At 44.1% G+C, this 43571-nt stretch carries 33 protein-coding genes; 17 read left to right on the plus strand and 16 right to left on the minus strand.

Annotated features, from left to right (window positions below; genetic code table 11):
- Nucleotides 1-91 precede the first annotated feature (91 nt).
- Nucleotides 92-733 carry an outer membrane beta-barrel protein gene (locus FTW16_RS21005; RefSeq protein ID WP_146492354.1) on the minus strand — a complete coding sequence of 214 codons (642 nt, stop codon included), beginning with the start codon at nt 731-733 and terminating at the stop codon, nt 92-94.
- 150 nt (nt 734-883) lie between these two features.
- On the opposite strand from FTW16_RS21005, the gene FTW16_RS21010 reads away from it, so the two are divergent.
- Both FTW16_RS21010 and FTW16_RS21015 read left to right on the plus strand, forming a co-directional pair.
- The gene (locus FTW16_RS21010; RefSeq protein WP_086713110.1) at nt 884-2773 is read left to right on the plus strand and encodes a DUF294 nucleotidyltransferase-like domain-containing protein; all 1890 of its coding nucleotides are present in this window, start codon (nt 884-886) and stop codon (nt 2771-2773) included.
- 5 nt (nt 2774-2778) lie between these two features.
- Nucleotides 2779-3495: a 3'-5' exonuclease gene (locus tag FTW16_RS21015; protein ID WP_123325961.1), complete on the plus strand. Its 717-nt coding sequence runs from the start codon at nt 2779-2781 to the stop codon at nt 3493-3495.
- 81 nt (nt 3496-3576) lie between these two features.
- Here the strand turns inward: FTW16_RS21015 and FTW16_RS21020 are convergent, their stop codons facing one another.
- Nucleotides 3577-4269 (minus strand): MOSC domain-containing protein, encoded by a 693-nt coding sequence (locus FTW16_RS21020; protein ID WP_123325959.1) that lies wholly within the window; start codon nt 4267-4269, stop codon nt 3577-3579.
- 136 nt (nt 4270-4405) lie between these two features.
- Between FTW16_RS21020 and FTW16_RS21025 the strand changes: the two genes are divergently transcribed.
- Nucleotides 4406-5215 carry an AraC family transcriptional regulator gene (locus tag FTW16_RS21025; protein ID WP_146492355.1) on the plus strand — a complete coding sequence of 270 codons (810 nt, stop codon included), beginning with the start codon at nt 4406-4408 and terminating at the stop codon, nt 5213-5215.
- Nucleotides 5216-5305: 90 nt separating this feature from the next.
- On the opposite strand, the gene serC is transcribed toward FTW16_RS21025, so the two are convergent.
- Together serC and FTW16_RS21035 are read right to left on the minus strand one after the other, a co-directional pair.
- Complete coding sequence (gene serC, locus FTW16_RS21030; RefSeq protein WP_146492356.1) at nt 5306-6400, minus strand: 3-phosphoserine/phosphohydroxythreonine transaminase; 1095 nt, start codon at nt 6398-6400, stop codon at nt 5306-5308.
- Between the two features lie 163 nt (nt 6401-6563).
- Nucleotides 6564-7826: a DUF945 family protein gene (locus tag FTW16_RS21035; protein WP_146492357.1), complete on the minus strand. Its 1263-nt coding sequence runs from the start codon at nt 7824-7826 to the stop codon at nt 6564-6566.
- Nucleotides 7827-8009: 183 nt separating this feature from the next.
- On the opposite strand from FTW16_RS21035, the gene FTW16_RS21040 reads away from it, so the two are divergent.
- The 3 genes from FTW16_RS21040 (at nt 8010) to FTW16_RS21050 (ending at nt 11278) form a co-directional block, all read left to right on the plus strand.
- A complete protein-coding gene (locus tag FTW16_RS21040) occupies nt 8010-9953 on the plus strand; it encodes an ATP-binding protein (protein ID WP_146492358.1) in 1944 nt (647 codons plus the stop codon).
- Nucleotides 9946-10443 carry a response regulator gene (locus FTW16_RS21045; protein ID WP_146492359.1) on the plus strand — a complete coding sequence of 166 codons (498 nt, stop codon included), beginning with the start codon at nt 9946-9948 and terminating at the stop codon, nt 10441-10443. The genes FTW16_RS21040 and FTW16_RS21045 overlap by 8 nt, the downstream gene beginning before the upstream one ends.
- 292 nt (nt 10444-10735) lie before the next feature.
- On the plus strand, nt 10736-11278 hold the full coding sequence (locus FTW16_RS21050) for a hypothetical protein (RefSeq protein ID WP_060982739.1): 543 nt from the start codon (nt 10736-10738) through the stop codon (nt 11276-11278).
- Nucleotides 11279-11409: 131 nt separating this feature from the next.
- Here FTW16_RS21050 and FTW16_RS21055 read toward each other — a convergent pair whose 3' ends face one another.
- The gene (locus FTW16_RS21055; protein WP_060982740.1) at nt 11410-11991 is read right to left on the minus strand and encodes a TfoX/Sxy family DNA transformation protein; all 582 of its coding nucleotides are present in this window, start codon (nt 11989-11991) and stop codon (nt 11410-11412) included.
- 353 nt (nt 11992-12344) lie between these two features.
- On the opposite strand from FTW16_RS21055, the gene FTW16_RS21060 reads away from it, so the two are divergent.
- The 5 genes from FTW16_RS21060 (at nt 12345) to FTW16_RS21080 (ending at nt 17902) form a co-directional block, all read left to right on the plus strand.
- Nucleotides 12345-13265 carry an HDOD domain-containing protein gene (locus tag FTW16_RS21060; RefSeq protein WP_146492360.1) on the plus strand — a complete coding sequence of 307 codons (921 nt, stop codon included), beginning with the start codon at nt 12345-12347 and terminating at the stop codon, nt 13263-13265.
- Between the two features lie 54 nt (nt 13266-13319).
- Complete coding sequence (locus FTW16_RS21065) at nt 13320-14225, plus strand: lysine exporter LysO family protein (protein ID WP_146492361.1); 906 nt, start codon at nt 13320-13322, stop codon at nt 14223-14225.
- A 174-nt stretch (nt 14226-14399) separates the two neighbouring features.
- A complete protein-coding gene (locus tag FTW16_RS21070) occupies nt 14400-14927 on the plus strand; it encodes a hypothetical protein (RefSeq protein ID WP_146492362.1) in 528 nt (175 codons plus the stop codon).
- A gap of 118 nt (nt 14928-15045) precedes the next feature.
- Nucleotides 15046-16689, plus strand: coding sequence for a pyridoxal-dependent aspartate 1-decarboxylase PanP (gene panP, locus FTW16_RS21075; protein WP_146492363.1), 1644 nt, complete (start codon nt 15046-15048; stop codon nt 16687-16689).
- Between the two features lie 358 nt (nt 16690-17047).
- Nucleotides 17048-17902: a MurR/RpiR family transcriptional regulator gene (locus FTW16_RS21080; protein ID WP_004734686.1), complete on the plus strand. Its 855-nt coding sequence runs from the start codon at nt 17048-17050 to the stop codon at nt 17900-17902.
- Nucleotides 17903-17990: 88 nt separating this feature from the next.
- Here the strand turns inward: FTW16_RS21080 and FTW16_RS21085 are convergent, their stop codons facing one another.
- Complete coding sequence (locus FTW16_RS21085) at nt 17991-19292, minus strand: iron-containing alcohol dehydrogenase (RefSeq protein ID WP_146492364.1); 1302 nt, start codon at nt 19290-19292, stop codon at nt 17991-17993.
- Between the two features lie 406 nt (nt 19293-19698).
- Here FTW16_RS21085 and FTW16_RS21090 point away from each other — a divergent pair, with 406 nt between their 5' ends.
- On the plus strand, nt 19699-19962 hold the full coding sequence (locus FTW16_RS21090) for a GrxA family glutaredoxin (RefSeq protein ID WP_009847069.1): 264 nt from the start codon (nt 19699-19701) through the stop codon (nt 19960-19962).
- Between the two features lie 250 nt (nt 19963-20212).
- A complete protein-coding gene (locus FTW16_RS21095) occupies nt 20213-21895 on the plus strand; it encodes an aspartate:alanine antiporter (RefSeq protein ID WP_017630384.1) in 1683 nt (560 codons plus the stop codon).
- Between the two features lie 283 nt (nt 21896-22178).
- Here FTW16_RS21095 and fabV read toward each other — a convergent pair whose 3' ends face one another.
- From fabV to FTW16_RS21115, 4 genes are all read right to left on the minus strand, one after another.
- Nucleotides 22179-23381, minus strand: coding sequence for an enoyl-ACP reductase FabV (fabV, locus tag FTW16_RS21100; RefSeq protein ID WP_086713097.1), 1203 nt, complete (start codon nt 23379-23381; stop codon nt 22179-22181).
- 209 nt (nt 23382-23590) lie between these two features.
- Entirely contained in the window at nt 23591-25873 is a 2283-nt protein-coding gene (locus FTW16_RS21105; RefSeq protein WP_146492365.1) for an acyl-CoA dehydrogenase, read from the minus strand.
- A gap of 55 nt (nt 25874-25928) precedes the next feature.
- Nucleotides 25929-26558 carry a TetR/AcrR family transcriptional regulator gene (locus tag FTW16_RS21110; protein WP_017631427.1) on the minus strand — a complete coding sequence of 210 codons (630 nt, stop codon included), beginning with the start codon at nt 26556-26558 and terminating at the stop codon, nt 25929-25931.
- Nucleotides 26559-27002: 444 nt separating this feature from the next.
- A complete protein-coding gene (locus FTW16_RS21115) occupies nt 27003-30098 on the minus strand; it encodes a VCBS domain-containing protein (protein ID WP_146492366.1) in 3096 nt (1031 codons plus the stop codon).
- Between the two features lie 301 nt (nt 30099-30399).
- Between FTW16_RS21115 and FTW16_RS21120 the strand changes: the two genes are divergently transcribed.
- Entirely contained in the window at nt 30400-31707 is a 1308-nt protein-coding gene (locus tag FTW16_RS21120; protein WP_060982749.1) for a TolC family outer membrane protein, read from the plus strand.
- Nucleotides 31707-32318, plus strand: coding sequence for an OmpA family protein (locus FTW16_RS21125; protein WP_060982750.1), 612 nt, complete (start codon nt 31707-31709; stop codon nt 32316-32318). The genes FTW16_RS21120 and FTW16_RS21125 overlap by 1 nt, the downstream gene beginning before the upstream one ends.
- Nucleotides 32319-32530: 212 nt before the next feature.
- Here the strand turns inward: FTW16_RS21125 and nhaA are convergent, their stop codons facing one another.
- From nhaA to FTW16_RS21150, 5 genes are all read right to left on the minus strand, one after another.
- The gene (gene nhaA, locus FTW16_RS21130; RefSeq protein ID WP_029405366.1) at nt 32531-33694 is read right to left on the minus strand and encodes a Na+/H+ antiporter NhaA; all 1164 of its coding nucleotides are present in this window, start codon (nt 33692-33694) and stop codon (nt 32531-32533) included.
- 275 nt (nt 33695-33969) lie between these two features.
- On the minus strand, nt 33970-35118 hold the full coding sequence (locus FTW16_RS21135; protein WP_146492367.1) for a lipocalin-like domain-containing protein: 1149 nt from the start codon (nt 35116-35118) through the stop codon (nt 33970-33972).
- On the minus strand, nt 35108-37561 hold the full coding sequence (locus tag FTW16_RS21140; RefSeq protein WP_146492368.1) for an ABC transporter permease: 2454 nt from the start codon (nt 37559-37561) through the stop codon (nt 35108-35110). The genes FTW16_RS21135 and FTW16_RS21140 overlap by 11 nt, the downstream gene beginning before the upstream one ends.
- A complete protein-coding gene (locus FTW16_RS21145; protein WP_017060385.1) occupies nt 37542-38213 on the minus strand; it encodes an ABC transporter ATP-binding protein in 672 nt (223 codons plus the stop codon). Before FTW16_RS21145 ends, FTW16_RS21140 begins: the two co-directional genes overlap by 20 nt.
- Before the next feature lie 122 nt (nt 38214-38335).
- Nucleotides 38336-39709, minus strand: coding sequence for an MATE family efflux transporter (locus FTW16_RS21150; RefSeq protein WP_146492372.1), 1374 nt, complete (start codon nt 39707-39709; stop codon nt 38336-38338).
- A gap of 526 nt (nt 39710-40235) precedes the next feature.
- Here FTW16_RS21150 and FTW16_RS21155 point away from each other — a divergent pair.
- The gene (locus tag FTW16_RS21155) at nt 40236-41651 is read left to right on the plus strand and encodes a cytochrome c peroxidase (RefSeq protein WP_146492369.1); all 1416 of its coding nucleotides are present in this window, start codon (nt 40236-40238) and stop codon (nt 41649-41651) included.
- 182 nt (nt 41652-41833) lie between these two features.
- A complete protein-coding gene (locus FTW16_RS21160) occupies nt 41834-43294 on the plus strand; it encodes a DUF2867 domain-containing protein (RefSeq protein WP_146492370.1) in 1461 nt (486 codons plus the stop codon).
- Between the two features lie 34 nt (nt 43295-43328).
- Here the strand turns inward: FTW16_RS21160 and FTW16_RS21165 are convergent.
- A partial coding sequence (locus FTW16_RS21165) for an integrase core domain-containing protein (protein ID WP_146492371.1) occupies nt 43329-43571 on the minus strand: 243 nt, incomplete at its 5' end.

Below are 43571 nucleotides of genomic sequence, written 5' to 3' on the forward strand. Positions count from 1 at the left end.
AACTTTACGGGGTCACTTCAATTAAGCTGGCTTTTTTGTGTCTGAACATTGATGTATCAACTGTTGACGTACTTAGTCTCAATATCACTAACTAATATTCTAAGAAAAACTCCACTCCCAGCTCATTGGTTCGTTCGCTACGAATCTTGCCTTCTCCATCTCGATGTTGGTATGAGCCACCAATCGCAAACTTATTGGTCACCAGATAGCGTAAACCTAAGTGATAAATCTCTTCATCAAACAGATCACTTCGATTCAATTGCACACTCCCGTTAGCTACCCAACGTTTTGCAAAACCATAGTTAAGTTCGGCTTTTACCCCTTGGATGAACTCAGTGTCTGAAGATTCAGTTCGGTTAGTGTCATTATCTTCAACCTTACCTTTCGTGATACCAAGCAGGTAGTAAGCCACTATATCTAAATCTTTCTTAATGCTGTAACGGTAACCAACACCTGGCATCAGCGTATCAATTCGAGTTGTGGTGTCATCAGGGTGAATAAAGCGTGCGCTGTAGTCTCCCAGCAACAACCAATCATCCGTCATCGCGTAACTGACGCCTAATCCATACGACGAGGCATTGTTATTACTGCCTGCATCTTCATTTAAACTGCCCGAATGCGCCGTGGCATAAATATGGTCGTAATCCAAAATATCCACTGCGTTAGTGTCCGCCCACAAACTTGGAGAAAACATAAAAACCGCAGATACAAAACTAAGCTTCCACTTCGACATTCCTATCATCCTTAAACTGTCACTCCATTAATTGAAAGGTTAGTCTATCCATAAGACTTTAAAAAGGTTTTGGCTCACAGATTGATTTGTGACGGCAAAATATTATCAAATGTTGTACCATGAAATCATACAAACCAATGGATGATCATTATGGATGCTGAGTTATTAGAGATTCAAAACTTTCTGGCGCAATACCCCCCTTTCACAGAACTCCCTGAGGAGATGTTGGCGAAAGTGACCAGTAGCGTGGAAATTTCTTATTACCGCCAAGATACCCCGATCATTCACTTTGGTGATCAAATTCATGACTTATACATCGTTCGAAGTGGCGAAGTCGAAGTCTACCGTCGTAAAGGCGAACTCTATAACCGCCTTGATGAAGGCCACTTATTCGGTCAAATGGGCCTACTGACCAACAACAAGGTGCGTTTCCCAGTTAAAGCGACCGAAGACACCCTGCTCTACTGCATTCCTGAGCCTATCTTCCAAGAGCTCTACGACAACTACGACTCCTTTGCCGATTTCGTAGAAGTAGAAGATAACGCGCGACTACGCCAAGCCAACTCAGACAGTAACGACGCGAACGACCTAACGACATCCAAAGTAAAAACGCTGCTGACCAGCGAAGCGCCAATGATCGAAAAAACGCGCACTATTCAGCAAGCTGCAACCATGATGGCACAAGATAATGTGTCCTCTTTGCTTATCATCGACCCAGATATCGTTGAAGATGATGAAGATGACTCAACACCAGTGATCGGCATCATCACTGACCGAGATTTATGTACGCGTGTACTCGCCGAAGGTCTAGACCCATCGGACGAGGTATCCAGTGTGATGACGCCAGAGGTTATCTCACTCGACCACAATGCCTACGTATACGAAGCCATGATGACCATGCTTCGCTACAACGTGCATCACTTGCCGGTGCTTAAAGATAAGAAGCCTATCGGTATTATCGAAGCGACTGATATTGTCCGTTACGAGTCTCAAAACTCACTATTGCTTGTGAGCAGTATCTTCCAGCAACAGAGTATTGAAGACCTGAAGGTGCTTTCTGAACAAGTAAAAGACAGCTTTGTGCGCTTGGTTAACGAAGATGCCAACGCCCACATGGTGGGTACTGCAATGTCGGTAATTGGTCGTAGCTTTAAGCAACGTATTATCGAACTGGGTGAAGAGAAGTTGGGCAAGGCTCCTATTCCTTATTGTTTCCTCGCACTCGGCTCGATGGGGCGTGATGAGCAGTTGCTCGTTACTGACCAAGATAACGCAATTATTCTTGATGATACCTACGATGAGAAAAAGCACGGCAAGTACTTTGAAGAGCTCTCAAAATTCATTTGTGACGGCTTAGACCAATGTGGCTATGTGTACTGTACAGGTGACATCATGGCGACTAACCCAACATGGCGTATGACTCGTAGAGAATGGGAAGAGTGCTTTGCCGATTGGATTGATGACCCGAACCCGAAAGCACTGTTGAATGCTTCAATCTTCTTCGACCTGGATGGCGTTTATGGCCGCCTGAAGTGGGCTGAGCAATTAAACAGCTTTATCGTTCGACGCGCACGTAAAAACAACCGCTTCTTAGCCTGTCTTGCACGTAACGCACTCAACCGTACGCCGCCACTTGGTTTCTTTAAAGACTTCGTGATGGAGAAAGATGGCCGTCATAACAACTCCATCAACCTTAAGCGCCGTGGTACTGCGCCATTAGCAGATTTGATTCGTGTTCATTCATTGGCAGTGGGCTCTCGTTCTAAGAACTCATTCGAACGTTTAGATGACATTATCGACGCAGGTATTCTGCCAAAAGGTCGAGCTCAAGATTTGAAAGATGCGATGGAGTTTATCTCTCTGGTTCGTATTCGCCACCAAGCACACGATGTTGATAATAATGTCGAGCCTGATAACAACATCGAACCAGAGAACCTGTCTGACTTCGAGCGACGTAACCTTAAGGATGCATTCCAAATATTAAGTAATGCGCAAAACTTCCTTAAGTTCCGTTATCAAGCCAGCAATAAGTTTAAGTAGGGCCTATGAACAAACTATTCAGATCACCTGCGGTCGATTGGCCATTTAAGTTTGCTCAGAAGCTAGAAAGAGCGAGAGATGAGCGCTTAAAGCACTTTTATAGCCAGCCTCTTCCCGCGCCTGATACGCCAATTTCAGAAGTGATGTTCTTAGCGGTCGACTTTGAGACAACAGGCTTAAATCCAAACAAAGATGGCATCATCACCATTGGCCTTGTCCCGTTTACGCTCAATCGTATTTACTTGCGACAAGCCAGGCACTGGACACTGCGGCCAAAGCAGAAGTTGGAAGAAGATTCTGTGGTAATTCATGGCATCACTCACAACGACATCATTGATGCGCCAGATCTTAGCGAAGTGTTGGATGAGATATTAGAAGCGATGGGGGGACATATCCCAGTGGTTCATTATCGCCGTATCGAACGGGACTTCTTGGATAATGCATTGAAAGTGAGATTAGGTGAAGGGATCGAATTTCCAGTCCTCGACACGCTCGAGATTGAATCTCAAATCCAGAACAAGCTAGCCGGTGGCCTGTGGAACAAGCTCAAAGGTAAGAAACCAGCCTCAGTAAGACTTGGCCAAAGTCGTCGTCGATACCACCTACCCGACTACACACCGCATCATGCATTAACTGACGCGATTGCGACTGCTGAGCTACTCCAAGCGCAGATTGCTCATCACTTTGATGCTGAGATGCCTTTGAAGAGTTTCTGGTTATAGCCACACTGAAAGTGAAAATTTGTCACTATTAAAAAACCCGCTATGTGCAATTAGCGGGCTTTCTTAATTTCACTACTGGCTTTATACCGCAGTAGGCCCAACCAAGCGCATTTCCCAGTCTTCGACTTTTCCTGTTTCAAGGCGACGTGCAACAAGCGCTCCCCATGATTCAACCAATGGCAGTTCAGCCATCTGACTTAGCTCTTCTTTATCTAAACTACCTGTGAAAACAGCCCCCATGATACGAGCGAGCGACCAATCTGGGTATGGCCTTTCACACAGAATAATCTCGTCACCTGCGCCAATATCGCCCTCTTCCAATACACGGAAATACCAGCCTGTTCGAAGCGTGTCTTGCAGTCTTCTCGCCATATCGTTCTGCTCGAATCGCACATTGAGTTTCCAGCAAGGCATACGCCCTTGTGAGACTTCCAATAATGTTGATCCGATACGAACCTTATCTTTCAAACAAATAGATTGTTCCGTGATGCCACTTGAGCTTAGGTTCTCACCAAATGCACCTGAAAATTGAAAGATACCTTTGTCACCTAACTCTTTCTGCCAAACTGAATAGTGCTCGCTTGGGTAGATATGAAGGGCTTTTTGAATGCCGCCATGGAAACGCGGATCACCTTGTTCATCGTTGGTAAAACCAAGCTCTGTCGCGTATTGGCGCTCTGATAAAACTTGCTTATCAATAGCACTTTTTGCTCCGTGTGCGAAGGCGACAATTTTTCCTACCAATACACTATTTACTACGCCTAACTTCTTCATATCCCTTCCTTCTTACTGAAAACATACTTGCTGAACTGCGTGAAATAAAACGACACTGCTACTCAACTTCATTCTCTTTGCCGAGCATGATAGCCTAGGGTCGCCCGTCTAGGTAGGGATATAAGGACACTTAACCATGCTAACCCGCCAAATTGATTCTCGTACCGGAGTTGTCACCTCCAATAGGATGATGGTCGCTAATCCAAATTCGCCCGCGCTCGTTAAGACTATCGACATGCCGAAAGGTTACATCGATGCGATGCACCAGCACACATGGCATCAAGTGATCTTTCCACTCAAAGGTTTGCTACAGACTCAAACAGAACACTATCAACACCTTGTGCCGCACACATCGGCTTTATTTGTACCTGCCGGTATTTCACATGAGTCTATCGCATTGAGCCATACCACGTTTGTTGGTATTTACCTTAACCCAGCCTTTGGAAAGGAGTATGAGCCCGAAGTTCGAACCATCACACTTACTCCCTTTCTAAATGAGCTATTACAAGAAATTCGAAGACAGTGTGAGGGCTTGGTGAGCGATGAAGAAGTGTCTCGCCTACTGTCCGTATTGCACGACCAAATAATGAAAGACAACGTGCAAACATTTCAGCTGTTATTGCCACAAGACAGGCGTTTGAAGTTGATATTTGAAGCCCTCACTGATGAGCCAAATTTAGACTTGTCACTCAAAGAATGGGGAGAAAAAGTCGGAGCATCGGAACGAACATTATCGCGATTATTCTCAAAAGAATTCAACACGTCATTTCAGCTGTGGCGACAACAAATTCGACTGATTTATTCATTATCTTTGCTTGATGAAGAACTCTCGATTCAACGAATTGCTGACCTGGTTGGTTATCAAAACGACTCATCGTACATCAAGACGTTTAGAGCATATTTTAACGTCACGCCGCAGCAATTTCGTTTAAACAGCAAAAAATAGTTAGTGTTACTGGGAAGTGGTTGAAGGGCTAAAAAAGAAAAAGAGGAGCTAATAGCTCCTCTTTGAATGGTTTAATCTCGTGTGACCAGATTAAGCGTACTTCTCTTCGAAATCTTTCATGAAGCTTACAAGCGCTTGCACACCTTCTAGAGACATCGCATTGTAAAGCGAAGCTCTCATGCCACCTACAGCTCTATGGCCTTTTAGTGATTTCAGACCCGCAGCGTCAGCCAATTCTAAGAACTTGCCATCTAGTTCAGGTTTCGCAAGTTGGAACGGTACGTTCATTCTTGAACGGTTTGCAGTGTGAACATCGTTTTTGTAGAAAACTGAGCTATCGATAGCATTGTAAAGCAACGCTGCTTTCTCTTTATTCACCAATTCCATCGTTTCAACACCACCTTGAGCTTTCAGCCACTTGAACACAAGGCCTGATAGGTACCAAGCGTACGTTGGTGGTGTGTTGAACATTGAGTCTTTTTCAGCAAGTACTTTGTAGTTCAGAATACTCGGCAACACGTCATTTGCAAGATCTAGCAAATCATCACGTACGATAGCGATGCAGATACCAGCCGGACCGATATTCTTTTGCGCGCCCGCGTAGATAACACCGTACTGAGACACATCGATCTTACGAGACAGAATGTTAGATGACATGTCCGCCACGATTGGCTTATCAGTTTGAGGAAGCTCGCTGATTTCAATACCATCGATGGTTTCGTTTGGACAGAAATGTACGTACGCCGCTTCTGGATCGATTTTCCAATCTTTAGCGGGAACAACCGCTGCTTTTCCATCAATTGACGTCTTCGCGTTGAATACATCGATCTCACAGTACTTGCTTGCTTCAGTTACCGCACTTTCCGCCCAGTAACCTGCATCGATGTAAGTCGCTTTCGTCGCATCACCTAAAAGGTTTAGAGGAACAGCAGCGAATTGAGCACGAGCGCCCCCCTGACAGAAAAGAACTTTGTAATTGTCTGGGATGTTCAGAAGATCACGTAAGTCCTGTTCGGACTCGTCAGCAACTTGAATAAATTCCTTGCTGCGATGGCTAATTTCCATCACGGAAGTCCCTAAACCATTCCAATCAATAAAGTCTGCTTGCGCTTGTTTCATTACAGGTTTAGGCAGTGCGGCTGGACCTGCACTGAAGTTGAATACGTTATCTAATGTAAGTTCCATGGGGATGATTGCTCCTGCTAAATAATAACTATGCAAGTAATACCATGTTTTACCCAACATAAAAACAACAAAAGAGGTCTTAAGACCTCTTTTGTTTTGTACCGTATAAAATGTTTAAGCTTAACCTGCTAAATCACCCTATCAGTATCAAAGCTAGCTCAGTTTATTGAACAAAAACTGGCATAAGTAGAGCGATTAACGGAATTTCTTGTCCATTTTCGAACACTAGGTTTCCATTTTCTAAGTCAGCACTGATTTCATAACCACTTTCTGTTTGCTTGATCATTTCCATCACAAGCAATTCATCGATACCTTCACGGATGAATGGGTATTCTTCAACAAGCTCATTTGAGAAGCTAGAGTGAACGTTGCCCGTTAATGCAGGCATGATCATCGAAGGGTTGCTGCTGATATTTTCTGTCCCTTCCGGTACGCTCACCAACCACTTAGATTCGAATTGACCCTTGCCTAGTTCTAGCGACATGTTGTTCATTGAAAGGTCAAAGCCTTTAGCAAACAGGATATCGATAAATGGAATGATCTCTGCGATGTCTTCTTGCGTCAGCACTGGATTAGATTGGTAAATCTCAAAGATTTTCTCGAATGATTCGCTATCTAATTTCGATATTTCAAAATCAACGTTTAAGTTGTTCAACTGACCTTCACTGGTCTCGATATTTGCGATATCCAGTTTAAGATTGCTGCGCAGGCGCTTAGTCGCTTCATCTAGGTGCGATTCAAAATCGTACTTAGAGTTTTCAATGGTCATGAATGGCTGCATTGCAGAATCTGAAACCAAGAAGCTATCGATAGTGAAATTCTGGGTTCCTAACCAGTAGCCTTTCGCTTGTTGGCCTGAACCAACACCTTTCAAATTAGACAGCGTTACCTCTTCACCGGTTTCGAAATCAATTTGAACTGAAGGAATAGAAAGCTCGTAATCAACCTGCCCTAAAACAGTAGCATGGCCAGAAAGATTCGATTTAGTGATCGATACCGAAGTACCATTCTCATCAGAGCCTTGATGATTGAACTGGCTTAACTCGAAGTTAAAATCAGTGTTGCCGTTTAGCTCAGTGCTAGTTGTCAGAGTTAGAGGCAGAATATCAGTATTCTCAAACGTCGACAGTGCATTTAGGCTCACCAAACCGTGGCTAACCGCACTATTGATGACAAACTCACTCGGCAGGCCATCGATCGCAAGTTGCTCTTTCAGGTTTTCATCCGTCACAGTTAAACGAGTGGTTACGTTGGAAGACAAGTAACCTCTATCGTATTCTACGATCTCAGCTTGAATGCTTGAATTGTTAAGCTTTGCAACGCCATCGGTAATCGCATTTTGTCCAATTTGTCCAACCGCTAGCGGCCAGCAAAGTGCTAATGAGATTGCTCCGCCAATTGCACCAATTTTTCTTAACTGTTCCATGAGTTCTCTTTCTACACTAGTCTGTTTTTTTTAGTCTAACCCATCAGTAGCAAACAAGAAACATTGAGTTAAATCAGTCTATTGCTCGATACTTCAATTGCCTCAGTAAATTAAAGGCTAGCTCTCATCCTTGCTGAGCAGTTCTTGCTAGGCTAGAAGCGTCGCTACTACTAAGGTTGAACTGTGAATCAATACGCTGTTATCTGCTTGGACAATAATCCGGTTAGCATTGAAAGAATACGTTCGGAGCTGGCTCCATTAGCTTCTGTATTCGATATTTATACTGCCGAGAACATAGAAGACGCGCACCAAGCATTAGAAGATATCCATGATCACCACCAAACCGTTGCCTTGGTGATCACCCATCATCATTCTGAATTTAATGGCGTGCAATTTCTTATTGAACTGGAACAACTGCCCCATAGTAATACCGCAAGAACGATATTAGTCAGCGCCTCGTCAGACATTCAATCCATTCTGACCGCAGTGAATGAAGGCCGACTCAACCACTGTCTAACCAAACCAGTTCAAGATCAGGTTCTGTTCAAATCAGCGCAAAAAGAGCTAACGTCTTTCGTTATCCAATACGACTCCGAAAACCTGTTGTCTTACAGCGGCGCATTGGATCAACAGCGCTTACTCAGAGCCCACATCGAGAAAAAGATTCACTCTTTTCAATCGGGTTTTATTCACGACTACCACCAGCTTTCTGATAATGCACTTGCAGAACGTGTCGTTAGCGCCTTACAAGATGTATTTTCGAAAGATGACAAAAACAAGGCTGTCCGTAACTACTCCCCTGAACATCTACTCACTGTTGAAGGTGAAGACAATCGCTTTTTATGGCTAATCATTGAGGGGGAAGCTGCGCTCTACAAGAAAGATGAGTTGGGGCAACAGCGAGAAGTGGTACGTCACTCCAAGGGGAACATTGTCGGCGGGATGTCATTCGTGACCGGTGAGCCCTCCTTTTCTACCGCGATAACCCTAACGCAAACACGCGTTATCAAGCTGGATAAAGATAGCTTTGCTCAGGTGATGCATTCCAACAATACCTTGCTGCCGCTATTTACTAATCTATTGCTTCGTCACTTTAACCGGCGCCTACAAAGAAGTATCACCAATAAGATCAAACTGCAGCAAACGTTGGAATCACTCGAGTCTGCTCATCAACAACTGATAGAGAAGGAAAAAATGGCAATGCTAGGTCAGCTTGTCGCGGGAGTCGCACATGAGCTGAATAACCCGATTGCAGCAATATTGAGAAGCATCGAAACTCTGTCAGAACATCTCGACCAGATATTGGCAAACCTATCCGTCCCAGAGTCCAATAAAGGGACTGACGTACTTGCACATTCAAAGTTAGCTAAGCCACTGTCGACGGCTCAAGAAAGACAGCTCGTAAAACATCTTACATCGACTATTGATGACCGAGCTTTAGCAAAAAAGGCAGTGAGACTAAACCTAAGTCAAGATTCTTCGGTACTAGACACCTTGAAAGAGTCCCCTGTCGCAGGCAAAGAACTGCTTAATGACTTAGAGCATTACCACTATGTTGGAAACTCTATCCGCTCAATTCAAGTGTGCAGCAAGCGTATTGCCGACATGGTCAAAAGCCTAAAAAGCTATGCCCGGGAAGATGAAGAAGTTCGCCACTACACAGATATCCACGAAGGGCTTGAAGATACCTTAGTGATCTTTGAAAACAGGCTCAAACATCACCAACTGGAAAAGCATTACGACACTGACTTACCGCCTTTATTGTGCCAGTCGCTCTCGCTGCAACAAGTGTGGACGAACCTCATCTCCAATGCACTTGACGCCCTTTCCGAACGAGGAAAAGTGTCCATTACTACCTCTCAACAGACAAAAGGCGACGACACGTTTCTTGTGGTGCAAATATCCGATACTGGCCACGGGATTGCCAAAGAAGACATCAACACCATTTTCAACCCAAATTTCACGACCAAAAAAGAAGGCAACTTTGGTTTAGGGATTGGGTTATCCATTTCACAACAAATCGTTTCGGCTCATCAAGGGTTTATTTTGGTTGAGTCTGAGGTAGGTAGCCATACTCACATGCAAGTGTGGCTTCCATTCAAACAAGAAGGAGCACCTCATGAATAAGTACTTAATTTTATGTGTCGATGATGAACCTGAGGTCCTCAACAGTGTCCTTCAAGACTTAGCTGTATTTGAAGAGGACTTTATCGTGGAAGGTGCAGAATCGGTTGACGAAGCTAAACAAGTCATTAAAGAAATGGGACAAGATGGTATTAAGCTCGCTTTGATCTTGTGTGACCACATCATGCCAGAAAAGACAGGCATCGATTTTCTGATCGAACTCAACCAACACGACGCGACTAAGCCAACACGTAAACTGCTGCTCACCGGGCAAGCTGGGCTGGAAGATACCGTCACGGCCATTAACAACGCTGCACTTGATTTCTATATTTCAAAACCTTGGCAAGGTGACCAACTGAGAGACACGATTACTCAACAATTGACTGACTATGTCATTGCCAACGACAAGCAATTGCTTAACTGGACTTCCATCTTAGATACCGAGCGCATACTGACTTCAATGGCGGATAAACGCACCAGCTTTGGTGAATAGCACTGAATAGTTAATAGACACTGAGAAAAGCAGCATCCGATATAAGAACCGTCCAAATACATATAAATTTTGGATAATTTGCTCGTCTATTTTCCTTATTCGCCCTAAAACATGAGATCTCCGTTGCAGACTGATCCTTAATTTGCTTATTTTTTAACTAAATGAGTAAGGATTTACATTTTAAAGGATTACTTTTCCGTGAGTTAGATTAAACTGTCTCAATGTTTATGGTTTGCCGATTTGTCTCAAACCAAAGGAATTAACACTAACTATATATAGGTTTACGGTCGTTATGCGCAAAATTCTACTTACTACCGCTATGCTATTGGCTTCTGGTCAAGCACTAGCTGTTGATGAACAACCACAAGTCATGAGCAACTTTAACTATGATTACTTTGAAGCACGTATCGGTGCTAGCCCAGTAACATTTGGTGGCGCGTTCAGTAAGTCAATTCACCCGAACGCTCACGCTATAGCTCGTATCGACTCTGAATTTGAAGGTGATTACGACTCTGCTGTAGGTCTTGGTTTCCACGCTCCGTTAAACAACTGGGCAGACCTAACAGGTGAAATGCTAGCTCGTATCGTTCAGCCTGAGAACTCAAGCTCTACTGATATCGGTATGGAAATCAACATTGGTGTTCGTCAATGGCTTGGTCCACAACTAGAAGTTGGTGGTAAAGGTGGTTACGTTTCTATCGATGACAACGATGATTGGACAGGTTCTGTTTACGCGCGTTTCCACTCTACAGAGCTATTCTCTCTAGGCGCTGAAGCTCGTATTAACGACTTCTACGGTGACCAACTTATGTTCACTGCTCGCTTCAAGTACTAATACTTAAAGCCCAGCTAGCTCTTAATGAGCACTTAGCCTCTCAAACTAGCTAAGACAAAAACAAAAAAACCGAGGACATTCCTCGGTTTTTATTTATTAACAGTAATCTTAAACATATAAGGCAAACTTCTTTAGTGGCAGCTCTTTAGTAATTGCTGCTTGCGTGGCTCTTGTAATAGTTTCCAGTGAATACCATCAATTGCACCCGCAAATTTCCAAAGTAGTTTTAGGTCAACATCGTTTCCGTACGCTTCGCGAACCTTATTAAACACTTCAGGCGCGCCCAACTGCATAAACATTGAAACATCATCTACTCCCGCCTTTTTAACCATGCGCTCTAATGTAAGCTGCATGTTTGGTAGATCTCTTAATCTACGGCTAGCTGATGACTTCTTGAAGCTACGCTGCTGAATTGAATTATCGATTGAAGTACGAATAATACAATCCAATTCAGGATGTTCACAGGTAAACAGATCCGTAATATCGTAGTAGTTTACAGTTGCTGTTGTCTGTTTTTTTACATGACGATACTTTTCACAATCAAGATCGGTCAGTTTCTTATCTAATGACTTTCCACCTCTAATGAATAAACAACCTTCACTCAATAAAGCGAACATAGCGTCATTTTGAAAGAGGCCAATACCTCCAAACATAGAACGTTTTTGATGCTCACCAAATTGATTCACGTAATTAATAAATGCTGTCTCGGTCATATCCGTTGATCCTTAATCAAATTACCCCGATTAGGTTGATCACCAGACAAGCAGCTTTTTATGCGAAAAATTTTTATCTATTTATTGTTTAGGTGAATATTATGATTTCGTTTTTCACCTTGAAATAAATCATACTTCGAAAAGAAAAATAAGTCTGGACTTAGTTCACATCAATCAATTGAGCATTCTGGTTTTTCATGATTCACATCACACTAAACTATCAAACCATGCTTGAATTTTGACACTCACTGATACACCGCTTCAAATTATTAAAGGTTATGTCGTCGGATGAGTATTGCCTCCCAGCATCCTGGCTTGTAAAATGGAAGAACATACATGTTTTTACTTTTTATATGAATCATTTATCGTTTTTCTGGCTACCACAAAATAAGGCTCTTCTCCTAAAGGGTCTAGAATCAGAGTTTGCCCAACTTGTTGGCCATTCTATCTCAGCGGGAAAAATAACACTTCCTCCTATCCCTAACGTTGTACTGAAAATTCAAAAGCTTTGTACCCTAGACTCAACCGGAATTGCCGAAATTGCCGAGTGCTTACTCGAAGATCCAGGCCTCACAGCTATCGTCATTCGCGTAGCTAACTCCGTTGTTTTCAACAGGCGCAACATTACTTGTGTCGATATTATGACGGCCGTATCACGCCTTGGTATATTAAGAGTGCGTGACATCGTTACGGCTCAGGCTATTGAACAACTCAAGCATTCAGTCAACCTAAGTAAAGAGTGTAATGAGTTATTGGTTCAGAGTGCTTCTGTGTCAAAAGAGCTAGGCGCAACCATGGTATTAGTTACCAACGGCTTCAAAGAGCTCTCCCCTATTGAATACCGCTACCTTGAACATGAGAAGTCACTGCTTGTTGGATTACTCGCTGACATTGGCTTGTTCTGCTTGGTTAGCGAATACCACCTTTACCTTGAGAACGGCAATTACCTAGACCACAATATCGCCCTACAAATATTCCAAGGCCAGTGCTCTGCGACCAGTAAATTGGTACTTAACCGTTGGGGTTTCGACAGCGACTTTATTGATGTGTGTAGCAATACCATCAATAGCCATGAACAGCGTGAAGTGTCTTACTTGGATATCGCTCGAATCGCTAACCACCTGCTGATGTTCAGAAACAAGGACGAGAACATCGATGATCACGAAGTTGAACTTAACGTGACGGGTGCAGAGGTGCTTTATAAATTAAGCAACTTGAGCAAACGTGATTTTAATGCAAAGCTAAGCGACGTGATCAATACTAGCGGCTTCTAAGTCACTGTTAAATTACAAGTAAATGTAATATGAAATAAATGCAACGAGGAAAGCATGTTTACAGGGATGATCTTTATATTTGCGCCACTCGTCGTGGGGTATCTTTTTTCTATTTCAAACACTCAAACGCTCGAATTCATCAACCGCTCAACATCGCGGTTGATCTACGTGATTCTCGCATTAATGGGGTTAAGCTTAGCCGCTCTTGATAATCTGGGCAGTAACCTGCAGACAATCCTTCTTTATACCGCCACTTTCTTTGTCTGCTTAAGCGTTTGTAACCTGATGGCTCTGCCCGCTATTGATAAGTTACTGCCACTCAAGACTGACAGCAGTAACAAGAAACTGCCCCTATCTTCTATGGCAATGGAGTCTGCCAAGCTGATCCTTGTGGTGGGCTCAGGCCTTATCGCTGGTTTAGTAATGCCTATTAGCCTTGATTGGGTTGATACCGCAAGCGAATGGATTCTGTTTGTTCTTCTCTTCTTTATCGGCATTCAACTGCGTAATAGCGGGCTGACACTTCGTCAGATCCTGCTCAACAAACATGGCATGTTCATCGCAATCACGATTATCACTACCTCAATGTTAGGCGGTGTGATCGCGGCTTATATTCTTGATATTCCTCTTTTCAAAGCCCTAGCTATGTCTTCTGGATTTGGCTGGTACTCTCTGGCAGGTATCTTGATGGGTGACGCCTTTGGCCCAGTCTATGGCGGCGCATCTTTCATGCTTGAGCTATTAAGAGAGTTGGTTGCCTTGGTACTGATTCCAGTACTGATTCGCAGCTATCCATGCACTTCCATTGGTTATGCTGGTGCTACGGCGATGGACTTCACCCTACCGGTCATTCAAACAACAGGTGGCGTCCGATGTGTGCCTATCGCTATCGTCAGTGGCTTTATCCTAAGCTTGCTTGTTCCGATATTGATGTTGTTCTTTGTATCTCTTGCTAACTAGATCGCAGGAATAGCGTTTGTTTTAGATTAGAATGCAACTCGAATACCAATGCCCAAGACACCGATACAGTTACCGAAATAAAAAGGCACTAAGTGTCATTGCTCAACAAATAACGATCACGGTACCCTGTAACGACAAAGTTATAAAAAGAATAAACTTACAAAAGGAACCACTATGAAACGCCTTTGCGTCGCATTACTGCTAGCTACAACTTCTACTTTCTCTTTTGCAGCAGATTCAATGTCTGAGACAAACCAGTGCCAAGCAAAAAAATATGATGCGTACATCGACGCTTCTTTAGGTTGGTATACTGACCTTGCTGCATTAACTTCTGAGCAATATCCAGAGCTAACAGAAGTAAGTGAGTGGTTCCTAGAAGGTCGTAAGCACCACTTTGAGCTAAATCGTGCTGCCGTTCACTACTACTTAGTCAACGACTCAAGCAAAGTGGCTACAGAGCAACCTGTTGAAGGTTGGCTACAGCTGGAGCAACACGACATTAAGACGCTTTCACAGCGCGATGACGAACTAGGCAAAGTAGCAAAAACCACGTTCGACGACCGCCAATCAAAGCCTCATGCTCAAAACTACGAGCTACGCTCAGCGTTTGCAGAACTGCTTAGCCACCCTAAGCAAATCGACACAGCGCTTCAACGCTACAACCAGTCGATTGCTAAACTTGAAGCGATTAAGTGTAAATAACCACTCATTTAATATGCTTTTTTGAGAAGTTGGATTTCATAATTAAGACGGGACATTGTTCCCGTTTTCGTTTAGATTGTCCCGCTCGCGTCAATATTAGAAAAATAACTCGCTTGCTATGGTTACGGAACAAAAAACAGCAGATGTTAGCTTCGACAGTCTTCTACGTATCTTCACGGTACCGGAAGGCCCAGATTCAACACTCACTCAAATTGAAGACAAACTTTCACGAAACCTGAATCAATTCTTACGTGAACACATTGTGGCTGAAGAAAAGCCACTGCGTGAAATTGAGAAAGATTTTTCAAATGCTCATATCCCAGAGCAGCCTGAGTTTGTTTCTGAACATACTGAGCATCTCCTCGATTCTCTTGTGTCTCATTCGGTTCACACGTCTTCGCCAAGTTTCATTGGCCACATGACGTCTGCTTTGCCGTACTTCCTGATGCCGCTTTCTAAAATCATGATTGCGTTGAATCAGAATCTAGTAAAAATCGAGACTTCAAAAGCTTTCACTCCCCTAGAACGTCAAGTTCTGGGTATGTTACATCGCCTGATTTATCAAGATAGTGACCAATTTTATTCACGTTGGATGCACAGTGCAAACCACTCTTTAGGTGCGTTTTGTTCTGGTGGTACCATCGCGAACATTACTGCGCTTTGGGTTGCACGTAACAACGCACTAAAAGCGCAAGGTTCGTTCAAAGGTGTGGAAAAAGAAGGCTTGTTTAAAGCCATGAAGCACTACGACTACGAAGGCCTAGCCATCTTAGTCTCTGAACGTGGTCACTACTCTCTGAAAAAAGCCGCGGATGTCCTTGGTATTGGTCAAGAAGGTCTAGTGTCTGTTAAAACGGATAACGACAACCGTATTTGTACGGATGATCTCCGACTCAAGATTGAGCAGCTCAAACAGAACAAGATCAAACCTTTCGCCGTCATTGGTGTAGCTGGTACAACCGAAACCGGTAATATCGACCCGCTAAGAGACATTGCTGAGGTGTGTGCCGAATCAGATTGTCACTTCCATGTGGATGCTGCTTGGGGCGGTGCAACCTTGATGTCTAACAATCATCGTCATCTGCTTGATGGTATCGAATTGGCTGACTCTGTCACCATCGATGCGCACAAACAGCTTTACATCCCTATGGGTGCAGGAATGGTTCTATTTAAGAAGCCAGATGCGATGACAGCGATTGAGCATCATGCTCAATACATCCTACGTAAAGGTTCTAAAGACTTAGGTAGTCATACATTAGAAGGCTCACGTTCAGGCATGGCGATGTTGGTTTACGCAGCTATGCACATCATTAGCCGCCCAGGTTATGAGCTGTTGATCGACCAAAGCATCAACAAAGCGCGTTACTTTGCCGATCTGATTAAACAGCAAAGCGATTTTGAGTTAGTATCAGAGCCAGAGCTTTGCCTGCTGACTTATCGTTATGTACCTGAATCAGTTAAAGCTGCGCTACTTAAAGCGGAGCCTGAACAACGCATGCAGCTGAACGAGTTGCTTAACGAACTTACTAAGTTTATTCAGAAGAAGCAGCGTGAAACCGGCAAATCTTTTGTGTCACGTACTCGCTTAAATCCTGAAACATGGGCACACCAGCCAATCATTGTTTTCCGCGTCGTGTTAGCTAACCCACTAACGGGCAATGAGATACTTTCTTCAGTGCTTGAAGAACAACGCGAAATCTCTAAACTAGCGCCTAACTTGATGGGTAAAATCACCAAGTTGGTTACGCAAATCAACGCATAGCCATTCAATTTTAGTTGCATCAAATTGAAAATTTCTTTCTTTTTGATGTAACTAAGCTGTCAGTTCATACTCAATTTGCATTCTTTTTGCTCAAACCCTCTTCCAATTCTGTACTTTTCTAAAATTTTGTTGAGGTTTGTCATATTCTTAAGCATTCATGCCGTGTTTTTGTATTAGTAAATAGTATGTTGGGTTTATACTGACTCTATGGTGCTAGTTAGCTTGATATCTATTTGAAGCAGCAGTATTTACGATACTGAATTAAGTTTGGTTTTGTGATTATTGATATTTGTTTCAGCCATACCCCCTGGTAAAAGATATTAACTGGCAAGTTGTTCTCTATACCCTTGTGAACACTATGAATACATTAGAAAAAATACAAAAAAACCTGGAAAATTTCAGCAAGTCTGAGCGTAAGGTAGCCGAAGTAATCATGGCTTCCCCTCAAACTGCAATCCATTCTAGCATTGCTACCTTAGCTAAGATGGCTGACGTAAGTGAGCCTACAGTTAACCGCTTCTGTCGTCGTTTAGACACTAAGGGCTTCCCTGACTTCAAACTTCACCTAGCTCAAAGCTTGGCGAACGGTACACCTTACGTGAACCGTAACGTTGAAGAAGACGATGGTCCAGATGCTTATACGCATAAGATTTTCGAATCGACTATGGCATGTCTAGACGTTGCTAAAAACAGTCTAGATGCGATGCAAGTAAACCGTGCGGTCGACTTGCTGACTCAAGCAAAACGCATCTCGTTCTTCGGACTGGGTGCCTCTTCTGCCGTAGCAAAAGACGCTCAAAACAAGTTTATTCGTTTTAATATCCCAATCACTTGTTTCGAAGACATCGTGATGCAACGAATGAGCTGCATTAACTGCAGTGATAACGACGTTATCGTTCTTATCTCTCACACTGGTCGCACTAAGAGCCAAGTTGAGATTGCGAACCTAGCTCGTGAAAACGGCGCAACCGTTATTGCTATCACAGCGAAGGACTCTCCATTAGATAAAGCAAGCTCGCTTTCTATCTCATTGGATGTACCGGAAGACACTGACGTTTATATGCCAATGGCAAGCCGTGTTGTTCAAATGACGGTTATTGATGTGTTAGCGACTGGCTTTACACTGCGTCGCGGTTCTGGTTTCAGAGAGAACCTAAAACGAGTGAAAGAGTCGCTTCGTGATTCACGTTACGAAAAATACTCTCAGTTCTAGTCTGTTAAGACATGACCAGGAAAAATTGAATTAGAAAACGGAGCCTAGCGCTCCGTTTTTATTTGTCTTTTGATACGATTGAATACAGCTAGATAGTCCAACTATTTCCCTTCTCAACCACACTGTTCTCAGAGGCATAAGAGTTGATAATGGTAAAACTCGATTCCGCAGTTTGAGGCTGGTTGATAAGTTCATCCTGATTCAGTAGCGCTATCTCACGGTAATCACTGCCGCAACTGCACTCTTGACAAACCTGCTCTAAAATATGAACTAGCCTCTCTTGATTCAACGGTAGAGGGTTTCCTTTTATCGCAACTGACTTCAACGCATCTGCAGATACCTCATCAAACTGGGCTTCACAAACACCAAATCCCAACAAGTTGGGTAACTTAAGTGTATCTAACACTTCAGATAACCAAGAAATTGCCTCTTCTTCTTTCGCCTTGACGTTCCCCGTGACTATCTGAGCGATTCGTTGATAACGCACTAGGATATCGCTTCTTTGGTGCTCTTTCGCTACCGCTATGTTCTCTAACATCACAAATGGCGCTAAACGCGCGGTAATCACACTGTGAGGCGCAGAAATCTTACCGCCTAATGCAGAAGCTAATCCGTGTGCAGCACCAAGCTTTGCATTAGTGATTGCCATTCCACCAAGCATTGAAGCAAAAGCGAGATCAGAACGCGCTTGAGGTTCATTATAAATACACGCCTGAATTACCGAACTACTCAGCTTACGTAATCCTTCTTCGCAGATCATATCGGTCAGTGGGTTCGGTTCGCCACACACGTAGGCTTCCATTAGATGAGTAAAGGCATCCATCGCACCTCGCCCAGATAAATACAGATTAGTTCCATGAGTTAGGGTTGGGTCGACAATCGCAACGTCAGCCAACATATCTGGACTTCTAAGGCTGATCTTAACTTGGTCTTGGCCTGATTTAAGCACCGCATTTTTAGTTACCTCGGCGCCGGTACTGGCCGTGGTAGGAATAGCGATGAATGGAAGCGGTTTAGTTTTAAGAGGAACATTACGTCCGACAACTTCAACATAATCGTATAAGTTGCCTTGGTTAGGTAAAACAGCAGCTAGCGCTTTCCCCATATCGATGGCACTGCCGCCGCCCATTGCGACCACCATATCTGGCTTAAATCGACGTGCAGACGTGGCAGCCTCCTCGACCATTTTGATATTGGGTTCGCCCGATACGGCAATGTGCTGATAACGCATGCTCTGTGCATCTAGATAGTCAGTAACAATTGAGGTGCGCTCCAATGTATTACCAGTAACCAATAGCACGCTGTAGCCATATTGATTAAAGAGAGACAATGAAGCGGAAAGTGCTCCATCACCAAAGATGATCTTTGTAGATGTCATAAATTGAAACATGGTGCCTCCTGCGCCTATGACCGAACAAAACTGCGAACTCTTGGTTGTTGGAATTTAGCCTTTATATCGTGCATCAGTATTAAGATGCCTCGTTCTGTATGAGCTTTTTTTGACGAGGTGCAACTTGTCGCATTAAAGATGAATTAAAGTCGTATTCTTAGGGGTAATTCACACTCTTAAATTAAGGGTAATCAATCTAGATACCCATCAGAAATCAGCATGGATCCTTTTTGTGACCATTATTTGCTCTGATAGGCAAAACCTATTGTATTAAGAGGCAATTCCATCTTTATTTCCCCATGGCATTGAGGCATAGTTGGTTTTAAGAAATTTTGAGTGGCATTCATAAAAGAATAGTTAACATAAATGAGTTAACGAGCCTCATCCCGTATTTAGGAGAAATTAAATGTTTGTAGTTATTTTTGGTCGCCCTGCTTGCCCATTCTGTGTTCGTGCAAAAGAGCATGCTGAAACTCTTAAAGCTAAACGTGATGACTTCAACTACCGTTACGTTGACATTCACGCTGAAGGTATCAGCAAAGCTGACCTAGAGAAAACAGTGGGTAAGCCAGTAGACACAGTTCCACAAATCTTCATCGATCAAGACCACATCGGCGGCTGCACAGAATTTGAAGCATACGCAAAAGAAAACCTAGGTCTTTTCGACTAAGCGAAGATTTCTCTTAAGAGATCTAAGGTTATAGCCTTAAACAGCTGACCAATTTTAGCGTTAGATTGTACGACTTATAAGAAGCCCGCTCACTGTAGCGGGCTTTTTTTATGACCAGTTTTCGTACGGAATAGGAATAAGGTCAAAATCAAGTAAAATAGCAAAATATCGCTTATAATTTATTTATATTTAGATACAATTCACCTCTCAAACTTACCCTGTGTTTCACGCCAATTATTGAGCGACCACTGTGAATATCGACGTTGTTTTTCTGTTAGAACAAAACCCCATTCTCCTCATCTTTGTTGTTTTATCGATTGGATTAGCCATTGGTAAAATTCGTTTCGGTAGTCTCCAACTCGGCAATTCAATCGGTGTTCTGATTACTTCCCTCGTTATGGGACATCTTGGCTTTTCCTTTAACGCAGATGCGCTAACCATTGGTTTCATGCTGTTTATCTACTGTGTTGGCATTGAGGCTGGGCCGAACTTCTTCGGTATTTTCTTTAGAGACGGTAAGCACTACCTCATTCTGAGCCTTGTGGTACTTTCTACAGCTATTGCCCTCACCTATTTCAGCAGTCATTACCTTGGCCTTGGCTTCGGCTTATCTGCCGGCATGATGGCAGGTGCGCTTACAGCAACGCCAATCTTGGTAGGTGCACAAGACGCTCTTAATTCTGGGCTTGCTGAAGTGCCAAGAAACATGGACTTGAGCCTGATTATCGAGAACCTATCGGTGGGTTACGCGATGGCTTACTTGGTTGGCTTAATCAGCATGATCATGTTTGCTCGCCTGATTCCAAAACTTCAGAAAGTAAACCTACACGACTCGGCCGAGCAGATAGCTCAAGAACGTGGTTTGGGTGCTTCTGGCCAACGTAAGGTTTATCTGCCTATTATTCGTGCTTATCGTGTGGGCCCAGAGCTTATCTCTTGGACTGATGGTAAGAACCTGCGTGAACTGGGCATCTATCGCCAAACAGGCTGTTACATCGAACGTATTCGACGTAATGGTATTCTTGCCCACCCAGATGGTGATGCAATTCTACAAGAAGGCGATGAAATCGCATTGGTTGGCTTCCCAGACAGCCACGCTCGTCTAGACCCAAGCTTCCGTAACGGTAAAGAGGTTTTCGACCGTAACCTACTCGATCTACGTATCGTGGAAGAAGAGATTGTCGTCAAAAGTGACAGCATCGCAGGTAAACGCTTATCTGACTTAAACCTGTCTGAATACGGCTGTTTCCTTAACCGCGTAGTACGTGCTCAGATTGAAATGCCGATGGACTTAAACATCGTGCTTTCTAAAGGTGATGTACTGCAAGTGAGTGGCGAAAAGAGTCGTGTCCACGGCCTAGCAGAGAAAATTGGTTTCATCTCAATCCACAGTCAAATGGCAGATTTGATGGCCTTCTGTAGCTTCTTCATTCTGGGTATTTTGTTTGGTTTGATCACCATGACATTCGGTCAGGTTTCGTTTGGACTAGGTAACGCAGTAGGCCTTCTTCTTTCAGGCATCATGCTTGGTTTCCTACGAGCGAACCACCCTACTTTCGGTTATGTACCTCAGGGTGCGTTGAATATGGTCAAAGACCTCGGTTTGATGTTCTTTATGGTCGGTATCGGCTTAAGCGCCGGTGGTAAGATATTTGAGCACTTAACCCAAGTTGGCCCACAGGTCATTGGTATTGCTCTGGTGGTGAGTGTGCTACCGGTATTCTTCGCTTACTTAGTTGGCGCTTACGTGCTGAAAATGAACCGCGCGCTGCTGTTTGGTGCGATCATCGGTGCACGAACCTGTGCTCCAGCAATGGACATCGTAAACGACCATGCTCGCTCAACCATTCCGGCTCTGGGTTATGCAGGTACCTATGCGATAGCCAATATATTAATGACCTTAGCTGGTACTTTTATCATCATCATTAGCTAGTTTATTCAGCGTTATAGCGCTTTAGATTAGATATTTTAAATGCACTAATTCATCTTTGGGTTAGTGCATTTTTTATGGCCTGTTTTAAGCAATTCAAGCCTTCTTCCCCGCTCTTGCTCTTAACTCTCTTCGTATCTCGAATCTCGTCACTCGTATCTGCTCTCAATCTCTTCGCATCTCTCTACTCGTATCCCGTATCTGCTCCTAATTTCTTTACTCAGATAACAGACAAAAAAATAGGCACTCAATGAGCGCCTATTTCGTTTAGATTCGATAACTTGAATTAGATGTCAGCTACATCAAACTCAACAGCTGGGTTAACCTCAGCTTCGTAATCAACACCTTCAACACCGAAACCGAATAGCTTCAAGAACTCTTCTTTGTATTCTACGTAGTCAGTCAGTTCTTTCAGGTTCTCAGTTGTGATTTGAGGCCATAGGTTACGACAGTGATCTTGAATGTCTTCGCGAAGTTCTAAGTCATCTAGGCGTAGACGATTTACTTCATCCACTTCTGGAGCGCTGCCGTCTTCTTTGTATAGACGTTGGCTGAACATACGGAAGATCTGTTCCATACAACCTTCGTGAATACCTTCTTCACGCATCTTCTTGAATACCATCGCGATGTAAAGAGGCATAACAGGAATCGCAGAACTTGCTTGAGTCACAACAGACTTAAGAACAGCAACGTTTGCAGTGCCGCCAGTTTGGCCTAGTTTCTCGTTAAGCGCTGACGCTGCACGGTCTAGATCCATCTTAGCTTTACCTAGCGCGCCATCCCAGTAGATTGGCCACGTTAGTTCAGTACCGATGTAGCTGTAAGCAACAGTCTTACAACCGTCCGCTAGAACACCCGCTTCAGATAGAGCATTGATCCAAAGTTCCCAATCTTCACCGCCCATTACAGTAACAGTGTCTTTGATCTCTTCTTCTGATGCAGGCTCAACGCTTGCTTCGATGATCATGTCTTTGTTTGTATCAACCGCAGTTGATGTGTACGTTTCGCCGATAGGTTTTAGAGCTGAACGAATCACTTCGCCAGTCTCTGGCATTTTACGCACTGGAGACGCCAGTGAGTACACAACCATATCGATTTGACCTAGATCTTCTTTGATCAGATCAATTGTTTTCTGTTTCGCTTCGTTAGAGAAAGCATCGCCGTTCAGGCTTTTTGAATACAGGCCTTCTTCTTTAGCTAGCTTGTCGAACGCTGCTGAGTTGTAGAAACCAGCTGTGCCCGGCTTTTTCTCAGTACCGGCTTTCTCGAAGAAAACACCGATAGTTGAAGCGCCGCCACCAAATGCAGCCGCAATACGTGAAGACAAGCCGTAGCCACTTGAAGAGCCAACAACTAGTACACGTTTAGGTGCGTTTGCGATTGGACCTTGAGCTTTTGTGTAAGCAATTTGTTCTTTTACATTAGCTTCACAACCGACTGGATGTGTTGTAGTACAGATGAATCCGCGAATTCGAGGTTTGATGATCATATTCAACTTCCTTAAAAAATCAGGTTAAGGATAAAAGTTTCGTACGCAAATGGCATCTAATTTCTGTAAAAATGTGGTGAAAATGCAAGTGGTTGGAGCACTCAGTGAATATTTGCTGACTAAGTCACCATTTGTTAACGCGTCTATTGCGACTTCTACGACAAAAACAAAAAAGGCACCTGATTAGGTGCCTTTTATCATTCCGTTATCTAAGCAACGCTATTTAGCTTAGGTTTTAACTCTTTTCGCGTCAAAGTTTCACTAAAGTCATGACTGAAGTGGTCGACTTGAATCGCAGCGTAACGCAGCTTATCGGCAGCCACAATCTGGTCAACTTCTTCTTGCGTTAGTACATCAGCAGCAAGTGCTTGAGCAAGTTTATCTTCTAACAAACCTTTACGAGCAACTTTGCCCTCTTTCACCGCTTTGAAGATCTTACGCTCAAGAGGCTTAATGCTGTACATCGCATTGAACGCGTTCTCCATCAGGCCAACGCTATCCTCTTCTTCTTTACCGATGTAGCAAAGATGAGTCAGACGCTCACGGTGTGCACCCGGAGTCATCAAGCTTTCAGCCAGTTGTACCGTTAGGTTATCACTTGGTTTTTCAAAGTGGTTACCTACAGGGAAAACGAGACCTTTAAGTACTTTACCAACCATCTTGTTCGGGAAGTTTCTGTACGCTTCTTGTAGAGATTTCGCCGCGTTATGGAAACAGTGTTGAACCGCGTAATGTACGTAGTCTAGGTCAGCTTGTTGACGACCTTCGTCTTCATACTTCTTAAGCGCTGCAGACGCCATGTATAAGTAACTTAGACCATCACCTAGACGTGCAGAGATAAGCTCTTTGCGTTTAAGTTCGCCGCCTAGTGTAAGCATTGCGAAATCCGCACTTACAGCAAGCGCACGGCTCAAGCGAGTCAGGTCTTGGTAGTAAGGCTTCGTTGGGCCGCTCATATCTGCTTTAATGAACTTAGAGCCTGTTAATGCCGCACCGAACGCACCAAACGTGTTCTTAGTCGCGTGACCAATATGCTTGAACAACAAGTTATCGAAGTCCTTCGCACCTTGCTTCTCATCTGGGTTTGCTGCCGCTTCCATTTCGCTTAACACGTATGGGTGACAACGTGTCGCACCTTGACCGAAGATCATCAGGTTGCGAGTCAGGATATTCGCACCTTCTACTGTGATAGCAACCGGAATACCTAGGTACGGCGCTGCCAAGTAGTTCATCGGGCCATCTTGAATTGCGCGACCCGAGTGGATATCCATCGAATCATTCAGAATCGTACGCGCCATTTCTGTCATGTGATATTTCGCGATAGCCGTTACGATACCCGGCTTCTCTTTCATATCAAGTGAAGTGGTTGTCAGCGTACGAGTTGCTTCTAGTAGATACGTTAAGCCACCAATACGGCCTAGGCTCTCAGCAACACCTTCAAATTTACCAATCGACATACCGAACTGCTTACGAACATAAGCGTATGCGCCAGTTGTTCTCGCAGTTAGGTGGCCCATTGCTGTACCTAGCGCCGGTAGTGAAATACCACGCCCCGCAGACAGACATTCCACCAGCATACGCCAGCCTTTACCTGCGTAATCTGCGCCACCGATTAGCCATTCCATAGGAATAAATACATCGTGACCACGTGTTGGACCATTCATGAATGCAAGACCAAGTGGGTCATGACGCTCACCAATCACAACACCTTCATGATCAGCTGGGATTAATGCACAAGTGATACCAATGTCTTCCTTGTCACCAAGTAGTTTCTCAGGATCGTGCAGTTTGAAAGCCAGACCAAGTACAGTCGCTACTGGTGCTAGTGTAATGTAGCGTTTGTTCCAGTTAAGCTTAATACCTAACGTCTCTTTACCTTCGTGCATTCCCATACACACAGTGCCGACATCAGGGATACCACCCGCATCAGAACCGGCTTCAGGGCCTGTTAATGCAAAACATGGGATATCGGTACCGTCAGCAAGACGTGGTAGCCAGTAGTCTTTTTGGTCTTGAGTACCGTAGTGAGACAGCAGCTCACCTGGACCAAGAGAGTTTGGAACCATGACTGAAACCGCAGTACTGATACTACGAGTCGCAATCTTAGTTACGATAGTCGAGTTCGCGTGTGCTGAAAATTCACGACCGCCGTACTCTTTCGCAATAATTAGCGAAAAGAAACGCTCTTTACGTAAGAAGGTCCATACCTCTTCAGGAAGGTCTCGGTCTTCTTTTACGATTTGGTGGTCGTCAAGCATAGCAAGCAGAGTTTCAAGTTCATTATCCATGAACGATTGCTCTTCTGCTGTCAGCTGAGGTTTTGGATATTGGTGCAGCTTAGTGAAATCTGGTTTACCAGAAAACAGCTCTCCGTCCCACCAAACACTACCCGCTTCCATCGCTTCTTTCTCGGTGCTAGATAGTGGTGGTAGTACTTTTTTAAAGAGTTTAAAAGCTGGGTCACTTACCCATTTTTGTCTTAGAGAGCTCATAGTTCAGATCCTTTTGTTCACTATTTTGGTTGTGAATGTTTCGCTTTTTATTGTTTTATTCTTCTGCTGACATGCCAGCGGCCAGGTATGGAATAAGAATATCGACCACTGCTTTGGCATCTATTCGCTTACCGTAATCATTCTCTGCGATTTCAACGAGAGCCTGACTGGAAGCCATGGTGAAAACACAAGTCCCTAAGGTGAAGTGCAATCGCCAAAATAACTGTTCTTGAGTGAGGTTAGGGTTGGCTTTCATTACTGAACTGGTAAACAAAGTCAGTACTTCGCTGTAGCGAGTTGTAATGAACCAACGCAAGTGACCTTGCACATCCGTATAACCTCGACCGATGAGTAACATAAATCGGCTCGTACCATTTGGCCTTACATCGTTAAGTGCTCTTAGTGGCTGTCTTAAAGACTCAAACACATCACTCATAGAATACGTTTCGTTCAAGTTTAAGTTCACTAAAGCGTCTTGCAGCGCAGGCATAAACGCTTCCAAGTATCGATTTAATACGGCACGAACCAGAGTCTTCTTATCGCCAAAGTGGTAGTTCACTGAAGCAAGATTGACATTGGCTTTACCCGTAATAGTGCGTAAAGAGGTGTCATTAAAACCGTGCTCAGCAAATAAGCCTTCAGCCACATCTAAGATTTTGTCTTTGGTTGTACTTCTTGGTGCCATTTCAATCACTCGTATTAAACAACTGTTTGAAATATACGCTTAGTACATTTATTTAACAAGCAAGCAACATCACATTTTCACAAATTGGTCGTACCAGTTAATGAAAATCGGCACTAACCGATTGAATCGACGTGTGTTTACAAAAAAAGGGAAAATTAATGAATTTTCTGGGAACTGAAATTGAAAAGGAGGGTCATAAATTATGTAGAAAACAGAGTATTTAGAAGTTTAACAGGCCGTCAAACTTGTTTTTCTCCCTGCTTTCTTAATTACTGCATTTTCCTTATTAACTCCTATACTTGTATCCGCCCAAACCACGTTGGTTTGGGCTTTTTTTTGTGTGTTGTTCCAATACCTTTTCTTTGGCTGGTACTCGACACAAAAAAGCCCCCGAAATCGAGGGCTTTTCTTACGTTAAGCGTTAGAGCCTTTCACTTTATCTAATTAAGCAGCATCATTTTTTATCAGTTCTCCTAGCACAGCTAAGTCATTACCTAGGTCAACCGAACCAGCCAGTTCAGTCGCAATTCCCTCAACAACGATAGTTTGAACATCATCCCCTCCATTGATTGGAATGGACAACGCAATATCTTCTCCGTCGACAGAGACCTCTATCGCATCAAGTAGCTCTGCCATTTGAGTCTCATCTTGAGGGTCTTCGACCAAATCATTGAGGTTGATCAGGTCCCCAGAACCACCTGTATAAAGCTCGAAATCTTTAATAATGTCAGTACCGTTGTCGAGCGTAGAGTCTAGCCAAGTGAAAATGTTGTCTCCGCTATCTCCAATCAGCAAATCGTTACCTGACTCGGCATACAAGGGTTCATTACTCGCCGCACTAATAACGTTATATTGCTGCGGAGCTTCGATATCTATGGTGACCGTCTCTACCGTGCTTTCTGCACCATTAGAGTCGACCGCGACATAATCAAACTGCGGGTCTTCAGTTACCGCCTCGTTACCTTGAACATAGCGTAACTCCCAACTGCCCCCTGTCGATGACAGCTCCATCCCAACAATCGGATTGTCTGGTGAAGAATAACTAAAATCATACAGAATTTGGCTATTCCCCGTATCTCCTGGATCTTTTTGATATTGCTCAGTCTGAGTAGTGCCATCAGCAAAGGTATAGAGCACTTCAACATAGACATTACTATTAGTGTTAAATGAACCGCCCAAGCCATCTAAACCAAAATCGACAACATCTAATGGATTATCAGTAAAATCCAATATCAACGTCTCCTGCTTGTTCATACCTCTACCATCAGTGTCGCCAATACCAAAACCAACATGAGGCTGTTCACCTTGATACTGCTTAAGTGGCTTATCGTTGTTGTCCTCAATACTGAGAGTAATAGTATTACCGTTGTCCAGGGTAATTAGTCTTTCGGTTGGTGAAACTTCTACACCCCAATTATAGAAACCATCAACAAGATCTGGTATATCCTCAGGATCACCACTGAAGCCCATTTCAAACATCTCTCCAGGCCCAGCTACAAAACTGATATTGTTCGGAACAAACAACACACCGTTATCGACATCAGACTGCATGATTTCTCTCGTGACGCCATTTTCATCGGTATACAAAAGGCTGCCGTTGGTTGGCAAACTTTCTATCCGAATATTAAGTGGAATGTCGTCATGGTCATCTTCTACATCTGAGATGTAATCTGGCATACCACCATCTTCAGAATCGAAGAGGATAGGTATGACCGCGTCCTGATCATTAACGACCGTGAAGCTGGTCGCTTCAGGTGCGTCATTGACACCATTGATTGTTATCTCGATAACATGCTCTACACCATCAATAGCGGTTACCACATATCGCTCAATAACCACGTCATCATCATTCAAGTATTGAACCGCATCGTTATCAACGACATAACTCCATGCCCCCTCAGGAGTAATAGTTAACATGCCCAGAGCAAGTGCATAAGTAGACCCAATAGGGGTAAACACACCATTAGGTTTAAAGGCGGGCATATCGCTGGTATCGACATCAGTAATCGTTAAAGTACCTGAAACTGAAAGTTCGTTGGTATCAGGATCGACATCGACATCTTCCGTCACCTCACCCATATCAGAATCACCTTCACCAACGGTAATCTCGGATGGATCATCGACACCGTTTATGGTGATGGTTACTTCACTGGTGGTCCCGTCAATCGCAGTAACTGTGTAAACCTCGGTAACGAACTCATCGTCATCAAGATATTGCACATCATCGTTGTCCACGACGTAAGTCCATTCACCATCGTCGGTAATGGTCAACATACCCAACGCAGTATCATTGGTTGAGCCTTCTGGGTTAAACGTACCGTTTGGTTGAAAAGCAGCGACATCGTTATCGTCGACATCGGTGATGGTTAGTGTCCCAGAAGTTATTAAGTTGTTGCTCTCTACGTCAACATCCACATCCTCAGTCACTTCACCTGTGTCTGAATCACCTTCGCCAACGGTTATATCAGATGGATCATCGGCACCATTAATAGTAATGGTCACTTCGCTCGTGGTACCGTCACTTGCTGTCACGGTATAAACCTCGGTTACGAACTCATCGTCATCCAAGTACTGAACATCATCGTTGTTAACTACGTAAGTCCACACGCCGTCAGGGTCGATGCTCAATATGCCTAGCTGTGAATCGTTTGTTGAACCTACGAGGTTAAACTCACCATCAGCTGAAAAGGTGGGAGTGTCGCTGTCTACATCTGTAATCACGATCTGACCAGACGTTACCAATTGATTGGTGATGTCATCGACATCAATGTCCTCGGTCACACTGCCTGAGTCATCAGTGGCAACAGCCGCATCATCAGTACCAATTATCGTTACAGTGATGACTTGTTCGCCTCCATCAGAGGTTTGTACTGTCGTCGTATCTTGAATTTGCTCGCCATCGGCAAGCTCATCATAAGGGCTATTGGCCACGAAGGTCCAAGTACCATCTTCGTTTACAACAAAGGTCCCGAGCTCATTATCTCCAGCGACCTCTTTGCCAATAAAGGTAACGTCCGGATCATCGCTGGTTAAAGCGCCACCTGTCTCAATTGGTTCATCCTGCTCAAACTCAATAACATTAGTTTCACCTGAAATAAGCGCAAAAGCGATGATATCAAAAAGAGCAATACTTTGAGTTTCTGACAATCCTTGAGACTCAAACCCTTCAGTTTCAAAATTCGTGGCAGCTTGAGTTTCAGCCCCAGTACGTTCAATCCTACCGCTGTTGGTCAAACTCGAGCCTTCCTCACCAGCAGCAGTATCAAACTCATCTCCTAGTTCTGTTGGATCAAATCCTTCTTCAATAGCACGCTGAACTTGAGCGACCGCGTCATCAGTATCTAGCACATTTTGTTGGCCCTGGTTATCTACAAAACGTGCAGAAACACTTGGCACACTCTCTTCACTAGTATCAAAACTGATAATTACGTCGCTAGCGGCTGGTTGTTCGCCCGGAGACAAACGTCTAACTTGGCCTTGAGCGTCGAGCACTACACTCCCGCTAGCAAGACCTAGTATATTTAGGTTGATATTTCCCATATCCATATTCCCACTTCTACCCAGAACACACCAAACGCGGCTCCAATACCACTCTGCGCTGTGGCTATTTCCTACAATAAATTTAGTAGTAGCACTATTGATAATCAACTCACTAAAGTAGTACAACCAAAGCGCTTTTCAAATTAGTCAATGGCAATAGCGACTTACATTCAAAAAAAAACCAACAAACTTCGCATTTTTTTGCAAATGTCCTAAGCTTCGTTTAATACCATTCACTCAATTCAGCGGTAAACGTAGGTTGGGAAATGGATGAAACATTGAAAGTAGAAGGAGAGCTACTTTGAAATTGTTCAAATTATCCATCATGTGTTGCTTAGTTGCTGCAACACCACTCGCCGCTCAAACTCTGGAACAGTCGGTGGCTATTACTTTGGCAACCAATCCAGAGATAAAAAGCATCTTTAACGAATATGTGAGCGTGAAAAAGCGTAACGATGCATCTGGAGGTGCATACAAGCCCAGTATCGATCTTGACGCCGGTATTGGTTACGAAGGCATAAACCCTGCACCAAACAACGGTCCAGATACCGATCTAACAAGAAAGGAAGCGACGATTTCCCTCACGCAATTGCTTTGGGATGGTTCCGCGACTCTGTACGACATTGATCGTACCGCCGCAGAAGCCGAGTCGGTTCGTTTACAATTGATTGCAGATGCCGAAGACAAAGCGCTGGAGGTCACTCAAATCTATTTAGATGCAGTGAAAGCCACTGAAGTGCTGGCACTGTCAGAAAGTAATCTTTCGATACACAAGAAAATCTACAAAGACATAAAGAAACGAGCTAATTCAGGCATAGGTTCAACCGCGGATGTATCTCAGGTAGAAGCTAGGATTGCAAAAGCTCATGGTAACTTGTTGGCCGCACAGAATAATTTGATCGATACACACACACAGTTCAGACGAGTAGTTGGCCAAGAACCCCTAGGCTTAATTTACCCACGAGCCGATATTTCGAGGATTCCTTTGTCGTTAACGGACGCCATTGTTGATGCCTTGGACAAACACCCCGTTATAAAAATCGCAACGGCTGATGTCGACGCAGCACATTTTCAATACAAACAATCGAAAGGCGTGAACTACCCTACGTTCTCTATTGAAGCATCACAGTCGTGGCGTGATGATGCGGGAGGCGATGAAGGCTCTAGTCAAGAGACCCTCGCGATGCTACGCATGCGATATAACTTGTACAACGGCGGAACAGACAGTGCTAATTCCGAAGCAGCTGCTTACCAATTGAATAAAGCAAAAGATCTGAGAGATCGCGCTTATCGCCAAGTGGAAGAAGGCCTTCGCCTTTCATGGAGTGCCTTAGATTTAACACTGCAACAAAAAAACTTTCTATCTGACCATGTTGATTCAGCTTCGGAGACCGTTATCGCTTATGAAAAACAATACCGAATAGGCAAACGTACTCTGCTTGACTTGCTCAACACAGAGAACGAACTATTTGAAGCCCGTAAAGACTATCTAGATGCGCATTACTCTGAGCAGTACGCTAAGTACCGTGTGATGAACGCAACCGGTTCTTTATTGAACGCTCTACTGGTCGACATACCAGAAGAGTGGACAACGGCCGTGGAGTATTAATGATGAAAATAACTTACTTATTACTTCCCGTATTAACGATGACTCTATTCGCCTGCTCTAGTCAACAGGAAGAGGCCTACATCGAGACACCTGAAGCGGAGCAGATTGCAGACCTGCAAGATGATGACAAAGATGGTGTGGTAAACGCACGCGATACCTGCCCAGGAACGCCTGAAGCATCACAAGTCGATAATGATGGCTGTGGTGAAACGATTCGTGCAGAAGAAGTCAGACAGCTAAAGATACTCTTTGCTCATGACTCATTTGAAGTGAACCCAATATTTTCTGATCAAATCAGCACGATGGCAGAGTTCCTTGAAACCTACAAAAGTGCTTCTATCGAAATCCAAGGTTACGCGAGTAAAGTGGGTTCCAATGAGTACAACTTAGATTTGTCAAAGAAACGAGCGAATAATGTGCAAGACGAGTTATTGTCGAATGGTATAGAACCAGAGCGTGTCAGAATTGTTGGCTATGGCGAAGAACGCTTAGAAAGCGATGGTGATGACCCTACTTCACACGCACTGAACCGAAAGGTAACGGCGACGGTAGTTGGGTTAAGTGAGCAGATCGTTGAAGAGTGGACTATTTTTACCACACTAGAAAAGTAGCGTGACATTGTCACCGTACTTGCAAAACAAGCTATCTTACAAATAGTAGCTTAGCAACATGATCAATAAAGCCGTGATAGGGTTACCTATCACGGCTTTTTGTTCTTTGTCGTCACATAAATCGTGTGGATGACTCTGTGACTCTTCTTGCTACTCAGAAATTGACTTGTTGCTCAGGAATTGGTTCGATGGTTAATCGAACCAATTACCGATTATAGTTTTACTTCTTGATGCTTAGTTTTCGGTAGAGAAATACTTAGCAGGAAGTAACCTAAGATAGCTGCAGTTGTTGAGCCCATCAGGATACCTAATCGAGCAAGCGTATCAAAATCTGCGTTCGTTGGACCAAATGCCAGTGACGAGATAAAGATAGACATAGTAAAGCCAATACCACACAACACAGACACCGCGAAGATGTTCATGAAGTTCACACCTTCAGGAAGCTTAGCTACGCCGGTTTTCACAGCACCCCAGCTGAATAGGAAGATACCCAGTGGCTTACCAACCAATAGACCCATAGCAATACCAAGCGGTAGCATGCCTGTAAGGTTTGAAATTGAGATGCCTTCTAGTGAGATACCTGCGTTTGCAAATGCAAAGATTGGCAAAATTGCAAAAGCTACGTATGGGTGCAGAGCATGCTCTAAGTGTTTCAGCGGAGAATGTTCTCCTTTATTACCTTTTAGTGGGATAGCAAAACCAATGACTACACCAGCCAATGTTGCGTGAACACCAGACTTCAATACAGCGAACCACAGGATCGCACCAACAATTAAGTACACGCTCAGCTTAGTTACATGCTTGTTATTTAACATGAACAACACACCAGTCGCGATGAAGCCAACCGTCAGTGCAAGCGTTGATAGGTCGCCTGAGTAGAACAGTGCAATGATAACAACAACACCTAAATCATCGATAATTGCCAACGCTAATAAGAATACCTTCAAGCTTACCGGTACACGGTTACCAAGAAGAGCCATGATACCCAATGCGAATGCGATATCCGTTGCAGCAGGGATAGCCCAACCTTGAAGCGCTTCAGGGTTACTTGAGTTAAATAGCACGTAAATAAGTGCAGGAGCTAGCATACCGCCCACAGCAGCGATAGCTGGGAAGATTGCCGTCTCTTTAGACTTTAATGCGCCTTCTAAAAGTTCGCGCTTAACTTCTAAGCCGATTAGAAGGAAGAAGACAGCCATTAAGCCATCGTTAATCCAGTGAGACACAGACATACCAAGAACGTAACTATGAAGTACACCTTGGTACATTTCGTTCAGTGGTGAGTTTGCTACAAACATTGCGATCGCCGCAGCGATGACTAGGATGATGCCGCCAGCAGATTCCAATTTAAAGAAGTCACGGATGACGTCGGTCATGATTTCGCCCTTATATTTATTATTTAAATAAACGAATAACAAAGAATAACCCAGAGTTTATATCCAAGCTTTATCGATAGATAATCACTTCTTCGGATGTTTAACTTCGGTTTTTCCTACAAATACTAAACAATACGTCGTATATTCCATAATATTATTATGCGCCATAAAATAAGTATAGATGAGATCACCAAGGCTGTATGCACAAATAATTCGAGTCTGGTAGGAATCGCAAACATAAAAAAAGGCTATCAAATGATAGCCTTAGGTGTTTTTTAGTAGCCTGTTAACTGCATAAAGCCTGTTGCTTCATGGCTTCCACTCGCCATAATTGGCCCTTCCCAATAGGGTATGACAAAAGGCAGCCACATATCCCTGCGCTTGATACGCGTCGTGAGGTTGATATTGTGTTGTGGCACATTAATAATCCATTGCAGTGGCATTCTTCTGCCATTCAGTAGCGTCGTATTCTGTAAAGGCTTAATAGAAATATCGGAGTCCGTGAGCTGGTACACTTTACCTGAGCGAGTGGCCAATGTTCCGAAAACATAAGGTAACTGTTGATTATGGCGGTAGCGGTTAATGCTCAGTGCTGTGCCATCATCAAGATTAAACACGAACCAATCCCAGCCTTGCTGGCCCACTCCGAGTAAGCCACTACCCCACTCTTTATGTACCCAAGCAGTGCCTTCAACTTCCTTGGCAACACCGTCCAAATTCAACACGCCACTTAGAGACAGGAACGGAGCGCTGAAGTTATAAGACGCAACAGGTAATAAATCGTGCTTTTTCTGATAGCCGTTATCGCCGTTGAGCACGTATGGGCCTTTCGCTATAGTGTCGAGTTCAATGCCAAACGTATCAGTTTGCACTTGAAGTCGACCTGGGAATGGTGTGCTACCGAGTGCGCGCCAGTTCCAGTTATCAATCCAAATCCTAAACGGACGACTGGTCATTCCCGCCTGGCCTATGCCACCACGCGCTAAACGTTGCTCTTTCCAAACTTTGGAATCAGAGGAGATCACAACATTTGAAATATAGACCTGAGGACTTTGCCACCCTGGAGTCTCACGTTCATCAGTGGCTATACGGAAGAAGCTCCACTGCACTGAGTACTTTTTACCGTCATCCCCTTTTAGAGATGCAAAGTAATGCCACCACTCGTGTTGGAATTCTGGGTGGAACTGAAAGTCACGAGGCAATGAAACGCTGCGGTCAGGTAGCACAGGCTCAAACACATTGAAGTATTCGCTAACAAGTACTGAGTTAACCTCGTTAACCCCCTTTTCACCAACGTCAACAAAATAAGAATAGTACGCCCAGATACCTAAAATAGTGCCAAAGAAACCAATCAGTAATAGAGAGGAAATAAATCGGTGTCTGAGTTTCGTTGAGCCGTTTCGTTGAAGCATATTAAAGCGCATCCCTCAATGATTTCATCGGGGTATTCCGAATCATTCTCATCACTGGCAAAGCACCAGCCAACATCAATGCAGCCATGGCCCATGCAAATGTCTGTAAATAGTCCCAAGGAATCACTTGTAACTCGAGAGACCAGCCAAAAGACTGCTTAATAACGATATCAACAATCAAGCTTGCTAACGCTAAACCGAGCGGAATCGCAATCAAGGAGGAAATAAGCCCAAACACAAACAACTGTAAGCTACCTGTCAGAATCAGCTCCTTCGCCGATACACCTAAACAGCGCTGCAGCGAGATATGCCTTTGTCGAGACACTTCACCAGCAACGGTTGCGAAGAAGATACCAAAGACTGCGATAACCAATGTGATGTTACCCAACGTATCAGCGATCGCAAACGTTCTATCAAACACACGCATTGCTTGACTGTGAATATTGTTGTTATCAAAAACTCGCTCAGAACCAAGCCTGAATACACTTTCCAGTCGGCTGCGAAGTCCTACTGAATTGACATCATCTTTGAGTATCACGCCAAGGCCCACATTGCCGCGCCCTGCAAATCCATACAGCCAGTTTCGATGCGACATCATGACCTGATGGTAAGGGTTCCCATAGTCGTAGTAAACACCGACAACCTGCCAACCGGAACCGAGGTTGTCATAAAGGTCAATGTAGTCGCCTGGGCGAATCCCCAACTTAAGAGACATCGACTCACTGATCAACACACCTTTCGAGTGATGTAAGTGATACCAGTAGTTCGGAATACCTAATTTGATGGTCAGAGCTTCTAGTTCGCCTTCAGAAGGACCAGTACTGACCACTTGAATACTACCCACTGGAGAAGCTACGTCTTTTTCCCAACGCCACCAAACTGAGTCCACTTCTGGTTGGCCTGACAGCCAGTTACTCATGCGAGCAGCGGCATTGTTGGTTGGGTAGATGTAAAGATCTGCAGCCAAACGCTGGGTTAGCCATTTATCAGTGGTATCCCTAAAGCTACCTACCATGGTTTCTACACCAATGTTTGCAGTCAGCGCCAACATAAACGCCATTGTTGCTACGCCACGGTAGCTCATACTTGACGCAGCATCAGCAAAGAACCAACGAGCACGAACCCAGCGCAATGAATAAGAGAGGCTATTAAATAGCTTCCACATCAAGAATGGCGTAAACAGAGCCACACTGACGAGCATCAACGCGATAATCGCAAAACCAGACTCTTGAGTCTGAGGGGCTTGATACACAGCGACAGCTGCAACCAAGAAGCCACACCCAATCAATGCTTGCCATGTGAATTCCGTACCCGCAAAGCGCATCAAAGATAATCGAGAGGTCAAACGAATAGGTTGTGATCTAAGCAAACGAACCAGCGGCCAAGCACACGCTAAGAAGGCACCAAGTAGTGCCATTAACAAGCTGTAACCGCTCCATCGCCAATTCCAGTCAATCGTTAAACCAACATTGGCGTCATATAGGTCACCTAAGCTTGAAGATACTGCCGGTAACAATTGATTAGCCAACATGACACCGAATACATTACCGCAGATCCAGCTCAGTACTACCAATAGCAACAGCTCTAAACAAAGCGCTTTCGCCAGTTGCCAGCCCGATACACCTGTTTGTCTTAAAATTCCGACTAACGGTTGGCGCTGAATAAACGACAGCGACATCGCTTGATAGAAAATAAACAAGCCAACCACAAACGACAGCATACCCATCGCTTTAAGATTTAAGTGAAAAGCACTGGTCAGCGACTCTAGCTCCGCTTTAGAACTGCGGGTGATCGTCAGCCCATTCGGCAACATATTTTTTAGGCGCTCAAATTTCTCAGTAGACATGTCTGAGCAAGCAATCACTGAAAGTCCTGCACTGCGTTTAAGCATGCGGAGCAAGGAAATATCTGCTATTAACCTGGTGCCATTAATCAGGTTGTTTTGATCGACAACCACAGGACCAAGCTCAGAGCCATCCATCAGAGGAATGTAATCACCGTTGTTCCACTCCATGTGTTCAGCGAGATCATCACTTACAAGGATTGGATATGGCGGTTTCATGAGGTTTAAAGTGGTGAGATCTTTTAACGCAATACCCGGCTGCAACTGAAGCATAGAAACAGGGTCTATGCCGATAAGCATGAAGTTCGCGCCGTTTTCATCAGTGATACGATGGTGGTCAAAAGGAGAGCACTGTTGAAAGCCTTCACGGCGAAGCTGGATATAAAAACCTTGTGGGATCTTATTAGCGTTGTGTTTTGGTCGAATACGGTAAGGAAGAGGGTTCGAAAAGAGTTTTTCGCCATGTGCATAGCTTTGCTTGGCGTGTTGATTGATAGCAGTAACACCAACCAAAAGTGATACGCCGAGGGTTAAACCAAGCCATACCAAAATAATCTGCAGTGGGTAACGTCGATAGTGACCGAGTAGTGCCTTAACTACGGGCCATAACATGCAGTTGCCCTCCTTGTAGACGGATCCTGCCATCCATGTGCAGTGCTACTTTTTCACTGTGTGTCACCAGCAACAAGGTACATTCTAATTGGCGAGCCAAAGAGGTCAGCAAACGCATTACGGCTTCTGCATTACGCTCATCTAAACTACCGGTCGGCTCATCGGCCAGCAATATTTTTGGTTCCATATACAGCGCACGCGCAATTGCCGCACGTTGTTGTTGGCCACCAGACGCTTCTTCCGGGTAACGGCCAAGCAAAGGCATAAGGTCTAAAGCAGAAAGAATCTGCCTCCAGAGACCTTTGTCTTCAGGTAAGCCTTTTAACTGACGGCAAAAACGGATGTTATCGGCAATATTTAGCGTTGGCAGTAAGTTGAACTGCTGAAAAATATGGCCAATGTTGTTTCTACGATAAGCAGTGCGATCACGCTCGGTTGAGTCGTGCATATTGAAGTGAGGGAAAGCGATTTCACCTGAATCCGCAAGGTCTAAACCCGCGATAAGGTTCAGTAAAGTGCTTTTACCTGATCCGCTTTCTCCCATTAATGCTAGCTGGTCACCTTGGTTTAATGTTAATTCAGCACCTTGCAAAACAGGGTGAAACTCCCCCCCATCGACATAGCCTTTACATAGGTCTGACAGCTTTAACATTAAACAGCTCGCATTAGTTAGAATTTGGAAGGAGAATCTACACTAATTCCCTGTTAGGAGGAAGTATTTTGAAAGATAGATCACACACCAATGATAAAGTGACGTGATTGGTGCGTCCTACTTCAACTTCCTATCAAGTTTTTAATCCATTTTCTTGTTTTCATGCGATAGAGCGACCCGCCCCACTTAATCACTTCTTCGGTTAGGAAAAGCAGATATACCCACTCCGGTGGAAACTTAAGATAAATAGCAGCAATAGCCGCCAGTGGAATACCAATCACCCACTGAGCAATCAAGTCTTGATAGAGGCAGAACTTCACATCACCGCCCGCTCTCAACACACCAACAATCACAGTCAACGGTACCGAGCGAATAATAATACCTACACTTAGAATCAGAATAAACTTTTCTGAGAGGGCTCTGGTTTCTTCAGTCAATGCGCTAAAGGCATTAAGTATTGGCGTTTGAACGAAGTAGAGAAAAACGGCCACTACGATACTGGTTAAGAAACACAGAATCGTTAAGCCTAACGCTTGATAGTAAACCGCTTCATTGTTTTTCGCGCCAAGTTGGTTACCCACCAGAACCGCTGCCGCATTTGATAAACCAATCAATAGGCTCAATGAGATAGACTCAACCGGCGTCATTACTGAAAGTGCAGCTAAACCTTGAACGCCCGATTGTCCCATGATCGCATGGTAAGCAAACAAGCCACCCGCCCATGCTAAAAAGTTGAACGTGGTCGGGAGAGACAACTTCAAGAAGCGAACCACCTTTTCGATCGAAGCTGCCGCTTTAATATCGCAGAACTTGAAAGCTAATAAATGCTTAGAGAAATAGAGATAACCAAACAAAGTCGCGACTTCAATTGCGCCACTCAGTACTGTTGCAATTGCTGCGCCTTTGATTCCAAGTGCTGGAAAACCCAAGTTACCGAAAATCAGCACCCAGTTTAAGAATATATTAGACAGGATACCGATACCGCTGAAAAAGGTACTTAGTCCAGGTTTGTGCATCGCTCTCAAACCCACAGCCATACTGCTTACGCACGATACCGCTAGCATGCTAAATGAGGTAATTACGATATATTCAACGCCTAGGTTGATGACCTCTTGAGAGTCGGTCGTCACGCCCATGATTTGTGCAGGAAATGAAACGAAAAATGCAATGGTCAGTAACGCAAATAGGGTCGAAACCAGCCACGTCAGTGCGGTGCTTTCTCTCACACCTTGCCTGTTACCCGCTCCCCAATATTGAGCAGTAAGAAGAGCGCCGCCGGTGGTGACACCCACCAGCATAATGGTCGTCACGAACATCGCTCGGCTCGCAACACCCACAGCCGCAATGTCTGCTTCGCCAAGTTGGCCCAACATCAACACATCCACTAAGCCTCGGCTTGAAAACATAATGCTCTGCAAAGCAATAGGCAAAGCAATCGCAATAAGCCTGCGAACAAAATCACCTCGAGTATGATGAATAATTGAAGAGAGCAACATAGAGATACCTAAACGGAACGTATTGATGAATAAAGGAAAATATCCCGCCATTATATCAACGTTCGGTTTTTAACCATACATAAATAACGAGGTGAACATGAATTCCCGCATAGCATCCTAATTTATGCATCATTCACTTGTTCAAATGTGAAAACTCGATTAGCCAGACAATAGTGACATAATCTTGTTCCTTACTCACCGAACTAGCAAAGCACATTCACTCAACCACTCTCTCGAACAAGGCGGAAATCATCAAATCAGCATTATTAATACAGGTGCACATATCAAAAAACACATTTGACGCTATAGACAGGTAAATTGATTGAAATCAAAGTTAGTAGCGATCGGCATCGCGTTGTATTTGTTGCCATTTTTAACAAACCAACATAACCACATGAATTAAAAGGCTTTATTTCGTTAAATTATTCTCCATCTAGTTATTCGATTAATATTGATTCCTTTTTGTCATTTCATAAAGTCGCTTAAATTCAATAACTTCCTAGCCAATTCACTAGGGAGTTAAAAGATGAATAATAAAAAAATAATATTAAGTTTAGTTGGTTTAGGGATATTGGCTTATTTAGGCTCGGTGTATTGGGTCGACAAAAATGACCAAAAACTGGCCGAGCAAAACTTGGCGCAATTCTCATCACTCGATAAGTCATCTCTTGATTATCAAGCGATGAAAGTACTTACAGATAAGGGATGTAGTTATTGCCATACAGGCGACAGCGAGATGCCTTTTTATGCCAACTGGCCAATCGCTAAAAACCTTATGGATAAAGACCTTCAATCTGGTATGAAACACTTTGAAATCACTCAGCTCTTCAATGGGGTACAAGGTAAAGAACCAATATCTGAAGTGGCATTAGCTCGTATCGAAAAAGTGCTTTATGACGATTCCATGCCACCAAAAATCTACCAATCGATGCACTGGTCAGCGGGAATTTCGAAAGAAGAAAAACACACGCTTCTTAGATGGATTCGTCACACTCGTGCCACTCTTCACGCCAACTCACCGGTGCATGACGAGGGAAAAAAGCTCGCTTTGCAGCCTATCTATTCTAGCTTTGACGTTGACGAAGACAGGGCTAAGTTAGGTAAGGCCTTATATCACGATACGCGCCTGTCTGGAGATGACACCGTGTCTTGTGCATCATGTCATGGCCTCGATACGGGTGGAGTAGACAACCTCGTTGGCTCGGTCGGCATTCATGGTCAAGTGGGTGGAATCAATGCACCAACCGTCTTCAACTCAGTGTACAACAAGCTCCAATTTTGGGACGGTCGAGCAAACGACCTCCAAGACCAAGCTGGCGGCCCTCCATTCAACCCAATTGAAATGGGTTCTGAAGGTTGGGATCAGATAGTTGACAAGCTTAGCCACGACCAAAAATTAGTGGCTATGTTCGACAAGACCTACGAAGGTGAAATCAGCGGCCACACCATCACTCACGCTATCGCTGAATTTGAAAAGACATTGACGACACCCAACAGCCGTTTTGACCAATATTTAACGGGTAACATCGATGCTATAGATAGCCATGAAAAATATGGCCTGATGCTTTTCAAAAAGTATAGCTGCGGTACATGCCATGCGGGTGAAGCCATGGGCGGTGAAACCTTTGAGGCAATGGGCCTAAAAGCGGATTACTTCTCTGACCGCGGTTCTGACATCACACCAGAAGATATGGGGCGTTTCAACGTAACGGGCATCGAATCGGACCGACACAAGTTTAAAGTCCCTACACTGAGAAACATCGAGCTGACAGCGCCTTACTTCCATGACGGACAGGCAGAAACTTTAGACAAGGCGATTTTCGACATGGGTAAGTATCAAGTAGGTGTTGAAATGAGCGACCAAGAAGTTGATGCGATTAAGGCATTCCTCAAGACACTCACTGGTGAATATAAAGGTCAAAACCTTAGCCCAACCTCGTAAGTAATACCTTATGTCGCTCGTTCTTAGATAAAAGAGCAGGCTGCTCTTGAAGCTCAAAGCCAATAGGTTAATTCTATTGGCTTTTTTACATCCATCACTGGTAAATTGGTGTATAAGCAAGTTAACGCAGTTACCTTGAGTAACGTGTCCGAACTTTGAATAGCACATTACATGGAGTAACAATGAAGAAAGTACTGGTTTTAGGCGCTTCTGGATATGTTGGTTCGCAACTCCTCCCTCTTCTGCTTAAGCAAGGCTATCAAGTCACGGCAGCAGCAAGGCATATCGAGTATTTAAAGGCACGGACCGAGCCTCACGAAGACTTATCACTTAAGTATCTTGACCTGGCTGATCAAGCCGCAACACAAGCCTTAGTCCCCGATTTTGATCTTATCTTCTTCCTTGTCCATGGAATGGCAGAAGGCCACGACTTTATTGATTATGAGTTAAATCTAGCTCGCAACTTTGTCTCTGCACTTGGCCCTAAAAACCAGCACGTTATCTATCTAAGCTCGCTTCAGCCTCAAACCGGCGACTCAGAGCACCTTCAAGCGAGAAAGAAAACCGGTGAGCTACTTCGTAAAGGACCAGTACCGATAACCGAACTTCAAGCAGGCGTGATCATAGGCCCAGGCTCTGCGGCATTCGAGATCATGCGAGACTTTGTGTACAACTTGCCGATTATGATTGCGCCAAAGTGGGTCGATTCTAAAGCCAACCCGATTGCATTGCAGAACCTAAACCACTACCTACTGAAACTTGCACAAGAAACGCCTAGCGAAAGCCAAACCTTCGAGGTTGGCGGGCCGGATATTGTCTCTTATCGAAATCAATTTGCTCACATAGCCAAAACAGCCGATCGTCCACTCAGGCTTTGGGCGACATCGCTACTAACGCCGTCAATCGCTTCATATTGGCTGGGCGTGGTAACCTCTGTACCCTCTAACATAGGCAGAGCGCTTCTCGCAGGCTTAAAACACGATTTTATCGCCAGTTCGACCACCATTAGAGAAAAGTACCCTCAGAAGCTTATCTCGTTCGAGAATATGGTTGAGCAAGCTATTCATTCTGAAGGTAACTTCGTAAAGAGTAATGTGTGGGGTTTTGACAAAACCGCCTTCAAACGCTGGCAAGCTGGATATGGCTATTACCCGAAGAAAACAGGCGCAAGTATCACCTCAAGTGCACCACTAGAATCGCTTTGGCATGTTGCTCAGCAAATCGGAAGCCCGAAGCAAGGTTACTTCTTCGCTAACACTTTATGGCGCACACGCGAATGGTTGGATGTTCTTTTCGGTGGCGGGGTACCTGTTCGTCAAATGCCAGAAGGCCCCAACCTAAAAGTCGGTGACAAAATCGATTCATGGAAGGTCATTCGCTGTGAAGAGAATCAGTTTTTATCTCTGCTTTTCGGTATGAAAGGCCCCGGTTTAGGACGACTCGAAATTACCGTCTCTGACCACGGAGACTCTCGCGAGCTGAACATTTCAGCGTGGTGGCACCCTAAAGGCTTTCTTGGATTACTGTATTGGTTCGCAATGATGCCAGCTCACCTATTTATCTTTAAAGGCATGGTGAAGGCGATTGAGAAGCAAGCAAAAGAGCAGATGCGAGATTCGAGTGTCGAGATGCGAAAAGACTAAAATGATATGGCCCCTAAAAAGTAGACACAGGGGTTTAGTTGATTAGTTCAAAGTCCATGGGGCTCACTCCACCTAGAGTCCCATGTCTTCTTACTGGATTATAATAGGTATCGATATAAATTCGACTTTGCATCGTCATTTCTTGTCGTGAAAGCTGATCTAAGTTGTTCATCCACTCTTTCTTATATTGCGCAAAGAAACTTTCGGAACAAGCGTTATCCCAACAGTTTCGTTTTCTCGACATGCTGACTTTAATCTTTCGTTTACGGTGCCAACG

Origin of the sequence: Vibrio sp. T20 (assembly GCF_007858795.1) — a bacterium.
GTDB classification, from domain to species: Bacteria; Pseudomonadota; Gammaproteobacteria; order Enterobacterales; family Vibrionaceae; genus Vibrio; species Vibrio satsumensis.

Excerpts from the sequence above, each read along its gene's own strand:
- FTW16_RS21070 (WP_146492362.1), top strand. The coding sequence starts at position 14,400 with ATGAAACGCCTTTGCGTCGCATTACTGCTAGCTACAACTTCTACTTTC.
- FTW16_RS21105 (WP_146492365.1), bottom strand. The coding sequence starts at position 25,873 with ATGAGCTCTCTAAGACAAAAATGGGTAAGTGACCCAGCTTTTAAACTC.
- serC (WP_146492356.1), bottom strand. The coding sequence starts at position 6,400 with ATGGAACTTACATTAGATAACGTATTCAACTTCAGTGCAGGTCCAGCC.
- FTW16_RS21090 (WP_009847069.1), top strand. The coding sequence starts at position 19,699 with ATGTTTGTAGTTATTTTTGGTCGCCCTGCTTGCCCATTCTGTGTTCGT.
- FTW16_RS21010 (WP_086713110.1), top strand. The coding sequence starts at position 884 with ATGGATGCTGAGTTATTAGAGATTCAAAACTTTCTGGCGCAATACCCC.
- fabV (WP_086713097.1), bottom strand. The coding sequence starts at position 23,381 with ATGATCATCAAACCTCGAATTCGCGGATTCATCTGTACTACAACACAT.
- nhaA (WP_029405366.1), bottom strand. The coding sequence starts at position 33,694 with ATGACCGACGTCATCCGTGACTTCTTTAAATTGGAATCTGCTGGCGGC.
- FTW16_RS21080 (WP_004734686.1), top strand. The coding sequence starts at position 17,048 with ATGAATACATTAGAAAAAATACAAAAAAACCTGGAAAATTTCAGCAAG.
- FTW16_RS21110 (WP_017631427.1), bottom strand. The coding sequence starts at position 26,558 with ATGGCACCAAGAAGTACAACCAAAGACAAAATCTTAGATGTGGCTGAA.
- panP (WP_146492363.1), top strand. The coding sequence starts at position 15,046 with ATGGTTACGGAACAAAAAACAGCAGATGTTAGCTTCGACAGTCTTCTA.
- FTW16_RS21140 (WP_146492368.1), bottom strand. The coding sequence starts at position 37,561 with ATGTTATGGCCCGTAGTTAAGGCACTACTCGGTCACTATCGACGTTAC.
- FTW16_RS21060 (WP_146492360.1), top strand. The coding sequence starts at position 12,345 with ATGAATCATTTATCGTTTTTCTGGCTACCACAAAATAAGGCTCTTCTC.
- FTW16_RS21125 (WP_060982750.1), top strand. The coding sequence starts at position 31,707 with ATGATGAAAATAACTTACTTATTACTTCCCGTATTAACGATGACTCTA.
- FTW16_RS21160 (WP_146492370.1), top strand. The coding sequence starts at position 41,834 with ATGAAGAAAGTACTGGTTTTAGGCGCTTCTGGATATGTTGGTTCGCAA.
- FTW16_RS21065 (WP_146492361.1), top strand. The coding sequence starts at position 13,320 with ATGTTTACAGGGATGATCTTTATATTTGCGCCACTCGTCGTGGGGTAT.
- FTW16_RS21045 (WP_146492359.1), top strand. The coding sequence starts at position 9,946 with ATGAATAAGTACTTAATTTTATGTGTCGATGATGAACCTGAGGTCCTC.
- FTW16_RS21035 (WP_146492357.1), bottom strand. The coding sequence starts at position 7,826 with ATGGAACAGTTAAGAAAAATTGGTGCAATTGGCGGAGCAATCTCATTA.
- FTW16_RS21115 (WP_146492366.1), bottom strand. The coding sequence starts at position 30,098 with ATGGGAAATATCAACCTAAATATACTAGGTCTTGCTAGCGGGAGTGTA.
- FTW16_RS21020 (WP_123325959.1), bottom strand. The coding sequence starts at position 4,269 with ATGAAGAAGTTAGGCGTAGTAAATAGTGTATTGGTAGGAAAAATTGTC.
- FTW16_RS21050 (WP_060982739.1), top strand. The coding sequence starts at position 10,736 with ATGCGCAAAATTCTACTTACTACCGCTATGCTATTGGCTTCTGGTCAA.
- FTW16_RS21150 (WP_146492372.1), bottom strand. The coding sequence starts at position 39,709 with ATGTTGCTCTCTTCAATTATTCATCATACTCGAGGTGATTTTGTTCGC.
- FTW16_RS21145 (WP_017060385.1), bottom strand. The coding sequence starts at position 38,213 with ATGTTAAAGCTGTCAGACCTATGTAAAGGCTATGTCGATGGGGGGGAG.
- FTW16_RS21005 (WP_146492354.1), bottom strand. The coding sequence starts at position 733 with ATGTCGAAGTGGAAGCTTAGTTTTGTATCTGCGGTTTTTATGTTTTCT.
- FTW16_RS21135 (WP_146492367.1), bottom strand. The coding sequence starts at position 35,118 with ATGCGCTTTAATATGCTTCAACGAAACGGCTCAACGAAACTCAGACAC.
- FTW16_RS21025 (WP_146492355.1), top strand. The coding sequence starts at position 4,406 with ATGCTAACCCGCCAAATTGATTCTCGTACCGGAGTTGTCACCTCCAAT.
- FTW16_RS21155 (WP_146492369.1), top strand. The coding sequence starts at position 40,236 with ATGAATAATAAAAAAATAATATTAAGTTTAGTTGGTTTAGGGATATTG.
- FTW16_RS21085 (WP_146492364.1), bottom strand. The coding sequence starts at position 19,292 with ATGTTTCAATTTATGACATCTACAAAGATCATCTTTGGTGATGGAGCA.
- FTW16_RS21055 (WP_060982740.1), bottom strand. The coding sequence starts at position 11,991 with ATGACCGAGACAGCATTTATTAATTACGTGAATCAATTTGGTGAGCAT.
- FTW16_RS21015 (WP_123325961.1), top strand. The coding sequence starts at position 2,779 with ATGAACAAACTATTCAGATCACCTGCGGTCGATTGGCCATTTAAGTTT.